Source organism: Rhodanobacter caeni (assembly GCF_039523575.1).
Lineage (GTDB): Bacteria > Pseudomonadota > Gammaproteobacteria > Xanthomonadales > Rhodanobacteraceae > Rhodanobacter > Rhodanobacter caeni.
On record NZ_BAAAFO010000001.1, the window covers coordinates 958523 to 1001075 of the forward strand.

Genomic DNA, 42553 nt, shown 5'->3' on the forward strand with positions numbered 1-42553 from the left:
TGCTTGGGCCGCCGCTGCGGCGAGGCTCATGAATGACTGTTCAGCGTTGGCAAGATACGGATTTTCGTAATCGCAATTTGCGATATACTCGCTGGCAAAAGTACAGGGAAGTTCTTTCATGCGAGTCATCTCGAACAAGCGCCTGCGCGAGTTCGCCGAAATCCACCCTGACGCGGACGACGCCCTGCAGACATGGAGAAAGCTCGTCGAAGGTACGGCCTTTCAGGGTTTCAATGACCTCAAGACCACTTTTGGCGGCGTCGATATCTGCGGGAACAAGTACGTATTCGATATCCGCGGAAACCGCTATCGCATCATCACCGGCATCAGCTTTGCCACGCAGGTTTGCTACATCAAGCACGTTCTCACTCACGGTGAATACGACAAGGGAAAATGGAAATGAACGCCCAAATGGCCATCGCCTCCATTGCCGACGCCTGGGACGACTTCCATGCTGCCTCGCACATTGGCCACATTGCCACTGACGCCGACTACGCCGCCGCCACCCGGTTGGCGGACGAGTTGGTGGACGATGGCGCCATGGAAGAGGATCACCCCCGCCATTCGCTGTTCATGATGCTCAGCGATCTCATCTACGCGTACGACCAGCAGCATCACCCCATGCCCGAAGTGCACGGTGTTCAAGTGCTGCGCTTTCTGATGGACCAGCACGGACTGAGGCAAAACCAACTCCCGGAGATCGGCCGGCAGAGCGTGGTCTCCGAGATCCTTGCCGGCAAACGCAGCCTCACGGTGGATCACATCCGCAACCTTTCCGTCCGTTTCGGGATCAACCCCAACGCCTTCTTCTGACGGCCGATCCTCATGAGCGGCCGTCCAGACGCTCGCGCAACCTGATGGCGTCGAACGGCGCCTTCACCTTCATGTCGTTGTCGAAATAGCAGTACACGTCGCGCGACTGGCGCGCCGGCGGTGGCTTGTCGCTGACGCAGCGCGCGCCGCGTGGCTGGGCGCCGCGCATCCAGGCGCGGATGCGCCGGGCCCAGTCGTCCAGCGCGGCATCGCCGTAGCCGCTGGCGTAGAGCTTCTTGTCGCCGTGCAGGCGCAGGTACATGAAGCCGGCGGTCACGTCTTCCAGCAGCGGCCACTTGCCGGCGGTATCGGCCACCACCAGCGCCACGCCGTGCTGGCGCAGCAGGGCGATGAAGTCGGGATCGACGAAACTCTCGTGGCGGATTTCCACGGCATGGCGCAACCGATGCGATGCCTGGGGAAAATTCCCGGCAGGATGCTTGAGGTGGCTGTCGTGCTTCCCGGCCAGCTGCACCGCCTGCCGGGTGGTGCGTGGTAGCAGGGCCAGGAAATCGCCGAACTGCTTCCTGTCGTAGCGGAAGTTGGGCGGAAACTGCCAAAGCATCGGGCCCAGTTTTGCGTCAAGGCTCAACACGCCAGAGGCGAAAAAATTGGCCAGCGGCCTTTCGATGTCGCGCAGCCGCAGCACGTGGGTGATGAAGCGCGGCCCCTTGACCGCAAACAGGAAGCCGCGCGGTGTCTGGTCGCGCCATTGCGCGTAGCTTTCTGGCCGCTGCAGCGAGTAGAACGAGCCGTTGAGCTCGATCGTAGGCACCTGCCGCGAGGCGTAGTGCAACTCCTCGCGCTGCACCAGTGTTGCCGGGTAGAACTTTCCGCGCCATGGCGCGTAGCGCCAGCCGGAAATGCCGATACGCGATCTGCCCATCACCTTGCGCCCTTCGATGCTGCGGCCATGCAACCCGAGCCCTGGTGAGTCGGCGGTGAAAGCGCGGCGTTCATGATCCCGACCGGCTGCGCGTGCCTAGACAGAAAACGCATGCGCGCTTAACACCGGGCACTGCACGCTGAAACCTCCCGCCAGAGGAGTCACCATGTCGACCCATGACCGCAAAGACGTCGGATGCCCTGACGAAGGCCTGCCCAGGCACAACGAGACCCCGGCCGAGCGCGCCGCGCGCAAGAAGGAGGAAAGCGACAACCAGGACCATGCGCTGGAAGAGACCTTTCCCGCCAGCGATCCCGTTTCCCCCTTCATCCCGGCCAAGGCGCCCAGCGACGATTGAACGCTTCAGCCATCCGCAGCCCGGTGTGGCTGCGGATGGCACCGCGCCGGCCGGGCCTCGAGAGCGGCGCAGCAGCGCTGGCAACCCAGGTGCCTCCCTGAACTTCAGTGAATGACGACGTTGCCTATCCCCGTTTCAGCAGTCGCGGGCGCACCTATGTCTACGTGCTGCCTTGCCGCGACGAGGACATGCTGAAGGTGGGTTTCTCGCGCGATCCGCTGGATCGCTTCCGCACCTTGCATCCGCGCTTCTTCGAGTTCTTCGATCTCGACCGCGGCCTGCTGATCGGCACCGACCATCTGCGCGACGCGCGGCGTATCGAGCGGCTGTTCATCACCACGTTCGCCAATCTGCGCGCACCGGCGCCGCTGGTGGTGCCGCGATCGGCCGCCGGTCATACCGAGTGGTACCGCGGCGCGTATCTGCCCCTCAGCGTGCTGGCGCACAAGCTGTGCATGCAGGAAGGCCTGACCCTGCATGCACCGCTGCGCGACTGGGTCCGCGGCCGGTTCGACGAGTGGAGGGATCTGCTGTTCGGCTGGTCGGCGCGCATGCTGGAGATGGTCGAGTACCAGCACTTCAACGTCCCGCTGGACCAGCGCGACGGCCGCGCCGGGAAAGTGTTGCGCGACGTGCTCGACGCCTACGTCGCGCTGGGGAACGACTTGCCGGCCCTGGTGCCCGAACCCGTGCTGGAGTGGTATTACCGCTGCGGCTTTGCGGAGGTGTCGCGTTGGGAGGATTGAGCGCGACGCGGCGCCCGAACCCGCAACAAGATCCGTCGGCTTCGGGAAAGCCCTCATCCCAGCGAAAGCTGGGATCCAGCGCCTTATGTGGCTAGGGAGGCACTGGATTCCAGCTTTCGCTGGAATGACGGGCAAAAAGCCAAATCTGCGTCGGCGCAACGGCTGGCCGCATCGACCATCGCGCCAAACCAGCGCAACTCATCAGCCATCGTTGCCCAACAAGATCCGTCGGCTTCGGGAAAGCCCTCATCCCAGCGAAAGCTGGGATCCAGCGCCTTATGTGGCTAGGGAGGCACTGGGTTCCAGCTTTCGCTGGAATGACGGGCAAAAAGCCAAATCTGCGTCGGCGCAACGGCTGGCCGCATCGACCATCTCGCCAAACCAGCGCAACTCATCAGCCATCGTTGCTACCGGGCCGATGACCAGCAGGGCCGGTGCCGCGATGCGGTGCGCCGAGGCCAGCGCGGGAAGGGCATGCAGTTCGCCCCGCAGCACGCGTTGCTGCGGCAAGGTGCCGTTCTCGATCAGTGCAAAGGGCGTGTCCGCAGCGCGACCGTGAGCCAACAGCTGCCCGGTCAGGTGGGCAAGCTGGGCCAGGCCCATGTAGACCGCCAAGGTCTGCCGCTCGCCCGCCAGCGCGGCCCAGTCCAGCGTGTCCAGCGAATCCTTGCAGTGGGCGGTGAGCAGTCGCACCGACTGCGCATGTTCGCGGTGGGTGAGCGGGATGCCGGCGTAGGCGGCGCAGGCCACGGCCGCGGTCACGCCGGGCACGACCGTGCAGGCCACGCCGTGGCGCCGCAGGTAGAGCATTTCCTCGCCGCCGCGACCGAACACAAGCGGGTCGCCGCCTTTCAGTCGCACCACGTAACGTCCGGCGCGGGCATGCTGCAACAACAGCTCGTTGATCTCCGATTGCGGTGTGTGTCGGCCACCGCCGCGCTTGCCGACATCGATACGCTCGGCGTCGCGCCGCGTCATCGCCAGCACCTCGGGGCCGACCAACTGGTCGTGCAGGATCACGTCGGCCCGATTGAGCTCACGCAACCCGGCAAGCGTCAGCAAGCCCGGATCGCCGGGGCCGGCACCGACCAGCACGACCGAGCCGGGTACGGGCGGGGCATCGCGATCAAGCGCCTCGAGCAGCGCCGCCTCGGCCTCAAAGTGCCGGGCGTGGCGCAGCAGGTCCAGCACCGGGCCGTCGTACAAGCCGTCGTAGAACCGGCGCCGCGCGGCAAGATCGGGGAACGCATCGACGATCGCCTTGCGATGCCGCTGGGCCAAGGCCACCAGCGGTCCGATCGCCGGGTCCAGATGCGACTCCAGCGTCTCGCGCACGCGGCGGGCGAACATCGGGGCAGCGCCCCCGGTGGAGATGCCGATGGTCAGCGGTGCGCGATCCACCACGGCGGGCACCTGGAAGCGCGACAGCGCCGGATCGTCCACCACGTTGCACAGGATGCGCCTGCCGGTGGCGCACGCGGCCACCTCGGCGTTGAGGTCACGGTTGTCGGTGGCGGCGATCACCAGCCACACATCGTCCAGCCACGACGGCTCGAACGCGCCGTCGAGGTGCGCGATGCGTCCATCGGCCGCCTGGTCGGCCAGCGCGGGGAGCAGGCGCGGCGCACCAACCCGGACCACGGCACCGGCCTCGAGCAGGGCGGCGACCTTGCGTTCGGCCACGCTTCCGCCACCCACCACCAGCACCGGCAAGCCGTTCAGGTCCGCAAAAAGGGGGTACAGGCGCATGTCGTGTCTCCGGGGCGGGGTTTCCCCAATTCGGGGATTGCATTGACGCATCAAGGTGCGTTTCGGTGGTTTCATTTGGCCATCCATACGTCCGTACATGCGCATGGTCAGAGTGTGCGGAATGCGGCAGGTCATGCGTTTTCCGGTAGCAGATCGTCCCGGAATCGTGGCGGCGCACCAGGCCGGCGTGTCCCGGCATTCGGCTGCACCTGCGCAGGATCATGCGAAGAACGTTCCAGCGGTTGGCACGCATGCTGCATCGCAACGGCGGCATCCGATGCGCCAACGCGTCATCACCGCTGGATGGAATCGCGCCCACCGATGTCCCTGAAAATTCTTCTCATCGACACCGACGCCGAGCGGGCGCGTGCGCTCGAGGCGATCCTGTGCGAGTCCGGCTTCGCCCGGGTGGTGCGGATGCCCGAGGGAGCAGGGCGCATCGCGGCCGTCGAGGCGATCAAGCCGGACCTGATCATCGTGGACATGGCGCTGCCCGATCGCGACGCGCTGGAAGACCTGCGGCTGGTGTCGTCCGGCCACCCGATCGTGATGTTTGCCGGCAGCGACGATCCGGTGTTTGCCGAGCAGGCGATCGACGCGGGCGTGTGCTCGTACAACCTCTCGGGCGTGCCGCTAAAGGACATCAAGCCGATCATGGCCTCGGCCATCGCGCTGTTCCGTCGCCTGCGCAAGGTCGAGGGCGAACTGGCCGAAGCGCAGGCCATGCTGGAGGAACGGCGGCTGATGGAACGGGCCAAGGCCCTGCTGATGCAAGGGCGCCGGATGACCGAACCGGAAGCGTATCGCTGGCTGCAGAAGACGGCGATGAACCAGAACCGCAAACTTGCCCAGGTGGTCGCGTCGTTCGTGGCCCAGCACGACATCCGTCCGGGCACAGGAAAGGGGACGCCGCCATGAATGCACCGACACCCACCCCGCGCGAAGCAGCACCAAGGTTGCGCATCGGCCTGCTGCGCCTCACCGACAGCGCACCGGTGGTGACCGCGTACGAGTTCGGTTTCTTTGCCGAGGAGGGCGTGGATGTCGAGCTGGTGATCGAGCCCTCGTCGGCCAACATCGCCGACAAGCTCGCCTTCGGTGCCCTGGACGCCGCCGCCATCGCGCCGCCGCTGGCGTTTGCGGTGCAGCTGGGCCTGCGCGGCGTGGCGCGGCCGATGGTCATTCCCTACTCGCTCGGTGTCGGCGGCGTGGCCATCACGCTGGCCATCGACCTGGCGCGGCAAGTACGCGCGCGGGGCGAACGTGACGACCTGGATGCGTTGCCGGCGCTGGCCGCCTGCCTGCGCGGGCAGCCGCTCACCCTGGGCGTGGCGCCCACGTTCTCCGCGCACAACCTGCTGTTTCGCTACTGGCTGGGCAGCGTCGGCATCGAGCCGGGGCGCGACGTGAAGCTGGTGGTGGTGCCGCCGTCCCGCGCGGTGGAAGCCTTGCGCGAGAAAGAGATCGCCGGCTTCTGCGCCGGCGCGCCATGGGGCGAAGTGGCACGCAGGAACGGCGTGGGCCTTGCAGTGGCCGGCACGCAGCAGATCTGGGGCCATGCGCCGGAGAAGGCGTTTGCCATGTGCGCCGGCTGGGCGGACCGGAACCCCGCGGCTATGGCCGGCGTGCTGCGTGCGCTGCATCGGTCGTCACGCTTTTGCGACAACCCCGAGAACGGTGCCTATATCGCCTCGCTGCTGTCGCGGCGGCGCTACCTCAACCTCGGCGCGCATACCATCCTGGCAACCTTGCCCGGCGGTGCCGAGGCGGCCCACGGCTGCGTGTTCCACCGCGGCGCGGCCACCTTCCCCTGGCGCTCGCAGGGGTTGTGGTTTCTCGGCCAGATGCGCCGCTGGCACCTGATCGACGACAGCATCGACCTGGCCACCCTGGCCGAGCGCGTCTATCGACCCGACCTGTATCGCGCCGCGCTGTCGCCCGTGGGCGCATCCGTGCCGCTGGCCGACTGGAAAGTGGAGGGCGCACACGCCACCGGCTGGTCGCTCGATGCCTTGCCGGCACCGATGGCGATGCCGGCCGACCGCTTCTGCGACGGCGCGATATTCGACCCCGCCGCCGTGCCGCCACTGGGCGAGAGTGCCATGCGCATCCGCGCGCGCGATGACGGGCACGACGCCGCGCGTTGAGCGCGAGGCCGAACGCACCGACGAAAAAACGCTTGCCTTCGCTGATTTGTTGCACTACAACATGAGTCGTTGCCCGCGGTTTCCACACCGCCGGCACCATCGAGGAAGACAGCCTGATGGCGGGCTGCTCTGGCAACTGACAACGCAATTCCTCGCGAGCTAATGGCGGTTCGCAACCGGTAGATCCGGCAGCGCGACAAGCGCTGAAACCGCGAGCCATTGGCATGAGCAAAGCCTTCCTCAAGGCCGGTCATTTCCCCACGCTGGCCGTTTGCTTCCTGTATTTCGATCTCAGCTTCGCCGTCTGGGTGCTGCTGGCGCCGCTGGCGGTGCTGATCGCCGACGATCTGCATCTGCGGCCGGACCAGAAGGGCCTGATGGTGGCCACGCCGGTGCTGGCCGGCGCGTTGTTGCGGGTGCTCAACGGCGTATTGATCGGCCAGTGGAAGGCGCGCCGGGTCGGCATCGCGATGCAGCTGGTGGTGATCACGGGGCTGCTGCTGGCGTGGTGGCTGGGCCTGCGCTCGTTCGGCCAGATGCTGACGCTGGGCGTGGTGCTGGGCGTGGCCGGTGCCTCGTTCGCGATCGCCTTGCCGATGGTGTCGTACTGGTATCCGCCGCAGCGCCAGGGCGTGGTGCTGGGGCTGGCCGGCGCGGGCAATTCCGGCACCGTGTTCGCGGCATTGTTCGCACCCGCGCTGGCGCTGGCGCTCGGCTGGCGCAACGTGCTCGGCCTGGCGGCCTTGCCGCTGCTGGCGGTGCTGCTGGCGTTCGTCCTGTTCGCCAGGGACAGCCCCAACTCGCCGCCGCCGAAAACGCAGGCCGATTACCGGCGCGTGCTGCGCACGCCCGATGCGTGGTGGCTGATGTTTTTCTACGGCATCAGCTTTGGCGGCTTCGTGGGGCTGTCCTCGTTCCTGCCGATCTACTTCAACGACCAGTACGGCCTGTCCGCGGTGACCGCGGGCTACTTCACGGCCGGCTGCGTCTTCGTGGGCTCGTTCGTGCGGCCGCTGGGCGGCGCGCTGGCCGACCGCATCGGCGGCACGCGCGCGCTGTCCATGGTCTACGCGCTGGTCGCCTTGATGCTCTCGATCATCACCTTCGGCAAGCAGCCGGCGTTCGGCGCACTGGCCGCGCTGGCGCTGGCGATGACGGCGCTGGGCATGGGCAACGGCGCCGTGTTCCAGCTGGTGCCGCAGCGCTTCCGCAACGACGTCGGCCTGCTCACCGGGCTGGTCGGCATGACCGGCGGCGTGGGCGGCTTCTGCCTCGCCGCGGGCCTGGGCTATGCGCGGCAATTCACCGGCGACTACGGCTACGGCTTTGGCTGCTTCGCACTGCTGGCGCTGCTGGCCTGGGGCGGCATTGCCAGCGTGCGGCTGCGCTGGCGCGGCGCCGCGGCACTCGGCGGCGTGCGCGTCTGAGCCCATGGCCGAACACCTCATCTCCCTCACCCCACCGGAGCGATTCCATGTACATCAACGACGATCTCGCCCGCCTTCCACCCGTCGCGCAACTGGTGGTGATCGGCAACGGCATGGCCGCCATGCGCACGGTGGAGGAGCTGCTCAAGCATGAAGGCGGCAAGCGCTACCGCATCACCGTGTTCGGCGCCGAACCGCACGTCAATTACAACCGCATCATGCTGTCCAGCGTGCTGGCCGGCGACAAGCAGCTCGATGAGATCGTCATCAATCCGCGCCAGTGGTACGAGGAAAACGGCATCCGCCTGATCACCGGCGACGAGGTCACCGCGATCGATCGCGATGCGCGCACCGTCACCTCGGCCAGCGGCATCTGCGTGCCGTACGACCGCCTGCTGATCGCGACCGGCTCCAAGCCCCTGGCGCCGCGGATTCCTGGACTGGAGTTGCCCGGCGTGTGCGCGTTTCGCGACATCGCCGACGTCGACAAGATGTTGGCGGCCGCGCGCACGCACAAGCATGCGGTGGTCATCGGTGGCGGGTTGCTGGGGCTGGAGGCCGCGTGGGGTTTGCGCCAGCGCGGCATGTCGGTGGCCCTGGTGCACCTGATGCCGACCTTGATGGAGCGCCAGCTCGATGCCGCCGCCGGCCAGCTGCTGCAGCGCGAGCTGGACCGCCGCGGCATTGCCTTCTTTACCGAAGGGCAGACCAAGGAGATCGGTGGCGTCGATCACGCCGAACGCGTGCTGCTGGAAGACGGGCGCGAGATTCCCGCCGACCTGGTGGTGCTGGCGATCGGCATTCGCCCGCGCATCGAGCTGGCGGTGGCGGCCGGGCTGGAGATCAACCGCGGCATCGTGGTGGGCGACGACATGCGCACCAGCGACCCGGATATCTTCGCGGTGGGCGAGTGCGTCGAGCATCGCGGCCAGGTGTTCGGCCTGGTCGCGCCGATCTGGGATCAGGCCAAGGTATGCGGCGCGCGGCTGGCGGGCGACCAGGCGGCCATCTTCGCCAGCAAAGCCTTGTCCACCAGTCTCAAGATCACCGGCGTGGACGTGTTCTCCGCCGGCGCCCTGATGGCGGCGGACGCGTCCGACGAGGAGATCACCCTGCGCGACGAGTCCAACGGCGTCTACAAGAAGATCGTGCTGCGCGATGGCCGCCTGGTCGGCGTGGTGCTGTACGGGCACGTCGTCGATGGCCAGTGGTACCTGAAGCTGATGCGCGACAAGGAGGATGTTTCCGCCCTGCGCGAGCGGCTGGTGTTCGGCAAGGCCTTCGCCGAGGCCGAAAGCGGCGGCGCGCAAGCGGTCGACTACGAGGCCATGCCCGACGACACCCAGATCTGCGGCTGCAACGGCGTGTGCAAGGGTGACATCGTCAAGGCGATCCGCACGCTCAAGCTGACCACGCTGTCCGAAGTGCGCGCGCACACCAAGGCCTCCGCCTCCTGCGGGCAGTGCACCGGCCAGGTCGAGCAGATCCTGGCGTACGCCGCCGGCGTGGATGCCAGAGCGACGAAGAAGACCGTGTGCGACTGCACCGAGGCAGACCACGACGAAGTGCGCGCCGCCATCCGCACGCAGCAGCTGAAAAGCATGGATGCGGTGCGCACGGCGCTGGGCTGGAAAAAACCCGAGGGCTGCCACAAGTGCCGGCCCGCGCTGAACTACTACCTGCTGTGCGCATGGCCGGGCGAATACCGCGACGACGCCAGCTCGCGTTTCGTCAACGAGCGCCTGCACGCCAACATCCAGAAGGACGGCACCTACAGCGTGGTGCCGCGCATGTGGGGCGGCCTGACCACGCCGGCCGAGCTGCACGCGATCGCCGACGTGGCGGAGAAATTCCACATCCCCACGGTCAAGGTCACCGGCGGCCAGCGCATCGATCTGCTGGGCGTGAAGAAGGAAGACCTGCCCGCCGTGTGGAGCGACCTGGGCCAGGCCGGGCTGGTCTCCGGGCATGCCTATGCCAAGGGCTTGCGCACGGTGAAGACCTGCGTCGGCAAGGAATGGTGCCGCTTCGGCACGCAGGATTCGACCGGCCTGGGCGTGAAGCTGGAAAAGATGTGCTGGGGCTCGTGGACGCCGCACAAGGTGAAGTTCGCCGTGTCCGGCTGCCCGCGCAACTGCGCCGAAGCCAGCATCAAGGACCTGGGCGTGATCTGCATCGACGCCGGCTACGACATCCTTGTGGGCGGCAACGGCGGCGTCGACCTGCGCGCGACCGACCTGCTGGTGCGCGTATCCAGCGAGGACGAGGTGCTGCAATACGCCGGCGCCTTCATGCAGCTGTACCGCGAGGAGGCGCACTACATGGAACGCAGCGCGCCGTGGGTCGCCCGCGTCGGCATCGACTACGTCAAGCGCCGCCTGGTGGAGGATGCCGAAGGTCGCGAGCAGCTGTGCCAGCGCTTCCTGTATTCGCAGACCTTCGCCCGCATCGACCCGTGGCACGAGCGCGCCAGCGGCGCGGCGGCCGCCGCCTTTCAACCGCTGCCCGAAGTTGCGGGAGCCCTGGCATGAACGCGCACGACTGGAAAAACATCGGCCCGCTGGAGAGCATCCCGCGCAGCGGCAGCCGCCGCCTGTGCCTGCGCCAGGCCGGCCGGCCGATCGCCGTGTTCCGCACCCGCGACGACGAGGTGTTTGCGCTCATCGACGAATGCCCGCACAAGAAGGGGCCGCTGTCCGAGGGCATCGTCTCGGGCAAGACCGTCACCTGTCCCTTGCACAACTGGGGCATCGCGCTGGATTCGGGCGAGGCCGTGGCGCCGGACGAGGGCAGGGCGGGCTCGATACCGCTGCGCGTGGTGGACGGCAATATCCACGTCTACCTGCCCGAGCCAGCGGTCGAGGCCATCGCGTGAGCACCATCCGCACCACTTGCCCTTATTGCGGCGTGGGCTGCGGCGTGACGGTGGAAGACGGCGTGCCGCGCGGCGATCGCGGGCACCCGTCCAATTTCGGGCGGCTATGCTCCAAGGGCGCGGCGTTGAAGGATGCGCTGGATCTGCCGGATCGGCTGCAACATCCGACCATCGACGGACGCGCCGCCAGCTGGGACGAGGCGCTGGATCGCATCGCCGCCGAGTTCACCCGCATCCGCACCGCGCACGGTCCCGATGCCATCGGTTTCTACGTCTCCGGCCAGTTCCTCACCGAGGATTACTACGTCGCCAACAAGCTGATGAAGGGCTTTGTCGGCGCGGGCAACATCGACACCAACTCGCGGCTGTGCATGTCCTCCACCGTGGCCGGCCACGTGCGCGCGTTTGGCGAGGACGTGGTGCCCGGCTGCTACGAAGACCTGGAGGAAGCCGACCTGGTGGTGCTGGTGGGCAGCAACATGGCGTGGTGCCACCCCGTGCTGTACCAGCGCCTGATGGCGGCGCGCGAAAAGCGCGGCACGCAGGTGATCACCATCGACCCACGCCGCACCGCCACCGCCGACATGGCCGACCTGCACCTGCCGCTGGCGCCCGGCGGCGACGTGATGCTGTTCAACGGCTTGCTGGTGCACCTGGTGGATGCGGGGAAGGTCGATCGCGACTGGGTGGGCGAGCATGTGGCCGGTTTCGACGAAGCCGTCGCCGCCGCCCGTCAAACGGCCGGCTCGGTGGAACTGGTGGGCGCCGCCACCGATCTCGACCCCACCGACGTGCTGCGTTTCTACGACAGCTTTGCGCGTACCGAGCGCGTGATGACGCTTTATTCGCAAGGCGTGAACCAAGCCGCCAATGGCGCCGACAAGGTCAACGCCATCCTCAACTGCCACCTGGCCACGGCACGCATTGGCCGCGCCGGCATGGGCCCGTTCTCGCTCACCGGCCAGCCCAACGCCATGGGCGGACGCGAGGTCGGCGGGCTGGCCAACCAACTGGCCGCGCACATGGGTTTCGAGCCGGAAAGCGTGGATCGCGTGGGCCGCTTCTGGAACGCGCCGCAGGTGGCGCGCACGCCCGGCCACAAGGCGGTGGACCTGTTCGAGGCCGCCGCCGATGGACGGCTGAAGGCGATCTGGATCGCCGCCACCAACCCCGCCGTCAGCATGCCGCGCGCGGATCTCGTGCGCGATGCCTTGCGCGCCTGCCCGCTGGTGATCGTCTCCGACGCCTGGCCCACCGACACCACGGCGCTGGCCGACATCGTGCTGCCCGCCGCCGGCTGGGCAGAGAAGGACGGCACCGTCACCAACTCCGAGCGGCGCATCTCGCGCCAGCGTCGCTTTCGCGCGCCGCCGGGTGAGGCGCGGCCGGACTGGTGGATGTTCGCCGAAGTCGGCAGGCGCATGGGCTGGCGCGAGGCGTTTGCGTTCGAGACGCCGGCGGCGATCTTCCGCGAGCATGCCGCGCTTACCGCGTTCGAGAACGATGGCCGGCGCCGGCTCGACTTGGGCGCGCTGGCCACGCTGGACGACGCGGCCTACGACGCGCTCGATCCGGTGCAATGGCCCTGCCCGAAAACGGGGCAGGGCGGCAGCGGCCCGCGGCTGTTCTCCCGCGGCCGGTTTCCCACCGACGACGGACGCGCGCGCATGCTGCCGCTGGCGATTCGCGCCGACACGAAGCTGGCCGGCTACCCGCTCATCCTCAACACCGGCCGCGTGCGCGACCAGTGGCACACCATGACGCGCACCGGCCGCATCGCCCACCTGATGACGCACAGCCCAGGGCCACGGCTTGCCCTGCATCCGCGCGACGCGATGCTGCGCGGCATCGTCGATGGTGGCCTGGCGCGGGTCAGCAGCGCGCAAGGACACATCAGCCTGCGGGTGGAAATCGACGCGGGGCTGCGCCAGGGCCAGGTATTCGCGCCGATGCACTGGACCGACCAGTTCGCCTCCAGCGGCCCCACCGACCGGCTGGTGCATGCGCTGACCGACCCGGTATCGGGCCAGCCGGATCTCAAGGGCACGCCGGTGCAGGTCAGCGCCTTGTCCGAGACCTGGCGCGGCGTGCTGCTGCGGCGTCGCGACGGGCAGCTTTCGCTGGGCGACGATAGGCTGTGGAGCAAGGCACCGATCGCCGCGGGCTTCCGCTACGAGCTGACCGGCGTTGCGGCGCTGCAATCGCTGATCGATTCCGAACAGACACTGCGCCGCCTGCTGCACATCGACGCGGCGGCGGAACTGGTTTCCTACGCCGACCCGAAGAAAGCCGTCTTCCGCTACGCCGGCCTGGTCGATGGAAGGCTCGATGCCTGCGTGTTCTTCGCCGCGCCACAGGCGACGTTTCCCGAAGCCGACGCTGCCTGCGCCTTGCTCGGCCAGCCGCTCGACGCGGTGAAGCGGTTGGGCCTGCTGGCCGGCCTGGAGGCAGGGCCGCAAGCGTCGGGCAACATCGTCTGCGCATGCATGTCGGTGGGCGAGGCCCGTATCCGCCAGGCCATCCGCGCACATGGTTTGACCAGCACGGCCGAGATCGGCGCGCTGCTGGGCGCCGGCACCCAATGCGGCTCGTGCCTGCCCGAGCTGAAGAAAATGCTGGCGCTGAACGTCATCGAGACCGGAGTGCAGGCATGACCCGCGGACCGCTCGAGCCGTTGCGCATCCTGGTGCCGGAAAGCCGCGAGCTGGATCTGTTCGCCGGCATGCTGGAGAAAAAGGGCGCCACCACGCGCCGCTGTCCGCTGGTGCAGATCCTCGATCTGGAGGACAGCACCGAGGCCGAGGCGTGGATCGGGCAACTGCTGGCCGGCGAATTCCGCGACGTGATCTGGATGACCGGCGACGGTATTCACCGCCTGGTCGGCATCGCCGGGAAAATCGGTCGGCGCGATGCGGTGCTCGCCGCGCTCAAGCGCAGCCGCGCCATCACCCGCGGCCCCAAGCCCACGCGCGCGCTGCGCGAACTGGGATTGCCCGCACCGTGGCTGCCGGCACCGGAGCCCACCTCGCAAGGCGTGCTGCAGGCGTTTGCCGCCGACGACCTCGCCGGTCGCCGGCTCGGCCTGCAACTGTATCCGGGCGATGGCGGTTTGCCGCTGCTCGATGGCCTGCGTGCGCGCGGTGCCATCGTGTTTCCGGTGACGCCTTACCGCTACGCCTCCGACAGCGAGACGGCCGAGGTATTGCAGGTCATCCACGAACTGGTCAGCGGCCAGCTGGACATGGTGGCGTTCACCAGCTCGGCCCAGCTGACCCGGCTGCTGCGCGTGGCCAGCGACGCCGCACTGCACGACACGCTGCTGCATGCGCTCGTCCGCATGCCGATCGCCGCCATCGGCCCGGTGATCGAAACGGCGCTGCGCGAGCTGGGTGTGCGCACCATCCTGCGCCCCGAGCACAATTTCCACCTGAAACCGCTGGTCAACGTGATTGCCGCGGCATGGCAGGCGCCACGGCCGCCTGGCGAGGGTGATGTCCAATGAAGAGCCTGCTGGGCGTCACCGAAGCGGAACGGCGCATCCATGCGCACATGCCCTCGTTCGGCACCGAACGCGTGGCGCTGGACGCGGCGGCGGGCAGGGTGCTGCGCCAGACCGTGCAGGCCGAGCGCGACCAGCCGCCGTTCGACCGGGTGATGATGGACGGCATCGCGATCGCTTCGACTTTCTCCTCCCCCTGCTTCGCAGGGGGAGGTTGGGAGGGGGTAAAGCTTTTGCCTTTCCGATCAAAAGCAACCCCTCCCCAACCCTCGCCTGCGTTGCAGGGGAGGGCTGGGGAGGGGTTGCGCCGTTTCCGTCCGGCCGGACTTGCACTGGCGGGCATGCCCGAGCAGGTGCTGGACGACCCCGCCGCGTGTATCGAAGTGACCACGGGCGCGATGCTCCCGCGCGGCTGCGACAGCGTGATTCCCATCGAGCAGACCCGACGCGACGGTGAATCGTACGTGCTGATCGATGGCTGCGAACCCGCGCCCGGCCAGTTCATCCATCCCCGCGGCGCGGACTGTCGCGAAGGCGAGATCCTGATGCGATCAGGCATGCGCCTCCGCGCACCCGAGGTCGCCGTGCTGGCGGCCCATGGCGTGGCGCAGGTCGAGGTGGCGAAGCGGCCCTCGGTGACGATCGTCGCCACCGGCGACGAATTGCGCGAGGTCGACCAGGCGCTGGCGCCGGGGCAGATTCGCCGCTCCAACGACCGCGCCCTGGCCGCGGCGCTGGCGGCGCGCGGTTTCGATGACGTGGAGCGGACCTGGATACCGGACGATCTGGACCTCGCCACGCACACGCTTGCCGGCCTGCTGGCGACCCGCCAGGTGCTGGTCTTGTCCGGCGGCGTCTCGATGGGCCAGCGCGATTTTGTGCCCGCCGCACTGCATGCGCTTGGCGTGCACGAAGTGCTGCACGGCATCGCGCAGCGGCCCGGCAAGCCGATGTGGTTCGGCGTCGGGCCACAGGGGCAGGCAGTTTTCGCCCTGCCGGGCAACCCGGTGTCGGCGCTGGTCTGCGCCGTGCGCTACCTGCTGCCGGCGCTGGAGCGCGCCATCGGCCTCACCGCGACGGCGCCAGTCAAGGTGGTGCTGACCGACGCGGTCGCCACGCATCCGGCGTTGACCTGTTTCGTGCCGGTGGCCGTGCAACACGACGGCCACGGCCGGGCGATGGCGCAGCCGCAACCCAGCCCCACCTCGGGCGACTTCTCCTCGTTGCCGCAAACCGATGGCGTGGTCGAGCTGGCGCCCGCCGCCGGCGCCGCACCCGGCGGCACCGTTGCCGTGCTGCACAGGTGGTGACATGAGCGTTCCACTCGCCCGCACCGACAGCTTCCCCGCATCGCCTGCACTGAGGGATCAACGTGGCCGGCCGTTGCACGACCTGCGTATCTCGGTGATGGACCGCTGCAACTTCCGCTGCACCTATTGCATGCCCGAGTCGATCTATGGCGATCACTACACCTTTCTGGGCAGCCAGCAACGCTTGAGCTTTGACGAGATCGAGCGGCTGTGCCGCATCGCCGCGTCGCTCGGCGTGACCAAGCTGCGGCTGACCGGCGGCGAACCGCTGCTGCGCCCCAAGCTGCACGAACTGGTGGCGCGGCTGCGCCGGATCGACGGCATCACCGACCTGGCGATGACGACCAACGGCGTGCTGCTGGGACGCCATGCCACGGCGCTGCGCGAGGCCGGGCTGGATCGGGTGACGGTGAGCCTGGATACGCTGGACCCGGCACTGTTCCACCGCATGAGCGGTGGCCGCGGCGCACTGGACGAGGTGCTGGCCGGCATCGAAGCGGCGCAGGCGGCGCGCTTCCCCCGCGGAATCAAGTTGAACACGGTGGTGCAGCGCGGCGTCAACGATCACACCGTGCTCGACCTGGTGCAGCGTTTCCGCGGCAGCGGCATCGTGCCGCGCCTGATCGAATACATGGACACCGGCAACCGCAACGGCTGGCGCCACGATGCAGTGGTGCCGTCGGCCGAACTGGTCGCGGCCATCCATGCGCGCTGGCCGCTGGACCCTCTGCCGCCCAGCCGCGACGGCGAGGTGGCCACGCGCTTCCGCTTCCGCGACGGGCAGGGCGAGATCGGCGTGATCTCATCGATCAGCGCACCGTTCTGCGGCGACTGCTCGCGGGCGCGGTTGTCGTCCGAGGGCACGCTCTACACCTGCCTGTTCGCGACACAAGGCACCGACCTGCGCAGCCTGCTGCGCGACGGCAGCCATGACGAGGCCTTGCACGAACGCCTGCGCCGCACCTGGCTTCGCCGCAACGACCGTTACAGCGAGGAACGCAGGGAGCGCCGCCTGCGCGCCGTGCGAAAGATCGAAATGCACTACATCGGTGGCTGATTTCCTTCCACGAACTCCAACCCGAGAACACCCATGACCGCAGCAGCGCAAACGCTTTCCCACGTCGATGAAGCCAACCGGCCGGCGATGGTCGATGTCGGCGCCAAGGCGGTGACCCGGCGCACCGCGCAGGCGCAGGCGCGGGTGCGGTTTCCGCCCGAGGTCGCCGCGCAACTGCATCGCGCCGGTCATGTCACGACCAAGGGCGCGGTGTTGACCGTAGCCAACATCGCCGGCGTGATGGGCGCCAAGGCCACCGCGCAGCTGATCCCGCTCTGCCACCCGCTGGCGCTGGACCATTGCCACATCGACATCACCATGCAGGGCGATGACGCCCTGGTCGCGTGCTCCGTATCCTGCCAGGGGCGCACCGGCGTGGAGATGGAGGCGCTCACCGGCGCCAGCGTGGCGGCGCTCACCATCTACGACATGTGCAAGGCGCTGTCGCATGACATCGTGATCGCCGAGATACGCCTGCTCGGCAAGACCGGTGGCAAGCGCGGCATCGACCACGGCGCGGGGCCGGCCGCATGAGCGCCGCGCCTCTCCACGGCCTGTTGCTGTGCGGCGGCGCCAGCCGTCGCATGGGGCGCGACAAGGCGCAGCTGAACTACGGCGGCGAGCCGCAACTGCTGCGCGCGTGGCGCTTGCTGACGGCGGTGACCGGACGCGCCTTCGTATCGATACGCGACCACCAGCGCGACGAACCGTTGCGTGCCAGCATGCCGCAACTGATCGATACGTACGACGCGGTCGGTCCCGCGGCCGGCATCCTTTCCGCGCACGATGCGTTCCCCGAAGCGGCCTGGCTGGTGATCGCCTGCGACCTGCCGTGGCTCGATGGGGCCACGCTACGCGCGCTGGTCGCCGCGCGCGATCCGGCGAAAGAAGCCACCGCCTTCGCCAGCCGCTTCGACGGCCTGCCCGAGCCACTGTGCGCGCTGTGGGAGCCGTCGATCCACCAGCGACTCAAGCAGCGCCATGAGGCCGGCAGCCATTGCCCGCGCAAGGTGCTGATCCAGGCCGACATCCGCCTGCTGCCACCGCCCGGCCACGCGCTGGACAACATCAACACCGCGCAGGAATACCAAAAACAGATGCAAGGCCAGATGGAGGTGCTTTCATGAGCCGCGTCACCGTGCAGTACTACGCCCAACTGCGCGAGCAGGCGGGCGCCAGCAGCGAACAGCTCGATACCGCGGCCGTCACGCTGCGCGACCTCTACGACGAATTGTGCCGCCGGCATGGCTTCACGCTGCCGATCGACGCGCTCAAGGTGGCGGTGAACGTGCGCTTCAGCGATTGGGGCAGGGCGCTCGACGAGGGCGACACCATCGTCTTCATCCCGCCGGTGGCCGGCGGATGATGCGCTTCACGCTGGCCACCGAAGCGGTCGACGTCGGCGCATGCCGCGACGGCCTCGCGCATCCGGGCAGCGGCGGTTTCTGCGCTTTCGAGGGCTGGGTGCGCAACAACAACGAAGGGCGTGAAGTCAGCGGCCTGGCCTACGAGGCCTATGCCGAGCTGGCGATCAGCGAAGGCGAAAAGGTGGTGGACGAGGCGATGGCCCGCTACGGCGTGCTGGCCGCGCACTGCGTGCATCGCGTCGGCGAGCTGAAGATCGGTGAGCTTGCGGTGTGGATCGGCGTATCCGCCGCGCATCGCGACGAGGCCTTCCGGGCCTGCCGTTACATCATCGACGAGATCAAGCACCGGCTGCCGATCTGGAAGAAGGAGCACTACATCGAGGGCGGCATCGCCTGGGTTGCCTGCACGCATGCGGCGCCCATCGACGCCGAGCAGGACCATATGAATGGACGTTCAGACGGCCATTCACATGAAGGGCATTCGCATGCGCCATCCGTGTTTGCGCCGGATTATTCGCGTCAGGTCCGATTGACCGACGTCGGCGATGCCGGCCAGGCGAAGCTCGCCGCGGCCCGCGTGCTGGTGATCGGCGCGGGCGGGCTGGGCTGCCCGGTGATCAGCTATCTCGCCGGCGCCGGCGTGGGCACGCTGGGGATCGTCGATGGCGACGTGCTGGAGGCCAGCAACCTGCACCGGCAGGTGATGTACGACGCGCGCGACATCGGGCAGCGCAAGGTCGATCTCGCGGCGCGCCGGGTGGCGGCACTCAATCCCGCGGTCACGGTGCGGACTTTCGCCGAGCCCCTGCGTGCGGACACCATCGCGGACGTGTTTGCGCAGTACGACCTGGTGGTCGAATGCACCGATGACCTGGGCAGTCGCTACCTCGCCAACGACGCTGCCGTGCTCACCGGCACGCCCTTGATCCTCGCCAGCGTCTACCAGTACGAGGGCCAGCTCCAGGTGGTCAGCGCGCTCCCCGGCCACACCTGCCTGCGCTGCCTGTGGCCCGTACCACCTCCGCCGGCCCTGGCCGGGAGTTGCGCCGAAACCGGCGTGCTGGGTCCGGTGCCCGGCGTGCTCGGCACCATGCAGGCGATGGAAGCGCTGAAGCTGCTGCTGGCTTTGCCTGGGGCCGGCGACCCATCGCTGCAACTGATCAACCTGCTCGACGGCACCCGTCAGCGCCTGCCGATCGATGTGGCCCGTGGCTGCAGTCTGCACGGTGGCTGCATGATCGTTGCGCAACGGGCACTCGATGCCGCCAGGGACGATGTCGATTGTCGCTTCGACGATCTGGCGGAGGCGGTGGCCCGTGGCTTCACGCTCGTCGACGTGCGCGATCCGCAAGAAATCGACGCGTCGCCGCTAGCGATCGCGTCCTTGCGCCTCCCCACCGCCGAGGTCGACGCCTGCCCCCTTGATCGCTTCGTCGGCAACGTGTTGCTGGTGTGCGCCAGTGGTCGGCGCAGCCAGCATGCGGCGCGGCGGCTGCGTCAGCGTGGTGTCGGGGCGTACTCGCTGGCCGGCGGCCTGAAAGCGCTGCGCCACAGTGGCGCATACGCATGATCGGCGCGTCCGGACGGCCATGATTTCCTATCGCGAAGCCATCGAACGCCTGCTCGCGCCGCTGTCCGTGCTGCCGTCCGAAAGCTGCGCGCTGGCCGATGCCGGCGGACGCGTGCTTGCCGACACGCTGACCAGCCCGCTGGCGTTGCCGTCGTTCGATCACGCGGCCATGGACGGCTATGCGTTGAAGGCAGGCGCGTCAACGGGCGGCGGGTCGGAGCATCCGGTCCGCGGTTCGCTGGCCGCGGGTGACGCTGTCCCCGGCGCCCGCTCGAGCGCCTGCGAAATCATGACTGGCGCACGCCTGCCGGACGGGCTCGATGCGGTGGTTGCGGTGGAACGCACCGACGTGCTGCAGGCGCAGCCCGATGGCACGCCGCGCCGCATCCGGCTGCTCGATGACGTCACGCCGGGCCAGAACGTGCGCCGCACGGGCAGCGACGTGTCGCGTGGCGCAAGCGTGCTGGCCGCGGGCACGGTGATCGAACCGGCGCAGATCATGTTGCTGGCGGCCCTGGGTATCACCCGGCTCGCCGTGGTGCGGCGCCCGCGCGTGGCGATCATCTGCACCGGCAAGGAGCTGCAGACCGGCGCGCCCAGTCCGTTGCGCGATGGCCAGATCCACAACTCCAACGGCCCGTACCTGGTGGCGGAGCTTCGCCGCGCGGACGCCGAGGTGGTGTCCTGCGTCACCGTCGACGACACGGTTCACCCCTATGTGGCGGCGCTGGAGCGAGCGGTCGAGGCGGGCGTCGACATGGTGGTCAGCACCGGCGCAGTGTCGATGGGCCGCCATGACTTCGTGCCCGATACCTTGCGCCAGGTCGGCGCGCGGCTGCTGTTCCACAAGGTCGCGATACGCCCGGGCAAACCCCTGCTCGCGGCCCGCTTGCACGCCGGCCCGCTGGTGCTTGCCTTGCCCGGCACGCCCATGGCCGTGGCCGTTGGCGCGCGCTTTTTCGTGGCCCCGGTGCTGCGCGCGATGGCCGGGCAGGGCGGCGAGCCGGTCCTCCACGCCACGCTGGCCTCAGCGCAGCACTCCAAACCCGGGCTTCGCCATTTTCTGCGCGCCGCGCTGTGGCTGGACGAGCAGGGACGCTTGCAGGCGCGTCCGCTGGATCGCCAGGAGCCGTTCCGCATCCAGCCGTTCGCCCACGCCGACGCCTGGGTCGTGCTGGACGGACACGCGGGCGATTTCGCCAGCGGAATGCAGGTGGAGATTGCCAGCCTGGGTTTGGCGGCGACATCGCTAAGCATCGGCGCCGCCACGGGTGGCCGCACCGACCGGCCATCACGATGCGCATTTTCGCGGGATGAACCACGTTGAGAACGCGATGGCATTGTCTGGCCGCAAGGTGGCGATAGCATCCCCGGATGCACCGTTCCCCTTCATTGCTCGCTCGCCTGTGCTGGCCGGGGAGATACGCATCAAGGTGGACCGTGACGCCTTGGCCCGCTACGGCCTGAATGCCGAGGATGTGCTTGCCGTGGTCAAGAACGGCATCGGCGGTGGTGAGTTTTTTCAGCGGAAACCCAGCGCCCGCTGGCCACCGTGGTGGTCGGTGGCCTGATCACCTCGACGTTGCTGACGCTGGTGCTATTGCCCCTGTTGTACGACTGGATGGAACAACGTGCCGAGCGCCCGTCCCGCGAGGAAGGCACCGGGCTGGCGCGCGACCTCAATCCCTGATGGCCGGTACCTGCGCCGCGGTGTGGATGCGCCCGTCGCGGATCTCCAGCACTTCCTCGCCCAGCGCCTCCACGTCGGACGGGTCGTGGGTGATCATCAGCATCTGCAGGCCCAGCCGCGAGTGCAGCGCGAGAAGGTGTTCGCGCATGCGCGCGCGCAAGGGCGGATCGAGGGCGGCGAAAGGCTCGTCCAGCAGCAGCAATTGCGGGTCCGGCGCCAGCGCGCGCGCCAGTGCCACGCGTTGCTGCTGGCCGCCGGAGATCTGCCAGGGATAGCAATCAGTCAGACCGTCCAGCTCGAACGCCGCCAGCCAGTATCGCGCCGCTTCGGGCAAGCGACGGCGCGACGGATTGCGCCAGCCGGTGCCAAGCCCGAACGCCACGTTCTGGCCCACGGTGAGGTGCGGGAACAGCGCGTAATCCTGGAACAGGTAACCCACCCGGCGTGCCGGCGCGGGCCGACAAAGGCGCTGTTCGGTGTCGAACCAGGTCTGCCCGTGCACCACGATGCGGCCCTGGTCGGGCGTAACCAGGCCGGCGATGGCGCGCAGCGTGAGGCTCTTGCCCGAGCCGGACGGCCCGTACAAGACAATGCGCGCACGCTCCGAGCGAAACCGCACGTCCAGCGAAAATGGCCGGTGCGGACCGGCCAGCGTGCGGCGGATGTCGACGTCGATCGCCATGGCTCAAGCCACCCGCTGCGGGGCATGCCCCCGCGTGAGGCGACCGGCCAGCAGCAACACCGCGATGCAGGTGAGCGACGCGACGACCACCAGCGTGGCGGCACCGGCTTCGTCGCCGGCCTCGATCGCCGAGTAGATCGCCACCGACAACGTCTGCGTGCGTCCGGGCAGGTTGCCGGCGATCATCAGCGTGGCGCCGAATTCGCCCAGCGCCCGGGCGAAGGCCAGCAGGGCGCCGGCCACGATGCCGCGCGACGCCAGCGGCAGCGACACGCGAAAGAACACCGCCGGATGCGACAACCCCAGCACGCGCGCCGCGCTTTGCAGCTGCGCGTCCACATTCTCGAACGCGGCCCTGGCCGCCTTGTGCACCAGCGGAAAGGCGGCCAGGGTGGAAGCGATCACCGCGCCCTGCCAGGTGAACACGGGATTGATCCCCCAGTGCTCCAGCCACGCGCCAAACGCACCGCGCCGGCCCAGCAGCACCAGCAGGTAGTAGCCCAGCACGGTCGGCGGCAGCACCAGGGGCAGGGTGAACACCGCATCCAGCAGGTTGCCCAGCCGCGATCGCCAGCGCGACAGCGCGAAGGCGCTCGCCACGCCCAGTAAGAGGTTCAGGCCGGTCGCCCACAGCGCCACCTTCAACGACAGCAGCAATGGCTGCCAGATATCCGGCGACATCACGGCGGCTTCAGGAAACCGTACTTCGCCAGCACGGTTTGCCCATCGGCGGAAAGCACGAACTGCCGGAACGATTCCGCGTCGGACGCATGCGCGGTATCGGCCACGATCGCGATGGGATACGTGATCGGCGTGGGCGAATCCAGCCGCAAGGCCACCCGCACCCGGTCGCGCGCCAGCGCCGCGTCGGTGGCGTACACGAAACCCGCGTCCATCTCGTCACGGCTGACATAGTCGAGGCACTGGCGCACGTTCTGCGCCAGTACCGCCCGTGGCTGAAGCGCATTGGCCAGCCCGGCACGCTCAAGCACGCGCTGCGCATAGCGACCCGCCGGTACCGATGCCGGGTTGCCCCAGGCCACGCGCTTGAACCGGGCGCCAAGCAGATCCTTCAGGCTGTCCACGTGCGCGGCGCTGGAGGCTGGCAGCACCAGGACGAGCTGGTTGGCGGCGAAGTCGGCGCGCGTGCCGGCGGCGAGCATCCCTTGTGCCTGCGCCTGATCCATCGCCGCCTGGTCCGCCGACGCGAACACGTCCACCGGCGCGCCCTGAACGATCTGGCGCATCAGCGTGTCGGACGAGGCAAAGTTCAACACCACGTGCGTTTCGGGATGCGCAGCCTCGTAGGCCCGCGCCACGTCGCGGAACGCATTGGTGAGGCTGGATGCCGCGGAAACCACCAGCTCCGCCGCGAAGGCGGTCGTGCCGGTCAAGGCCATCGGCAGCACGAAAAGCAGCGCGAGGCATCGACGCGTGGACTGTTTCATGCGGTCATTCCGTTTGAATGACGTCGAATATATATGTCCGCGAATAGTGCAGCCATCCGCGTGTGGCGCGTTGTCGCGCCGACCGTCTTTCCCGGCCGGATTTGACGGCGGTCAATCGGCACCGCCCGGGTGGCGCCGAGACTGCCCCCGTCCACAAAGGGAGCACGGTGATGAATGCGACGCACAAGGTTCTATCTGCAAGTTGTCTGTTGGCCATGGGCATGCTGGCGCTGCCCGCCCACGCGACCGTGACGGACACGCCAGCGGCGCCATGGCAACTGGAATGGGATGTGCGCGCCCGCCACGAGCAGGTCGACAACGACGCCTTCAGCCGCGACGCCCGCGCCGACACGCTGCGTCTTCGCCTGGGCCTGCGCGCCAGTTTCGGCGATGGCTGGAGCGCGCTGCTGGAAGGTGCCGGCGTAGCCAGTGCCGGCGATCGATACAACAGCGGCGCGAACGGACGCACACAGTATCCGGCCATCACCGACCCGCGCGGCGGCGAGCTCAACCAGGCCTGGCTGGCGTGGCAAGGCGACACCTTCGGCGTGACCGCCGGGCGCCGACGCCTGCTGCTGGACAACCAGCGCTGGGTCGGCAACAGCGGCTGGCGCCAGCACGAACAGACCTTCGACGGGCTCGGCCTGCAATGGCAACCGGCCAGCGGCTGGACCCTGCGCTACGACTGGCTCGACCGCGTGCACCGCGTGGCCGGTCGCGACGCGCTGAACCCGCTGGCCCGCGAGCGCCGGCTCGATACGCATCTGCTCAATGCCGGTTACGCACGGGGCAACCAGCAGTGGACCGGCTACACCTACCTGCACGACGACCGCGACGTGTCCACCGCCTCCACGGTGACCTGGGGCCTGCGCTGGACCGGCAAACCCGCCGCAACGAACGGTGGTTTCGGCTGGGCACTGGAGGCGGCGCAGCAGCGCGACTACGCCAGCAACCCGCAATCGTTTGCGCACACGTACTGGCTGGCGGAACCGTCGTGGACGCAGTACGGCGTCACCGCCAAGCTCGGCTGGGAACACCTCGGCGGCAACGGCCACCACGCCTTGCAAACCCCGCTGGGGACGCTGCATGCATTCAATGGCTGGGCCGACCAGTTCAATGTCACATCGGTCGGCGGGCTGGATGATCGCTACGTCGCGGTCAACGGCAACCTCGGCCAGCAAGGCGCCACGGCCGTGCTCGGTTGGGTGGTTGGCTGGCACGACTATCGCGCCAGCCATCGCACGGCCGACGGCAACCACTACGGCCGCGAATGGAATGCGTCGCTCTCCGCGCCGCTGGCGGAGTCGCTCAGCGCGCTGGTGAAGGTCTCCGATTACCGTGCCGACGGCTTCGGCCGCGATGACAGGCGGCTGTGGTTGCAGCTGGAATGGCATGGCCAGCAACCGTTGCGGCGTTGAACCCAACGCGGTTCGCGTTGACCCAGATCAGCGCGCCGCCGCGCTCCTGCCACTGCAATGACGGCATGGCTTTTCTCCCGAACCGATCCGTTGCGGCAACGCCGGCCCCTCTGCCAGCCGAGACATCAGGCGTCATCGAACTCGACCTGCGCGCGCTGCCCATGCCCGAGCCGATGGAGCGCGCGCTGGCCGGTGCCGAGGCATTGGCACCCGGCGGCACGCTGAGCGTGCTCACCCCGTGGATGCCGCTGCCGTTGCTGGAGGTGCTGGCCGAACGCGGCCTGCAGGCCAGCGCCGAGGCGTTGCCGGATCAAGGTGCCCGCGTGTGGATCCGCCGTCCCGATCCGCATGGCCCGGCTGACGATTGAGCGGGCGCCGGCGCCCGCCTTGCCGCGACGTTTCCTGCTTTGCATGCCGTGGTGGGGCATGTTGGCGGGGTGGTTGCTGATCCTCGACGGCGACGCACTGCTGCGCTCGCGCTGGAACCCGGCGACGCTGGCGCTGGTGCACGTGTTCACTCTCGGCGTGCTCGGCAATGCGATGTTCGGCAGTGTGCTGCAGTTCCTGCCGGCGGCTGCCGGCGTGCAGGTACGCGGGCTACGCTGGGGCAGGTGGCTGCATGGCCTGTTCAATCTCGGCAGCGCACTGCTGGTGGCCGGCCTGCATCAGCGCTGGCGCTTCGCACTGGGCGCGGCCGGCGTGCTGCTGCCGACGAGTTTCCTGCTGTTGGCGGGCATGACCGTGCCCGGCCTGCTGGCCGCGACCGCCCAACGCCTGTTGCGGGCGGGATTCGTGGTCGCCTTGCTGGGGGCGGTGGTCACCGCCGTGCTGGGCGCCGGCCTCACGTTCGCCCTGGGCGGCTGGCTGGCAGGGCCGACGTTGGCGCTGACCGACGTGCACGCCAGCTGGGGTGTGCTGGGCTGGGTGGTGGTGCTGATCGCCACGGTATCGCGCGTGGTGATGCCGATGTTCCAGGGCACCGGCACGCTGCCTTCGGGCGTCCAGACGGCCTGGCTGGTCAGCGTGGTGATCGGCTTGCCGCTGGCTGCGGCATGGCGCCTGCAGCAAGGCGACGACGTCGGCCTGAAGTTAGTGCTCGGCGTGCTCGGCGCACTGTTGGCGGCAGCACTGCTGTGGTTGCAAGGGCATGCGCCAAGACCGCGCCGCGGACCCTTGCTGCACGGCTGGCGCGCGGGTCTGTGCGCGCTGCTGGCGGCATCGCTGGCGCTGCTGCATGGCGATGGCCGCCTCGCCGCGGCGCTTGGCCTGGGCATCGCGCTGCCGCTGTTGGTGGCGTGCATGGCGATGGAGATCGTGGCCTTCATCGGCTGGATCGAGCTGCATCGCCACTGCGGTCGCGGTGTGCAAGTGCCTGGCGTGCAGCGGCTGCTGCCCGATCGCGACAAGTACCGGGCGCTGCTGGCGCATGTGCCGTTGCTGCTGTTGCCCATGGCGGTGCTGTGGCCGTCGCCATCGCTGGCGCGGCTTGCCGGCGCGGCGGTCGTGCTGGCGTGGTGGGGTGTGTGGCTGGCGATGCATGGCGTTGGTCGTCGCGCCCGCCGTTTCGTGTCGAGTCGAGAGCTGTCAACCATGGAGAACAACGCATGAGTACGTCAATGCCGCTGGTCTATTCCTGCTCGGGCTGTTCCAGCGCCGCGCAGATGGCCAACGATCTGGCGCTGAAACTGGATCGTGCCGGCGTCGCCGAAATGTCATGCATCGCTGGCGTCGGCGGCGGCGTCACCGGGCTGGTGCGCACCGCGCAAAGCGGACGGCGCATCCTGGCGCTGGACGGCTGCGTGATGAAATGCGTTTCGGCGTGCCTGGCCAATGCCGGCGTGGTGGCCGATACGCATCTGGTGCTGTCCGACTACGGCGTCAAGAAGCGCAAGCACGCCGACTTCGATCCGGTGGAAGCGCAGCAGGTCTACATCAACAACGTATTGCCGGCGGCGCACGAATTGGCCGTGGCGGCGGGGTATGTCGTCGTCGCCACCGATTGACGCAGGGCACACATGCCTGCCGCGTTGTTGATGTGAGTCAAGGCAGCACCCTGCGGATCGCCGCGATGATGCGCGCCATCATGCTCACTGCCAACTTTTTGCTACAGCCATCCAAACGTTTCGCGCCGCGACTGCTGCGGCTGCTGCCGCCGCCACGGCGTTTGCAGCCGGTGCTGCGCATCGTCGTGCCGCAACGCTGGCAACGCGCATGGCTGGAGGCGGCCATGGCGCGCGTGCTTGTCACGCCGATACACGACGGCTCACTCGACTTCATGCACAGGCGCAAGCTGGGCATCGACGTGACCGACCTGGGACTGCGCTGGGTACTGACCCTGCGCGGTGATCGCCTGGGCGTCGTCGATGAGGAGCCCGAGGCCAGCGTGCGCGGCAGCGCCACCGACCTGTTGCTGCTGGCCAGCCGACTGGAAGACGCCGACACGCTGTTCTTCCAACGCGCGCTTGTGCTTACCGGTGATACCGAGCTGGGCCTCACCGCGCGCAATCTGCTCGAACGATTGCCGTGGGAATCGGTACCGCTGGGCCTGCGTATCGCGCTGAACCGGGGCGCGCGATTCGCCCGCCGCGCCCGCGCCGCCCATCGCGGCGAGGCGGCCTGACATCCACCGTTCCCCCTGTTGGCGAAACGCATGACCGTGACTGACACCTTGCCCGTGCCCGCCTGGCGCGATGACCTGCCACTCGAATACGCCACGCTGGTCGAACGCCTCGAACCGCTGCTGCCGTGCCTGGAGGTGCCGATGCACCTGCCGTGGATCGACGCCATCAACGCGCTGAAGAAGCAGCGCGGGGCGGTGATCATGGCGCACAGCTACCAGTCGCCGGAGATCTTCCATGGCGTGGCCGACATCACCGGCGATTCGCTGGGCCTGGCCCAGGCGGCGGCCGACTGCGATGCGGACCTGATCGTGGTGTGCGGCGTGCACTTCATGGCCGAGAGCGCGAAGATCCTGGCACCCAACAAGACCGTACTGATTCCCGATCTGGAAGCCGGCTGCTCGCTGGCCTCGTCGATCACTGCCGCCGATGTGCTGGCATTGCGCGCGCAGTACCCGGGCGTGCCGGTGGTCAGCTATGCCAATACCTCCGCCGCGGTGAAGGCGCAGTCCGACGTCATCTGCACCTCGGCCAATGCGGTGCAGGTGGTGGAATCGCTGGGCGTGCCCAAAGTGATCTTCCTGCCCGATGAATTCCTGGGCCGCCACGTCGCGCGCCAGACCAGGGTCGAGCTGGTGCTGTGGCATGGCCGCTGCGAGGTGCATGAGAAATTCACCGCGCAGCAGGCGCGGCATGCGCGCGAGCAGTTCGATGCGAAGCTGGTGGCGCATCCGGAGTGTTCGCCGGAGGTGCTGGCCGAGGCGGATTTCGTCGGCTCCACCACCGCGATGGGCAAGTGGCTGGAACGCGAGCGGCCCGCGCGGGTGGCGATGATCACCGAGTGCTCCATGGCCGACAACCTGCGCGCGCAATTTCCGGCCACGCAATTCATCAAGCCGTGCAACCTGTGCCCGCACATGCAGCGGATCACCCTGCAGAACATCTACGCCTGCCTGCGCGACCTGAGGCATGCCATCGAGATTCCCGCCGAGGTCGGCGCACGCGCGCGTGCCGCGCTGCAACGCATGCTGGCGGTGGGCCGGCGCGAGCACGTGTGAAACACCCGCGCGCGCCCATCGTGGTGATCGGTGGTGGCGTGGCCGGACTGGCCACGGCACTGGCGGCGGCACCGTCACCGGTGCGCCTGTTGTGCCGCAACCTTGACGGAACCGGCAGTGCCAGCGCGCTGGCGCAGGGCGGCATCGCCGCCGCGCTCGACCCGGCCGACAGCCCGCTGGCGCATACCGAGGACACCCTGGCAGCCGGCGCCCATCACAACAACGTCGCCATGGTTCGCTGGCTGTGCGCGCAGGCGCCCGAGGCGATCGCCTGGCTGCAGGCGCAGGGTGTGGCGTTCGACCGCGATGCCGTCGGCGGTGCGCTGAAACTCGGGCGCGAGGGCGGGCATCGCATGGCGCGCATCGTCCATGCCGGCGGCGATGCCAGCGGTGCGGTGCTGCTGCGCGCCTTGCTGGCCAAAGCCCAGTGCGCGGCGCACATCCAGTGGCGCGGTGGGCTTGACGTCGATGCCTTGTTGCTGCGCGGCGGCGCGGTGTGCGGCGTGCGCGCCATCGACGGGCAGGGCAGGCATCACGTGATCGAGGCGTCGGCGGTGGTGCTGGCCACCGGAGGCATCGGCGCGCTGTTCGCATGCACCAGCAATCCCCCCGGCGCCGACGGCAGCGGACTGGCGCTGGGCATGGCGGCTGGCGCGCGAACGCGCGACCTGGAGTTCGTGCAGTTCCACCCCACCGCACTGGACGTTGCCGGCGCGCACTGCCTGCCGCTGATCACCGAAGCCTTGCGCGGTGCCGGCGCGCGCCTGCGCGATGCCGGTGGGCGCCTGTTGATGGAAGGCCTGCACCCGCTGGGCGACCTGGCGCCGCGCGACGTGGTGGCGCGACGCGTGTGGCAGGCCCGCCGCGACGACGGCCGCGTGTGGCTCGACGCCCGCGCGATAACGGGGGAGTGGGAAACCTGCTTCCCCACCGTGCTGGCGGCCTGCCTGAAGCACGGCATCGATCCGCGCCGGCAGCTGATCCCGGTGACGCCGGCCGCCCACTTCCACATGGGCGGCCTGGCCGTGGATGGCGAAGGCCGCACCAGCGTGCCGGGCTTGTACGCGGCTGGCGAGGTGGCCTGCAACGGCGTGCATGGCGCCAACCGCCTGGCCAGCAACTCGCTGCTGGAAGGCATCCTGTGCGGCCGCCGTCTCGGTGCCGTGCTGGCGGCAACGCCCGCCGTCGTCGGACGCGGGGAGCATCGCTGGATCGAACGCGGCAGCGCGCTGGCGGCAACAGACCTGTCCCGCCTGCGCAACCTGTTGTGGCAAGCCGCCGGGCCGATACGCCGAACCGAATCGCTGCGCCACTGCCTGCTGCAATTGATGGCGTGGCGGGACCAGGGCTGGCAGGCACGACTCGCGCAATCGCTGCTGGATGCGGCCCTGCGACGCCACGAAAGTCTCGGCGCCCACTACGTCGCGGCACCCGAAATGGACGTCTGAACGCCCAGTCGTTGACCTCCCACACCCACAGGCTTGCCCTTGTCGACACCTGCCATACCCGAATCGCGCCCCTCGACCATGGGCGAGGAAATCGCCAACAGCATCAGCCACGGGCTCGGCGTACTGCTGGCGATCGTGGGTTTGCCGGTACTGGTCGTCAACGCGGTGCGCATCGGCAGCACGGCGGCGATGGTGGGGGCCGCGGTGTTCGGCGGCAGCGCGATCCTGCTGTACATGGCCTCGACCCTGTATCACGCGGTTTCCCATGTGCGCGCCAAGGCCTGGCTGCAACGCCTCGACTACGGCGCCATCTACCTGCTGATTGCCGGCACCTACACGCCCATCGCGCTGGGCGTGTTGCGCAACAGTTCGGGACTGGCGCTGCTGGCGGTGGTCTGGAGCCTGGCCCTGCTGGGGCTGGTGTTCAAACTGCTGGTGGGCGCGCGCTTCGAGCGGTTGTCCACTGCACTGTACGTGGGCATGGGCTGGATGGCCCTGATCGCCATCCGCCCGCTGTGGCAAAACATGCCCACAGCCGGGCTGATGCTGCTGTTCGGCGGCGGTGCGGCGTACACGCTGGGCGTGGTGTTCTTCCTGCTGCACGAACGACTGCGCTACAGCCACTTCATCTGGCACCTGTTCGTGCTGGCGGGCACCGGTTGCCACTATTTCACGGTGCTGGGTTATGCGTTTTGAGCCGTGCGCGGCCCAAGCGGGTGGACGCCTGCAAAACTGGCATCATCCAGCGTCAAGCCACACACCATTGACCGAGAAGACCTCATGAAACATCGCTTGCCCCGTTTGCTGCGTAGCCTCGTCCTGACCGCGGCCCTGTCGCCCGTCGCCGCCATGGCCATGACCAGTGCCATCGAGGTCTACCACGATCCCTCGTGCGGTTGCTGCGTCAACTGGATTCGCTACATGGAATCGCAGGGCTACACCGTCAACTCGCACGAAGAGCCGGCCATGGCCGCCGTCAAGACACGCCTGGGCGTGCCGGCCGACGCCGCCTCCTGCCACACCGCAAAAATCGGTGGCTACGTGATCGAGGGCCACGTCCCCGCGGAAGACATCCAACGTCTGCTCACCGAGCATCCCGACGCACGCGGCCTGGCCGCACCGGGCATGCCGATGGGTTCACCCGGCATGGAAATGGCTGCGCCGCAACACTATGACGTGGTGCTGATCGGAAAGGATGGAACCACGCGGGTGTTCGCCAGCCACGGGCCGAAGGCCTGAACGCTACGGTGTGCTGAATGCTTCTCACCGTCTTCCCCGCAAGCACCGGCCTCTCTCCTCTTTCCTCTCCCCCAAGGGGAGAGGAGGTTGCGGTGCCTTCGGGCTTTTGCGTTTATCGACGAGGCGAGAGTCGACCTTGCGCCAAGCCGTAGAGCCGGAGAATGCCGCACGCCAAACCGCAAAGCCGGAAGTCACCGTAATCCCCTCTCCCCTTGGGGAGAGGGTAGGGAGAGGGGGACACGCCGCGGGGAAGCCGCAACGAAGCGCAACGTGCCGCGGGAAAGCCACAACGGAGCAAAGCACGCCGCCGGGAAACCCGACGAAGCTGCGCACGCCACCGAAGGCCGGACAAGGGGCGGCCTACTCAGCTCGTCACCGGCCGCATCCCCGGCTCGCCATGCCAGTAGCCGTTGCGGGCGCCGATGCGCGGTGGCGGCACGGGCGAGCGGCGCACGAGGTGATAGTGGTCGACGATGCCGGCCATGCCGTCGGCCTGCGGATACAGCCGCAGCACGTCCACGCCGAGTTCGCGCAGTTGCAGGATTTCGGGCCCGAGGTCGGTCACTTCCTCGCCCTGGACCTGGATGCCGTTGATGCGCAGGAACGGGCGTCCCTCGCGCGTGGCCAGCGGCATGCCGTCGGGGTATTCGATGCAGCGGAAGTCGCATTGGTCCTTGGCCACGTCCAGGGCGCGGGCGGTGAAGCAGCGCGCGGAGTAGGCCAGGGGCAGGCGGCCGAAGGCGACCACCTCCAGCTCGGGCATCGGCTGTTCCTCCGCCAGCATGGCGGCGCGCAATTCGCGCAGCAGGGTGTAGCCCTGTTCCACGCCGGGCACCCAGCGGCGCAGGCCGTCATCCATCAGCATGGCCAGCGCGTGGTGGTTGTAGATGTTGAGCGTGGGGCCGGCGACGAACGGCATGCCGCGCTCGCGGCACAACTGCACGGCGGAAAGATCGTTCGCCTCAATCCAGCAACCGCCCTCGTCGATCAGCCGCTGCAGCACGCCCAGTTCGGACTCGGCCTCGATCAATGCCAGCGACGACAGCACGATCTGCTTGCCGCTTTCGGCCAGCTCCGCCGCCAGCGCAATCCAGTCGCGCGTGCCCAGCTCACGCCGTTTGCTGCACACCGTCTCGCCCAGATAGATGATGTCCAGCGGCCAGCCGGCGGCTTCGCGATAGAACGCCAGCGTGCGTTCGCGCGGCCAGAAATACTGCAGCGGGCCCAGGCTCAGTTTCATCATCGTCATCGGTTCAATGCCAAAAGTCAGTGCCACGAACGGTGATAGGGACCGAGCGTGGTCTGGTGACCCTCGGCGTGCCGGGACAGTGACGATTGCCACTGCGGCTGCAGTTTCCACGCGGCGGGCGCGGCGGCATGCCGGTCCAGCGCCTCGCGCCAGGTGCGGGTGACGGAGGCCACATAGGCGACGCCACGCTGGCGGCCTTCGATCTTCAACGCGGCCACGCCCGCCCTTGCCAGTCGTGGCAGCAGCTCCAGCGTGTTGAGGCTGGTGGGTTCTTCCAGTGCGTGGAAGATCTCGCCGCCGACGTCGAAGCGCCCCTTGCACACGGTGGGATAACCGGCCGGCTCGGCCGGCTCGAACCTGTCCATCAACACCTGGTTCAGGCGCACGCTGCGGCGGCCGTCGTCGTGCTCCTCCCAGCGCACGAAACTGGCGGGCGAACACACGCCGTGCCGGTTCGGCGAGGCGCCGGTGACATAGCTGGAGAGCTGACAACGGCCCTCCACCATGATGCACAGGCTGCCGAACGCGAACACCTCGATCGGCACCGGCGAGCCTTCGCACAGGCGCTCCACCTGCTGGATCGACAGCACCCGTGGCAGCACCGCGCGGCTGATGCCGAAGCGCTCGTGCGCGTAGCGCAGTGCCGGCGCGGTGGTGGCCGATCCCTGCACCGACAGATGCCGTTTCAGCGACGGGTGCCTGCGCGTGGCGTAATCGAGCACCGCCATCTCGGCCGCGATGATCGCGTCGCAACCGAACTCGGCCGCCTTGTCCACCGCGGTGTACCACTGGTGCAGCCGCGCGCTGTCCGGGTAGGTGTTCAACGCCAGGTACACCTGCCGACCACGCTGGTGTGCGTAGACAATGCCGGCGTGCAACTCGTCGTCGCTGAAGTTGAGCCCGGGGAAGGCGCGCGCATTGGTCTGGTCGCGGAAACCCGCGTAGACGGCGTCGGCGCCGGCGTCGATCGCCGCTTGCAGCGCGGGCAGGTTGCCGGCAGGACAGACCAGTTGCATACGCACCTCGAAGACAGGGAAGAGGCAGGCATCGTGGTGGCCGTCGCCGATGACTGCGTTGACGTGGGTCAGCTTGGCCGGTGATCGCCGCCGCGTTGATGGCGGGGTCGGACAGACGGGTCGTGGCCACACTCAGCCGGGCGGCTCAGTCGATTGCAGGGCGTGCCACAACGCATCCGCGCGTGCCTCCACCGCAGCATCCGGCACGATTGGCCGGCTCCACGCGCGGGTGGTTTCGGACGGCCATTTGTTGGTGGCGTCGATACCGAGCTTGGAGCCGAGCCCCGCCACCGGGCTGGCAAAATCGAGGTAATCGATGGGGGTGTTCTCCACCAGCATCGTATCGCGCGCCGGGTCCACCCGCGTCGATACCGCCCAGATCACCTGCGACCAGTCGCGCACGTCGATGTCGTCGTCCACCACGATCACGAACTTGGTGTAGGTGAACTGGCGCAGGTACGACCACACGCCCATCATGATGCGCCGCGCGTGGCCAGCGTACTGCTTGCGGATACCGACCACCGCGATGCGGTACGAGCACGCTTCCGGTGGAAGAAAGAAGTCGACGACCTCGGGGAACACCTTCTGCAGGATCGGAACGAACACGTCGTTCAAGGCCATCGCCAGCACCGACGGCTCGTCGTGCGGCGCACGGCCCATGTAGCTGCCGTGGTAGATCGCATCGCGGCGCAGGCGCATGCGTTCGATGGTGAATACCGGGAAATGATCCTGCGCGTTGTAGTAGCCGGTGTGGTCGCCGAACGGGCCTTCCAGCGCGGTGTCGTGCGGATGGATGAAGCCTTCCAGCAGGATTTCCGCGCCGGCCGGCGCATCCAGGCCGGTCAACTCGCTATGCCATACCTGCGTGCGCTGGCCGCGCAGCAGTCCCGCGAATTCGTACTCGGACAAGGTATCGGGCACCGGCGCCACCGCCGCGAGCAGGGTGGCCGGATCGGCACCGATCGCCACCAGCACGGGGAAGGGCTGCTGCGGATGCGCGGCGCACCAGTCGGCGTAATCCAGCGCGCCACCGCGGTGCGGCAGCCAGCGCATGATCACCCGGTTCGGCCCGATCACCTGCTGGCGGTAGATCGCCACGTTCTGCCGCAGCTTCTGGGTGCCACGTGTCACCACCAGGCCAAAGGTGATCAGCTTGCCGGCGTCGCCGGGCCAGCAATGCTGGATGGGCAGGCGCGAAAGATCGATGTCGGCGCCACGCAGAGTCTCTTCCTCGAACGCAGCGTCGCGAACCCGTCGCGGTGCCACATGGGCGAGTTGCGCCAGCTCCGGCCAGGTGGACAAGGCCTGGCGCAGGCTGGATGGCCAGCGCGGTTCCTTGATCGCGGCGAGCAGCTGGCCCAGCTCGCGCAGCGAGGCCAGCGGACGCCCGGCCAATGCCAGCTCGATCCGTCGCCGGTGCCCGAACAGGTTGCCGAGCAGGGCGTGGTTCGATCCCGCCGGCTGCGTCATCAGCAGCGCAGGGCCGCGCTCGCGCAAGGCGCGCAGCGACAACGCGGTGGATTCCAGGTGTGGGTTCACCGGCTGGTTAACGCGCTGCAGCAGGTGCTCGCGTTCGAGCCGGCCCAGGAACGCGCGCAGGTCGTGGAAGCTCACCCGGGCAGGCTCGGCGTCGCCACCGGCAACGCGGGGACGGCGCACACGGGGCGATGCGAATGGCCGACCACGGAGGTGACGCCGCATGCCCGGTTCCGCCGGCTTTCGCGTACGGTCGCGTCAACCATGCAACCAGCCCAGCGGGTGATGCATGCGGGCCACGCCGAGCATGAAGATGTAGGTCCCAAGCGCCAGGGCGAAACAGACGGCTCGCGCACGTCGGCTCTTCGCACGCTTCAGCGCCAGCGTTCCCAGCACGACGTAGACGACCAGCAACACCAGCTTGGTGGTGAGCCAGCCGTTGGCGAACATCGCGCCGGGCAGGATGGTCAGCAGCATCAATGCGGCGGTAAGCAGCGTGGTGTCGATGCTGTAGCTGAGAAAGCGTACCGGCGCCCATTGCGCGATGCGGTTTCGGCCAGCAAGCACCAGCGTGCCGCGCAAGGCGAACAAGGCGCCGCTGATCAGCACGCAGAGGATGTGCACCGCCTTGATCTGGGGGTAGAACTCAAGCATGGGAATCGTCGCTCGGGACTTGGGATGATCGCCACGTCATGCCCGTCATTCCAGCGAAGGCTGGAATCCAGTGCCTCTGCTTTTCAACGGCTTGGAAGTCACTGGATTCCGGCGTTCGCCGGAATGACGGCATCGTTTCCAACGGCACCTGGCGAAGCTCAAGCCTCCTCCAGCACCTTGCGCGCGCTTGGTGTCGGCGCCGACGCCACCTGCACCAGCGGCTCGACCGGCTGGCGCCTGTCCTTCAGCAGCCACAGCGACGCCACGAACACCGATATCAGCACCGCGCCCACCGCGAACAAGGTGTCGCCCGGCACGCGCATCCACACCAGCATGTGGATCAGCGGGCGGTCCATGAACTCGGCCGAGCGGGCGAACCAGTAGCCGTGCTCCAGCACCGCCTTCAACTGCAGGATGCCCAGCGGCAGCAGGGTCAGCACTGCCATCAGCGAGAGGCCGATGTTGAGGCACCAGAACGAACCGCGCAGCCAGCCTTCGCGCCACGGCGCCGCCGGCTTGATGCCGCGCAGGCAGAACAGCATCAGGCCCAGGCCGAGCATGCCGTACACGCCGAACAAGGCGGTATGACCGTGCGTGGCGGTGAGGTTGAGGCCCTGCATGTAGTACAGCGCGATCGGCGTGTTGACCAGGAAACCGAACATGCCCGCACCGACCAGGTTCCAGAAACTCACCGCCACGAAGAACATGATCGGCCAGCGGTAGCGCGCCATCCACGGCGCCACGTGCTGCTTCTTCCAGGTGTCGTAGGCCTCCAGCCCGATCAGCGCCAGCGGCACCACTTCCAGCACCGAGAAGCTGGCGCCAAGCGCAATCACCGCGGTGGTGGTGCCGGAGAAGTACAGATGGTGCAGCGTACCCAGCACGCCGCCGGCCATGAACACGATGGTGGCGAACAGCACGCCGACGGTGGCGGTGTGCGCACGGATCAGGCCGAGCTTCAGGAACAGGTAGCTGATCACCGCCGTGGCGAACACTTCGAAGAAGCCTTCCACCCACAGGTGCACCACCCACCAGCGCCAGTACTCGACCATCGCGATATGGGTGTGCTCGCCCCACATCAGGCCGGCGCCGTAGAGCAGGCCGATCGCCACGGTGGACAGGAACAGCAAACCCACGATCGAGGACGTCGCCGTCTTGCTGCGCATCACCGGCCACAATGCACGCCCCACCAGGAACACCCACAGCATCAGGCCGATGAACAGGAAGATCTGCCAGAAGCGACCGATGTCGGTGTACTCCCAGCCCTGGTGGCCGAACCAGAAGTTGTGCTGCAGGCCCAGCTTGTCCATCACCGCCAGCCATTGGCCGGCGAACGAACCGACCACGATCACCAGCAGGCACACCCACAGGAAGTTCACCCCGAAGCGCTGGAACTTCGGCTCGTAGCCGGAAATCATCGGCGCGATGTACAGGCCGGTGGCCAGCCACGCGGTGGCGATCCACAGCACCGCAAGCTCCGTATGCCAGGTGCGCGTGAGTGAGTAGGGCAGGTAGTTGGCCAGCGCAAGACCGTAGGCTTCCTGGCCTTCCACCTGGTAGTGCGCGGTGGTGGCGCCCAAGAGGATCTGCGCCAGGAACAACGCCAGCACGGTCCAGAAATATTTCGCCGTGGCCTTCATCGACGGCGTCGGCTTGAGATCGGCGAGCGGGTCGCGCGCGGGAATCGCCGGCAGCGGTTCGTCGCTGACGTGGCGTGCGTGATGCCAGGCCAGCAGGGCAATGCCCATGATCATGAACAGCACGCTGAAGATCGACCACATGAAGCTGGTCGGCGTGGCCACGTTGCCCACCACCGGATCGAACGGCCAGTTCTGCGTATAGCTGATGGTGCTGCCCGGACGCTCGGCGGCCGCCGCCCAACTGGTCCACCAGAAGAACGCGGTGACCATGCGGCGGTGTTCCATCTCCGCGATGGTGTTGTCGCGCATCGCGTATGTTTCGCGCAGCTTGGCCGTCGCCGGGTCGTTGCTGAACAGGCTCATGTAGTGCGCGCCGACGATCGCCATCGCCTGCGCCCGCAGCGGCGACACGGTGATGGTGTCGGTGGCCGCGTCGTAGGTGTTGCGTCGCAGCTCGGGCTGGATGCGCGCTTTCAATGCGGCCTGGTGTTCCGCATCGAGCGACGCGAACGAGGCGGCACCTTCGTCGCGCGCCAGCAATTCCAGCATGGCCATCGCTTCGCGATGCAGCCAGTCGGCGCTCCAGTCCGGCGCAAGCAGGGCGCCGTGGCCCCAGATCGAACCAAGTTGCTGGCCGCCGATGCTCTGCCACACTTGCCGACCTTCGTCCAGGTCGGCGCGGGTATAGAGCGTCTGGCCGTCACTGGTGACGACGGCCGCCGGCAGCGGCGGCGCCTCCTGGTGAACCACATCGCCCACCCACAGCAATGCGGCAAATGACGATATCAGCAAGGCGGCAAGGCCAAGCCAGAGTTTTCGAGTGGTACTCATCGCGCATCTCCCTGTGATGCGCGCATGCTGGCGGCAACCCCTGGAGGCCTTCTTGATTCAGGTCAGGTAGCGCGGGCCAGCCGCTGTGCGAAATTGTCGCAGGCCGTGATCGGCGGGCAGCCGCCATGACCACGGGCATCGCTGCAGATTGCCGCATGCGCTTTCATGGCGACGCTCTGCCCGGCGAGAACCCGATAGCATGATGGCGCGATCGACGAGCGAGGCCACCCGTTGCAGCAACGTGCGGTGGCAGGAGCATGGGGTACGCCTTGAGGCAAGGGCAAGGCAATCGCGGTCACGAAACAACAACATGCCAACAAGAGTCCAGCCAACAAGAGTCCGGCAAACAGGAGTCCGAGCAACGATGAGCCGTCCGCCGATATCCAGGTGGTTGCCGCTGGCAGCGCTTGCCTTGGCGCCACTGGCGCATGCCCAACTGCTGACCGACGCGCAACCGAAAACCGTGCAGTCGGTGCTGGAGTCGGTGAATCACTACTGCAGTGGCTGCCACAAGGTCCCGCCATTCGATGTCATGCCCAAAAGCGGCTGGCCCCGCGTCATCCAAGGCATGGCCGACATGGCCGCTTCAAAAGCCGGCCATGAAGCGATACCAGCGGACGTGGTCAGGGACATCACCGCCTTGTATGTGGGCAGCAGCCCGGCGAGCCTGCCGCGGCTGCCCCATTTCACCCGCGAAAGCAGCCCGCTGACATTCGGCATGACGGAACTGGGGGAGAAATCCGCGGTGCCGCTGATCCTCAACATCAACGCGACACCGCTGCACGACGAAGCGAACCCCGGGTTCATCATCTGCGACGGCGCCGGCAGGAAGGTGGTTCTCTTGCAGAAGAAGGGGCGCGCCTGGCGCGAAACCGCGCTCGCGGATATCGACATACCACTGCACACCGACGTCGCCGACCTCGATGGCGACGGATACAAGGACATCATCGTGGCGGACCTTGGCACGTTTCCGCCGTCTCCGGCACTGACCGGGAAAGTCGTCCTGCTGCGGCAGCTGCCGTCGGGAAAATTCGAGAAGCAGGTGTTGCTGGACAAGGTCGGCCGGGTGACCGATGCGCGTGCCATGGACATCGACAATGACGGCGACCTCGACATCGGCGTAGCCATCTTCGGCGGCGGCGACGTGGGCGAACTGGCCTGGCTGGAAAACCTGGGCGGCGGCAAGTTCGTGCCGCACCGGATACTGAAGGTCACCGGCGCGCTGAACATTTCCCCGGTCGACCTGGACAACGACGGAAAGATCGACTTCGTGAGCCTGATCGCTCAACAGCACGAGGCGGTCGTGGCCTTCATGAACAAGGGGCAGGGCAGTTTCGCCTACACCGCGCTGTACCGCGGGCCGCACCCGATGTTCGGATCGACCAGCATGAAGGTGATCGACATGGACGGCGACAAGGACCCCGACATCCTGTTCACCAATGGCGACGCGCTCGACTACCAGCCCGATCCCAAGCCGTATCACGGCGTGGAATGGCTGGAGAACAAGGGTGACTTCACGTTCGAATTCCATGACATCGGCCGCTACTACGGCACCGCCATCGCCGACGCCGGCGATCTCGACGGCGATGGCGACACGGACGTCGTGGCCGGCAGCTGGCTCAACTATTGGGACGACCCGCAACGCCAGAGCCTGGTGTGGTTCGAAAACGACGGCGCCCAGAACTTCACGCCACACGCCATCATCAGCCGGCCCGCCGGTGTCGTCGCGCTGGCGCTGTCTGACGTCGACCACGACCACCGCCCGGACATCGTGGCCGGCATCTTCGAGCTGGATCTGCTGGGTGAATTCGTGAAGAAGGACGGCGCCGATGAAGCTGCCCCGGATACCGCCAAACCCGCCAACGCCGCCTTGAAGCCGCGGCTGATCCTGTTGCGGGGCGAACGCGCCAAGCCGCCGCATTGACCTGAAGCGAGCGGCATCGAAGCCACTGATCCCGGTCAATGAGCCAGCATCCTTGACGCCGCATCATGCCCGCTGCGCATAGGCGGCAACGCCTCGGAAATGCCACATCAAGCCACCGAGCCACCACGTTCACCGTGGGCCAGACCGGTGGCCGCCATCCTCATCAGAGTAGACGCATGAAGTTCAGCCTGTTGCCGGTGCTGGCGAGCCTGATCGCCAGCCAGGCCATCGCCGCGACCGACGAAGTCATCGTGACCGGTACCTACAGCCCCGCGACGGCCGAACAGATCGCCTCATCGGTCACCGTCATCGATCACCAGCAACTGCTCGCCTTGAGCAACCACAGTCTTGCCGATGCCTTGCGGCAGGTGCCCGGCGTGTGGGTCGCGGCACAAGGTGGCCCCGGCGGCCTCACCACGATCAGCCTGCGCGGCGCCGAGGCCAACCACACCCTGGTGCTGGTCGATGGCATCGAGATGAACGATCCGACCAACACGCGTGGCGGCGCGTTCGACGTCAACGACATCAACATCGCCTCGATCCAGCGCGTGGAGATCATCCGCGGCGCCCAGTCGGCCATCTACGGGTCGGATGCGCTGGCCGGTGTCATCCACATCATCACCGCGTTACCCACCGCGACCGTTCAACAGCAGCTCTCCCTGTCCGCAGGCGGGCATGGTTACCGAAGCGGCAGCTTCAGCAGCACCGGCACGATGGACAACACGGGCTATGCGCTGCGACTGCAGGACAAGCGCGCCGGCACGCCCATTGCGGGCAGCAGCGCCAACAACCGGGAAGCCCTGATAAAACTCGACTCGACTCTCGGCGCCCATCAACTGGACTTCACCTGGCGCCACATGGAGGGAGAAAAAACCACCTTCCCCGAACAAAGCGGCGGCCCGCTGTTTGCGCGCCGCCGTGACCTGGATCGAAGCCGCTACACCGACCAGAACGCCGCCGCTTCATGGGCGTGGGCGATAAGCGACGGCTGGACCAGCACACTCGCCGCGACATGGTTCAACCGCGATCAGAACATCGACTCCCCCGGCATCATCCCCTTCGACGCCGTGCCCCCCAACGGTGCCAGGACGGATTTCACCCGCGCCGACATCAAGTGGATCAACACCCTGGGCGACAAGCAGGGCAGCTGGGCCAACATCGGGTTCGAAGGCAGACGCGAGGCCGGGGAGAGCAGGGGATACCTTGTCTACGGCGAGCGGATACCCACCGACTTCCGCCTCAGCCGCTCCACCCGCAGCGCTTTCCTCAATCTCAACAGTTACCTCACCGGGCACCTGTTCGTGGGCGCAAGCCTCCGCTCCGACAGCAACGCCCACTTCGGCACACGACAAAGCGTGCAGGGCGGGTTCCGCTATCAGCTGAGCGAAAATATCAGCTGGTTCGCCAACGCAGGCACCGGCTACAAACTGCCGAGCTTCTTCGCCCTCGGCCATCCGCTCACCGGCAACAAGGACTTGAAGCCCGAGCGGTCGACCACCCGCGACACCGGCATCGAATGGACGGCCAGCGACACCGTCCTCAACCTCAGCTACTTCGTCAACGACTACAGGGACCTGATCGACTTCGACAGCGTGCTGTTCCGCAACGTCAATCGCGCGCACACCCGAATGAAAGGTGTCGACATCGACGCCCGCTGGCATTCCAACGACCGGAAATGGGCCCTGGGCGCACACGGCAGCTACACCGATATCGACGCGGAAAGCCCCTTGCTTGGCCGACCGAGAATCAAGGCGGGCGCCACCACAACCTATGCGCCCAACGACCGCTGGCAAGTCGACCTCAACTACCTCTGGACCGGCCACCGCGTCGAAGCCAGCCGCTACAGCGGCGACGTCGTCAACGAAACCATGCCCGAGTACGACCGCCTGGATGCCCGCGTGACATACCGCATCAACCCGCAACTGGCCATCAACCTCAGCGTCGAGAACGTCACCGACGAGCACTACATGGACGACATCGGTTTCCCGGCAGTCGGCACGACCGGTTTCGTCGGCATCGATTTCGATTTCTGATTCGTCCAAACCGTGGTCGGGAATCGACCGGCGGCACGGCTTGCCGATCACGTCCAGCAGAAGTTGGAACCGCAGACGCAAAACTCCACAACGAAATAGAAAGTCGCTCGCAAGCAGGGCATCGATCCGTCGAGAACCAGTTTCCGGCCACCACGCGGCCGAGGCGCCCTTGGAGGTCATATTCGTAATTTGACATAATATACATTATGCGAAGTCACGGATGTACCGAAGTCGGTTCGGCGTCGGCGTGCTCGCACATGGCATGTCTCCCCCGATGGCTTTCGTGAGTTGCGTCACGCCTGCCTGTTGAACCGCAAGGCATGCG

General features: G+C 67.6%; 40 protein-coding genes and 2 pseudogenes. 32 read left to right on the forward strand and 10 right to left on the reverse strand.

The features are described 5' to 3' along the window. The first annotated feature begins 118 nt into the window (after positions 1 to 118). Positions 119 to 403, forward strand: coding sequence for a type II toxin-antitoxin system HigB family toxin (locus ABD017_RS04450; protein WP_343880533.1), 285 nt, complete (start codon positions 119 to 121; stop codon positions 401 to 403). An 8-nt stretch (positions 404 to 411) separates the two neighbouring features. Beyond that, complete coding sequence (locus tag ABD017_RS04455; RefSeq protein WP_343880535.1) at positions 412 to 813, forward strand: helix-turn-helix domain-containing protein; 402 nt, start codon at positions 412 to 414, stop codon at positions 811 to 813. A gap of 10 nt (positions 814 to 823) precedes the next feature. Here ABD017_RS04455 and ABD017_RS04460 read toward each other — a convergent pair whose 3' ends face one another. Next, positions 824 to 1699, reverse strand: coding sequence for a DUF72 domain-containing protein (locus ABD017_RS04460; protein WP_343880537.1), 876 nt, complete (start codon positions 1697 to 1699; stop codon positions 824 to 826). Positions 1700 to 1865: 166 nt separating this feature from the next. Between ABD017_RS04460 and ABD017_RS04465 the strand changes: the two genes are divergently transcribed. Next, positions 1866 to 2057: a hypothetical protein gene (locus ABD017_RS04465; RefSeq protein WP_343880539.1), complete on the forward strand. Its 192-nt coding sequence runs from the start codon at positions 1866 to 1868 to the stop codon at positions 2055 to 2057. Positions 2058 to 2164: 107 nt separating this feature from the next. Next, a complete protein-coding gene (locus ABD017_RS04470; protein ID WP_343880541.1) occupies positions 2165 to 2803 on the forward strand; it encodes a GIY-YIG nuclease family protein in 639 nt (212 codons plus the stop codon). Between the two features lie 276 nt (positions 2804 to 3079). Here ABD017_RS04470 and cysG read toward each other — a convergent pair whose 3' ends face one another. Continuing rightward, positions 3080 to 4552 (reverse strand): siroheme synthase CysG, encoded by a 1473-nt coding sequence (gene cysG, locus ABD017_RS04475; protein ID WP_343880543.1) that lies wholly within the window; start codon positions 4550 to 4552, stop codon positions 3080 to 3082. A 321-nt stretch (positions 4553 to 4873) separates the two neighbouring features. On the opposite strand from cysG, the gene ABD017_RS04480 reads away from it, so the two are divergent. The 17 genes and pseudogenes from ABD017_RS04480 to ABD017_RS04560 all read left to right on the forward strand — a co-directional run. Next, positions 4874 to 5470 carry an ANTAR domain-containing response regulator gene (locus ABD017_RS04480; protein WP_343880545.1) on the forward strand — a complete coding sequence of 199 codons (597 nt, stop codon included), beginning with the start codon at positions 4874 to 4876 and terminating at the stop codon, positions 5468 to 5470. Then, positions 5467 to 6699, forward strand: coding sequence for a CmpA/NrtA family ABC transporter substrate-binding protein (locus tag ABD017_RS04485; RefSeq protein WP_343880547.1), 1233 nt, complete (start codon positions 5467 to 5469; stop codon positions 6697 to 6699). The genes ABD017_RS04480 and ABD017_RS04485 overlap by 4 nt, the downstream gene beginning before the upstream one ends. A 224-nt stretch (positions 6700 to 6923) precedes the next feature. Next, positions 6924 to 8126, forward strand: a complete 1203-nt coding sequence (locus ABD017_RS04490; protein ID WP_425543657.1) for a nitrate/nitrite transporter — start codon at positions 6924 to 6926, stop codon at positions 8124 to 8126. Between the two features lie 47 nt (positions 8127 to 8173). Beyond that, the gene (gene nirB, locus ABD017_RS04495; RefSeq protein ID WP_343880549.1) at positions 8174 to 10657 is read left to right on the forward strand and encodes a nitrite reductase large subunit NirB; all 2484 of its coding nucleotides are present in this window, start codon (positions 8174 to 8176) and stop codon (positions 10655 to 10657) included. Next, positions 10654 to 11001, forward strand: coding sequence for a nitrite reductase small subunit NirD (gene nirD, locus ABD017_RS04500; RefSeq protein WP_343880551.1), 348 nt, complete (start codon positions 10654 to 10656; stop codon positions 10999 to 11001). Before nirB ends, nirD begins: the two co-directional genes overlap by 4 nt. After that, positions 10998 to 13655 carry a molybdopterin-dependent oxidoreductase gene (locus ABD017_RS04505; RefSeq protein WP_343880553.1) on the forward strand — a complete coding sequence of 886 codons (2658 nt, stop codon included), beginning with the start codon at positions 10998 to 11000 and terminating at the stop codon, positions 13653 to 13655. The genes nirD and ABD017_RS04505 overlap by 4 nt, the downstream gene beginning before the upstream one ends. Further along, complete coding sequence (locus tag ABD017_RS04510; protein WP_343880555.1) at positions 13652 to 14503, forward strand: uroporphyrinogen-III synthase; 852 nt, start codon at positions 13652 to 13654, stop codon at positions 14501 to 14503. The genes ABD017_RS04505 and ABD017_RS04510 overlap by 4 nt, the downstream gene beginning before the upstream one ends. Continuing rightward, on the forward strand, positions 14500 to 15810 hold the full coding sequence (locus ABD017_RS04515; RefSeq protein WP_343880556.1) for a molybdopterin molybdotransferase MoeA: 1311 nt from the start codon (positions 14500 to 14502) through the stop codon (positions 15808 to 15810). The genes ABD017_RS04510 and ABD017_RS04515 overlap by 4 nt, the downstream gene beginning before the upstream one ends. Before the next feature lies 1 nt (position 15811). Further along, positions 15812 to 16867 (forward strand): GTP 3',8-cyclase MoaA, encoded by a 1056-nt coding sequence (gene moaA / locus ABD017_RS04520; RefSeq protein WP_343880558.1) that lies wholly within the window; start codon positions 15812 to 15814, stop codon positions 16865 to 16867. A gap of 33 nt (positions 16868 to 16900) precedes the next feature. Continuing rightward, on the forward strand, positions 16901 to 17401 hold the full coding sequence (gene moaC / locus ABD017_RS04525) for a cyclic pyranopterin monophosphate synthase MoaC (protein ID WP_343880560.1): 501 nt from the start codon (positions 16901 to 16903) through the stop codon (positions 17399 to 17401). After that, a complete protein-coding gene (locus tag ABD017_RS04530; RefSeq protein ID WP_343880562.1) occupies positions 17398 to 17994 on the forward strand; it encodes an NTP transferase domain-containing protein in 597 nt (198 codons plus the stop codon). Before moaC ends, ABD017_RS04530 begins: the two co-directional genes overlap by 4 nt. Then, positions 17991 to 18233, forward strand: a complete 243-nt coding sequence (locus ABD017_RS04535; RefSeq protein WP_343880564.1) for a MoaD/ThiS family protein — start codon at positions 17991 to 17993, stop codon at positions 18231 to 18233. The genes ABD017_RS04530 and ABD017_RS04535 overlap by 4 nt, the downstream gene beginning before the upstream one ends. Further along, positions 18230 to 18634, forward strand: a pseudogene (locus ABD017_RS04540) (molybdenum cofactor biosynthesis protein MoaE); the annotation flags it as partial. The gene ABD017_RS04535 and the pseudogene ABD017_RS04540, both read left to right, overlap by 4 nt. Further along, complete coding sequence (locus ABD017_RS04545) at positions 18623 to 19804, forward strand: ThiF family adenylyltransferase (RefSeq protein WP_343880666.1); 1182 nt, start codon at positions 18623 to 18625, stop codon at positions 19802 to 19804. The pseudogene ABD017_RS04540 and the gene ABD017_RS04545, both read left to right, overlap by 12 nt. 19 nt (positions 19805 to 19823) lie before the next feature. Then, on the forward strand, positions 19824 to 21131 hold the full coding sequence (locus ABD017_RS04550; RefSeq protein ID WP_343880566.1) for a molybdopterin molybdotransferase MoeA: 1308 nt from the start codon (positions 19824 to 19826) through the stop codon (positions 21129 to 21131). Next, on the forward strand, positions 21118 to 21375 hold the full coding sequence (locus tag ABD017_RS04555; protein ID WP_343880568.1) for a hypothetical protein: 258 nt from the start codon (positions 21118 to 21120) through the stop codon (positions 21373 to 21375). The genes ABD017_RS04550 and ABD017_RS04555 overlap by 14 nt, the downstream gene beginning before the upstream one ends. Beyond that, positions 21330 to 21494 (forward strand): annotated as a pseudogene (locus ABD017_RS04560) (efflux RND transporter permease subunit); the annotation flags it as partial. The gene ABD017_RS04555 and the pseudogene ABD017_RS04560, both read left to right, overlap by 46 nt. Here ABD017_RS04560 and ABD017_RS04565 read toward each other — a convergent pair. From ABD017_RS04565 to modA, 3 genes are read right to left on the reverse strand one after another with little or no spacing between them, the layout of a single operon-like run. Next, positions 21484 to 22176, reverse strand: a complete 693-nt coding sequence (locus tag ABD017_RS04565; RefSeq protein ID WP_343880570.1) for a sulfate/molybdate ABC transporter ATP-binding protein — start codon at positions 22174 to 22176, stop codon at positions 21484 to 21486. The pseudogene ABD017_RS04560 and the gene ABD017_RS04565 sit on opposite strands and share 11 nt — an antisense overlap. A 3-nt stretch (positions 22177 to 22179) precedes the next feature. Further along, positions 22180 to 22857, reverse strand: coding sequence for a molybdate ABC transporter permease subunit (gene modB, locus ABD017_RS04570; protein WP_343880572.1), 678 nt, complete (start codon positions 22855 to 22857; stop codon positions 22180 to 22182). After that, complete coding sequence (gene modA / locus ABD017_RS04575) at positions 22857 to 23624, reverse strand: molybdate ABC transporter substrate-binding protein (protein ID WP_425543658.1); 768 nt, start codon at positions 23622 to 23624, stop codon at positions 22857 to 22859. Before modA ends, modB begins: the two co-directional genes overlap by 1 nt. Positions 23625 to 23794: 170 nt before the next feature. Between modA and ABD017_RS04580 the strand changes: the two genes are divergently transcribed. From ABD017_RS04580 to ABD017_RS04620, 9 genes are all read left to right on the forward strand, one after another. Further along, entirely contained in the window at positions 23795 to 25042 is a 1248-nt protein-coding gene (locus ABD017_RS04580; protein ID WP_343880574.1) for an alginate export family protein, read from the forward strand. 65 nt (positions 25043 to 25107) lie between these two features. Then, positions 25108 to 25410, forward strand: coding sequence for a DUF2249 domain-containing protein (locus tag ABD017_RS04585; protein ID WP_343880576.1), 303 nt, complete (start codon positions 25108 to 25110; stop codon positions 25408 to 25410). 19 nt (positions 25411 to 25429) lie between these two features. Beyond that, positions 25430 to 26650, forward strand: coding sequence for a hypothetical protein (locus ABD017_RS04590; RefSeq protein ID WP_343880578.1), 1221 nt, complete (start codon positions 25430 to 25432; stop codon positions 26648 to 26650). Continuing rightward, positions 26647 to 27045 carry a putative zinc-binding protein gene (locus tag ABD017_RS04595; RefSeq protein ID WP_343880580.1) on the forward strand — a complete coding sequence of 133 codons (399 nt, stop codon included), beginning with the start codon at positions 26647 to 26649 and terminating at the stop codon, positions 27043 to 27045. Before ABD017_RS04590 ends, ABD017_RS04595 begins: the two co-directional genes overlap by 4 nt. A gap of 65 nt (positions 27046 to 27110) precedes the next feature. Next, positions 27111 to 27662, forward strand: a complete 552-nt coding sequence (gene ubiT, locus ABD017_RS04600) for a ubiquinone anaerobic biosynthesis accessory factor UbiT (RefSeq protein WP_343880582.1) — start codon at positions 27111 to 27113, stop codon at positions 27660 to 27662. A gap of 30 nt (positions 27663 to 27692) precedes the next feature. After that, positions 27693 to 28718, forward strand: coding sequence for a quinolinate synthase NadA (nadA, locus tag ABD017_RS04605; RefSeq protein WP_343880583.1), 1026 nt, complete (start codon positions 27693 to 27695; stop codon positions 28716 to 28718). After that, positions 28715 to 30166, forward strand: coding sequence for an L-aspartate oxidase (gene nadB / locus ABD017_RS04610; RefSeq protein ID WP_343880584.1), 1452 nt, complete (start codon positions 28715 to 28717; stop codon positions 30164 to 30166). Before nadA ends, nadB begins: the two co-directional genes overlap by 4 nt. Positions 30167 to 30205: 39 nt before the next feature. Next, on the forward strand, positions 30206 to 30862 hold the full coding sequence (gene trhA, locus ABD017_RS04615) for a PAQR family membrane homeostasis protein TrhA (protein WP_425543659.1): 657 nt from the start codon (positions 30206 to 30208) through the stop codon (positions 30860 to 30862). Positions 30863 to 30946: 84 nt separating this feature from the next. Continuing rightward, a complete protein-coding gene (locus ABD017_RS04620; RefSeq protein ID WP_343880585.1) occupies positions 30947 to 31405 on the forward strand; it encodes a DUF411 domain-containing protein in 459 nt (152 codons plus the stop codon). A 364-nt stretch (positions 31406 to 31769) separates the two neighbouring features. Here the strand turns inward: ABD017_RS04620 and ABD017_RS04625 are convergent, their stop codons facing one another. From ABD017_RS04625 to ABD017_RS04645, 5 genes are all read right to left on the reverse strand, one after another. Further along, on the reverse strand, positions 31770 to 32645 hold the full coding sequence (locus ABD017_RS04625) for a U32 family peptidase (protein WP_343880587.1): 876 nt from the start codon (positions 32643 to 32645) through the stop codon (positions 31770 to 31772). 26 nt (positions 32646 to 32671) lie between these two features. Then, positions 32672 to 33670, reverse strand: a complete 999-nt coding sequence (gene ubiU / locus ABD017_RS04630) for a ubiquinone anaerobic biosynthesis protein UbiU (protein WP_343880589.1) — start codon at positions 33668 to 33670, stop codon at positions 32672 to 32674. Between the two features lie 132 nt (positions 33671 to 33802). Further along, on the reverse strand, positions 33803 to 35329 hold the full coding sequence (locus tag ABD017_RS04635) for a UbiD family decarboxylase (RefSeq protein ID WP_425543660.1): 1527 nt from the start codon (positions 35327 to 35329) through the stop codon (positions 33803 to 33805). 75 nt (positions 35330 to 35404) lie between these two features. Beyond that, positions 35405 to 35800 (reverse strand): SirB2 family protein, encoded by a 396-nt coding sequence (locus ABD017_RS04640; protein WP_343880591.1) that lies wholly within the window; start codon positions 35798 to 35800, stop codon positions 35405 to 35407. A 158-nt stretch (positions 35801 to 35958) separates the two neighbouring features. Beyond that, positions 35959 to 38271, reverse strand: coding sequence for a nitric-oxide reductase large subunit (locus ABD017_RS04645; RefSeq protein WP_343880593.1), 2313 nt, complete (start codon positions 38269 to 38271; stop codon positions 35959 to 35961). 364 nt (positions 38272 to 38635) lie between these two features. Here ABD017_RS04645 and ABD017_RS04650 point away from each other — a divergent pair, with 364 nt between their 5' ends. Both ABD017_RS04650 and ABD017_RS04655 read left to right on the forward strand, forming a co-directional pair. Next, complete coding sequence (locus ABD017_RS04650; protein WP_343880595.1) at positions 38636 to 40195, forward strand: FG-GAP repeat domain-containing protein; 1560 nt, start codon at positions 38636 to 38638, stop codon at positions 40193 to 40195. A 176-nt stretch (positions 40196 to 40371) separates the two neighbouring features. Continuing rightward, the gene (locus ABD017_RS04655) at positions 40372 to 42228 is read left to right on the forward strand and encodes a TonB-dependent receptor plug domain-containing protein (RefSeq protein WP_343880597.1); all 1857 of its coding nucleotides are present in this window, start codon (positions 40372 to 40374) and stop codon (positions 42226 to 42228) included. The last annotated feature ends 325 nt before the right edge of the window (positions 42229 to 42553 follow it).

What these genes read in the sequence shown, in the direction of transcription:
- ABD017_RS04450 (WP_343880533.1), top strand. Translation starts at nt 119, where the DNA reads ATGCGAGTCATCTCGAACAAGCGCCTGCGCGAGTTCGCCGAAATCCAC.
- ABD017_RS04455 (WP_343880535.1), top strand. Translation starts at nt 412, where the DNA reads ATGGCCATCGCCTCCATTGCCGACGCCTGGGACGACTTCCATGCTGCC.
- ABD017_RS04460 (WP_343880537.1), bottom strand. Translation starts at nt 1,699, where the DNA reads ATGGGCAGATCGCGTATCGGCATTTCCGGCTGGCGCTACGCGCCATGG.
- ABD017_RS04465 (WP_343880539.1), top strand. Translation starts at nt 1,866, where the DNA reads ATGTCGACCCATGACCGCAAAGACGTCGGATGCCCTGACGAAGGCCTG.
- cysG (WP_343880543.1), bottom strand. Translation starts at nt 4,552, where the DNA reads ATGCGCCTGTACCCCCTTTTTGCGGACCTGAACGGCTTGCCGGTGCTG.
- ABD017_RS04480 (WP_343880545.1), top strand. Translation starts at nt 4,874, where the DNA reads ATGTCCCTGAAAATTCTTCTCATCGACACCGACGCCGAGCGGGCGCGT.
- ABD017_RS04485 (WP_343880547.1), top strand. Translation starts at nt 5,467, where the DNA reads ATGAATGCACCGACACCCACCCCGCGCGAAGCAGCACCAAGGTTGCGC.
- ABD017_RS04490 (WP_425543657.1), top strand. Translation starts at nt 6,924, where the DNA reads ATGAGCAAAGCCTTCCTCAAGGCCGGTCATTTCCCCACGCTGGCCGTT.
- nirB (WP_343880549.1), top strand. Translation starts at nt 8,174, where the DNA reads ATGTACATCAACGACGATCTCGCCCGCCTTCCACCCGTCGCGCAACTG.
- nirD (WP_343880551.1), top strand. Translation starts at nt 10,654, where the DNA reads ATGAACGCGCACGACTGGAAAAACATCGGCCCGCTGGAGAGCATCCCG.
- ABD017_RS04510 (WP_343880555.1), top strand. Translation starts at nt 13,652, where the DNA reads ATGACCCGCGGACCGCTCGAGCCGTTGCGCATCCTGGTGCCGGAAAGC.
- ABD017_RS04515 (WP_343880556.1), top strand. Translation starts at nt 14,500, where the DNA reads ATGAAGAGCCTGCTGGGCGTCACCGAAGCGGAACGGCGCATCCATGCG.
- moaA (WP_343880558.1), top strand. Translation starts at nt 15,812, where the DNA reads ATGAGCGTTCCACTCGCCCGCACCGACAGCTTCCCCGCATCGCCTGCA.
- moaC (WP_343880560.1), top strand. Translation starts at nt 16,901, where the DNA reads ATGACCGCAGCAGCGCAAACGCTTTCCCACGTCGATGAAGCCAACCGG.
- ABD017_RS04530 (WP_343880562.1), top strand. Translation starts at nt 17,398, where the DNA reads ATGAGCGCCGCGCCTCTCCACGGCCTGTTGCTGTGCGGCGGCGCCAGC.
- ABD017_RS04535 (WP_343880564.1), top strand. Translation starts at nt 17,991, where the DNA reads ATGAGCCGCGTCACCGTGCAGTACTACGCCCAACTGCGCGAGCAGGCG.
- ABD017_RS04550 (WP_343880566.1), top strand. Translation starts at nt 19,824, where the DNA reads ATGATTTCCTATCGCGAAGCCATCGAACGCCTGCTCGCGCCGCTGTCC.
- ABD017_RS04555 (WP_343880568.1), top strand. Translation starts at nt 21,118, where the DNA reads ATGAACCACGTTGAGAACGCGATGGCATTGTCTGGCCGCAAGGTGGCG.
- ABD017_RS04565 (WP_343880570.1), bottom strand. Translation starts at nt 22,176, where the DNA reads ATGGCGATCGACGTCGACATCCGCCGCACGCTGGCCGGTCCGCACCGG.
- modB (WP_343880572.1), bottom strand. Translation starts at nt 22,857, where the DNA reads ATGTCGCCGGATATCTGGCAGCCATTGCTGCTGTCGTTGAAGGTGGCG.
- modA (WP_425543658.1), bottom strand. Translation starts at nt 23,624, where the DNA reads ATGAAACAGTCCACGCGTCGATGCCTCGCGCTGCTTTTCGTGCTGCCG.
- ABD017_RS04580 (WP_343880574.1), top strand. Translation starts at nt 23,795, where the DNA reads ATGAATGCGACGCACAAGGTTCTATCTGCAAGTTGTCTGTTGGCCATG.
- ABD017_RS04585 (WP_343880576.1), top strand. Translation starts at nt 25,108, where the DNA reads ATGGCTTTTCTCCCGAACCGATCCGTTGCGGCAACGCCGGCCCCTCTG.
- ABD017_RS04595 (WP_343880580.1), top strand. Translation starts at nt 26,647, where the DNA reads ATGAGTACGTCAATGCCGCTGGTCTATTCCTGCTCGGGCTGTTCCAGC.
- ubiT (WP_343880582.1), top strand. Translation starts at nt 27,111, where the DNA reads ATGATGCGCGCCATCATGCTCACTGCCAACTTTTTGCTACAGCCATCC.
- nadA (WP_343880583.1), top strand. Translation starts at nt 27,693, where the DNA reads ATGACCGTGACTGACACCTTGCCCGTGCCCGCCTGGCGCGATGACCTG.
- ABD017_RS04620 (WP_343880585.1), top strand. Translation starts at nt 30,947, where the DNA reads ATGAAACATCGCTTGCCCCGTTTGCTGCGTAGCCTCGTCCTGACCGCG.
- ABD017_RS04625 (WP_343880587.1), bottom strand. Translation starts at nt 32,645, where the DNA reads ATGAAACTGAGCCTGGGCCCGCTGCAGTATTTCTGGCCGCGCGAACGC.
- ubiU (WP_343880589.1), bottom strand. Translation starts at nt 33,670, where the DNA reads ATGCAACTGGTCTGTCCTGCCGGCAACCTGCCCGCGCTGCAAGCGGCG.
- ABD017_RS04640 (WP_343880591.1), bottom strand. Translation starts at nt 35,800, where the DNA reads ATGCTTGAGTTCTACCCCCAGATCAAGGCGGTGCACATCCTCTGCGTG.
- ABD017_RS04645 (WP_343880593.1), bottom strand. Translation starts at nt 38,271, where the DNA reads ATGAGTACCACTCGAAAACTCTGGCTTGGCCTTGCCGCCTTGCTGATA.
- ABD017_RS04650 (WP_343880595.1), top strand. Translation starts at nt 38,636, where the DNA reads ATGAGCCGTCCGCCGATATCCAGGTGGTTGCCGCTGGCAGCGCTTGCC.
- ABD017_RS04655 (WP_343880597.1), top strand. Translation starts at nt 40,372, where the DNA reads ATGAAGTTCAGCCTGTTGCCGGTGCTGGCGAGCCTGATCGCCAGCCAG.